The following is a 56,129-nucleotide window of genomic DNA, read 5'->3' as shown; positions in this document are numbered from 1 at the left end:
TGATAAGATCCATGCTCGTTCAACTGGTCCTTACTCACTTGTAACTCAGCAGCCACTTGGTGGTAAAGCCCAGTTTGGTGGACAGAGATTCGGAGAAATGGAAGTATGGGCTCTTGAAGCTTATGGTGCATCTTATACACTTCAGGAAATCCTTACTGTTAAATCTGATGATGTTGTTGGTCGAGTTAAGACATATGAAGCTATTATTAAGGGTGAGAACATTCCTGAACCAGGAATTCCTGAATCATTCAAGGTTCTCCTTAAGGAACTTCAGTCACTTGCTCTTGATGTAAGGGTTCTTGATCAGGACAATAACGAAGTTAAGCTTCTTGAAAGTTCGGAATATGAAGTTACAGATTTCAAGAAGGTTCTTGATGATGGTGGTTATAAGAGAAGTAGCCGTGATGAAGAAAATGAATTAAAGAACGCAGGTTATCACGCAGAAAAGCAGGGTGATGACGGTGAGGCAACCATAGAAGAACTCGGAACAGAAGATGACGATTTCGATTATGACAGCTTAGATGATGACTATGATGATTACGGTGACGGAAATATAGAAGAATAATAGAAGGGAGCACTATAATGGCAGAAGAGATTAAGTCAAATAAATCAATGAAATTTGATAAAATTCAGATAAAGCTTGCTTCTCCTGAGAGTATTTTAGAGTGGTCTCACGGCGAGGTAACTAAGCCTGAGACTATCAATTACAGAACTTTAAAGCCAGAAAGAGATGGTCTGTTCTGTGAAAGAATATTCGGACCTAGCAAAGACTGGGAGTGTCATTGCGGTAAGTATAAGAAGATTAAAGATAAAGGCATCGTATGTGATAAGTGTGGTGTTGAGGTTACTAAGGCAAGTGTACGTAGAGATCGTATGGGTCATATCCACCTTGCTGCTCCAGTTTCACATATCTGGTATTTCAAGGGAATACCTAGCCGTATGGACCTTATCCTTGATATAGGTCCTAAGAATCTTGAGAAGGTACTTTACTTCGCTTCTTATATCGTAATTGATCCAGGCGAAACAGATATACCATTCAAGAAGATTCTTACAGAAACTGAGTACAGAGATCTTTATGATCAGTATGGTAATACATTCAGAGTTGGAATGGGTGCTGAGGCTATTTTAGAGCTTCTTCACAACGTCAACCTTGAAGAAGAAGTAGCTAAGCTCAAGGAAGAGCTTGCTACTACTACTTCACAGAAGGCTGCAAGACTTATTAAGAGAATTGAAGTTATGGATGCGTTCATTGCTGCTGGTACTAAGCCAGAATGGATGATTCTTACAGAAATTCCAGTTATCCCTCCAGATTTAAGACCTATGGTTCAGTTAGAGGGTGGACGTTTTGCAACATCTGACCTTAATGATCTTTATAGAAGAATTATCAACAGAAATAACCGTCTTGCAAGACTTATTGATCTTGGAGCACCAGAAATCATTGTTCGTAACGAGAAGAGAATGCTTCAGGAAGCTGTTGATGCACTTATAGATAACGGACGTAGAAATGGCCGTCCTGTAACAGGACCTGGTAACAGAGCTCTCAAGTCTTTATCAGACTTATTAAAGGGTAAGCAGGGACGTTTCAGACAGAACCTTCTTGGTAAGCGAGTTGACTACTCAGGACGTTCAGTTATCGTTGTTGGACCAGAACTTAAGATTTATCAGTGTGGTCTTCCTAAGGAAATGGCTATTGAGTTATTCAAGCCATTTGTTATGAGAGAATTAGTAAGGCGTGGTCTTGCTGAGAACATAAAGAAAGCCAAGAAGAGCGTAGAGCATCTTGAGACAGAAGTATGGGATGTACTTGAAGATGTTATCAAAGAGCATCCAGTTATGCTTAACCGTGCTCCTACACTTCACAGACTTGGTATTCAGGCATTTGAGCCAATCCTTGTAGAAGGTAAGGCTATTAAGCTTCATCCACTTGTTTGTACAGCTTTCAATGCCGATTTCGATGGTGACCAGATGGCGGTACATCTTCCATTGTCTGTAGAAGCTCAGGCAGAGTGTAGATTTATGCTTCTTTCACCTAACAACTTACTTAAGCCATCTGATGGTGGCCCTGTTGCTGTTCCTTCACAGGATATGGTACTTGGTATCTACTACCTTACACAGGAAAGACCTGGTGTTAAGGGGGAAGGTAAGATATTCAAGAGTGTTAATGAAGCGCTTCTTGCTTATGAGAATGGAATTATAACACTTCATTCTAAGATTAAAGTTAAGATGACTAAGACTAATGCAGCTGGAGAAGAGATTTCAGGTGTTGTAGAGTCTACACTTGGTAGATTTATTTTCAATGAAATACTTCCTCAGGATTTAGGATATGTAGATAGAAGCAAGGAAGAGAATTTACTTCTTCCAGAAGTTGATTTCCATGTAGGAAAGAAACAGTTAAAGGATATTTTACAGCACGTTATCAATACGCATGGTACAACAAGAACTGCTGAAGTTCTTGATGATATTAAGGCTATGGGTTACAAGTATTCTACTAGAGCGGCTATGACAGTTTCTATTTCGGAGATGACAGTGCCACCGGTTAAGAAGCAGCTTATAGCTGATGCTGAAAAGAAGGTTGAACAGATTAACATTAACTACAACAGAGGTCGTTCAACTGATGAAGAAAGATATAAGAATGTTATCAGAGTATGGCAGGAAACAGATAAGACATTGCTTGATGCACTTCTTTCTGGTCTTGATAAGTATAATAACATCTTTATGATGGCTGACTCTGGTGCCCGTGGTTCTAACCAGCAGATTAAGCAGCTTGCAGGTATGCGTGGTCTTATGGCAGATACTTCAGGTCATACAATCGAACTTCCAATCAAGTCTAACTTCCGTGAAGGTCTTGATGTACTGGAATACTTCATTTCAGCCCATGGTGCTCGTAAGGGTCTTTCAGATACAGCCCTTAGAACAGCCGATTCAGGTTACCTTACAAGACGTCTTGTAGATGTTTCTCAGGATCTTATTATAAGAGAGACTGATTGCAGCGTTGGTAAGATAATACCTGGTATGTATGTTTATTCATTTGTTAGCGATAGAGCTACTAATTCAAGTGATGCCAAGGAAGATATTCTTGAGCCATTACAGGAACGTATTACTGGAAGATATCTTGCAGAAGATATCAAAGACCCGGCTACAGGAGAGATTATCGTTGCAGCTAACCACCTTGTAACTCCTAAGAGAGCTGCAGCTATCATTAAGACTGGTGTAACACAGGTTAAGATAAGAACTATTCTTACTTGCCGTTCACATATCGGTGTATGTGCTAAGTGTTATGGTTCTAACCTTGCAACAGGTCAGGCAGTTCAGATTGGTGAAGCAGTTGGTATTATCGCTGCCCAGTCTATCGGTGAGCCTGGTACACAGCTTACTATGAGAACTTTCCATACTGGTGGTGTTGCCGGTGATAACATTACTCAGGGTCTTCCTAGAGTAGAGGAACTTTTCGAGGCAAGAAAGCCAAAGAGCCTTGCAGTCCTTGCAGAATTCGGTGGTGTTGTTAGCTTCTCTAAGACAGAGAAGAAGACAGATATTGTAATTACTGATGATGAGGGTAACTCAAAAGCTTATCCTGTATCAAGAGATACAAGGGTTAAGGTTCAGGAAGGACAGGTTGTTGTTAAGGGTGAAGAAATCACAGAAGGTTCAGAGAATCCACATGATATCGTTAGAATCCTTGGTGTAAGAGCTGTTCAGGATTATATGCTTCGTGAAGTTCAGAAGGTTTATCGTATTCAGGGTGTTGATATTAATGATAAGCATATTGAACTTATTGTTAGACAGATGCTTAAGAAGATAGTTATTGAATCTGCTGGTGATTCAGATTTCTTACCTGGTTCACAGGTTGATACTCTTGAATTCACAGAGGTTAACGAAAAGCTTGAAGAAGAAGGTAAGAGAAAAGCAACTGGTACACCAATTATTCTTGGTATTACTAAGGCATCACTTGCTACTAATTCATTCCTTTCAGCTGCTTCATTCCAGGAGACAACAAAGGTTCTTACTGATGCAGCTATTAATGGTAAGGTTGACCCACTTATCGGTCTTAAAGAAAATGTTATCATTGGTAAGCTTATACCTGCTGGTACAGGTATGAAGAGATACCAGAATGTTGAACTTGACACAGCAGCAGCTTATGATGAGATTGAAGAGTCAGATGATGAAGTGTTAAGCTTTACTGAGGATTCAGATGAAACACTTGATTTTACAGAAAATGTAGATACATTAGATGCTGATGTCGAAGTTAGCGATGATGCTGATGTAACAGAAGATACAGAAGCGTAAGATAATAAATATAGAAGCCGTTATCCTTAGGAAAGCGGCTTCTTTTTTGTTTTATAAAATATCAATAACAAGGACAGCATAGTAATGTGATATTTTAGTAATATTTCTAATAATAAATTTTTGAAAAACTCTTGACGAATTTATTCTAAAAATATATACTAAATAAGCGTGCGAATAAGCAAGTTCTTATTTATGTACGCTGATTATATAAATGAGCAGTTTAATATGACAGGCTCACGCATTTTTCTTAGTGATTATACTAAGTGCAACCATTCATTATTCTAATTCCGGGAGGTGAAAAAGGAATGCCAACATTTAACCAGTTAGTAAGACAGGGAAGAAAGTCAACAGTTAAGAAGTCTACAGCACCAGCTCTTCAGAAGGGATATAACTCACTTCAGAAGAAGGCTACAGACGTATCTGCACCACAGAAGAGAGGTGTTTGTACAGCTGTTAAGACTGCAACACCTAAGAAGCCTAACTCAGCTCTTAGAAAGATCGCCAGAGTACGTCTTTCTAATGGAATCGAAGTTACTTCATATATTCCAGGTGAGGGCCACAATCTTCAGGAACATAGCGTTGTTCTTATCAGAGGTGGTAGAGTTAAGGATTTACCAGGTACAAGATATCATATCATCAGAGGTACACTTGATACAGCAGGTGTAGCAAAGAGAAGACAGGCACGTTCTAAGTACGGTGCTAAGAGACCTAAGGATGCTAAATAATTCATAAAGAATTAAGCATCATAAGTCTGTGATTGATTTACATGGTAAGTCAGAATATTTGCAGATTATTGCATACAATAATTTACGAACAATTAAATTAATTAGTGCCGGAGTTAGATTAATCCGAAGGTTGCAGGTTTAAGATATACGGCGCGAACACAATTTAATTTGTGAGTACCGATGAATTAATGAAACGTCGTGATGTGTCAGGCTGATGAAGCTGTAAGGCGTTCATTAGTGCTAACAATGACGACAATACAATGTTAAGGAGGGAAGAACCGTGCCACGTAAAGGACATACTCAGAAGAGAGATGTATTAGCAGATCCTATTTACAATAACAAGGTGGTTACTAAGCTTATCAACAACATTATGCTTGATGGTAAGAGAGGAGTAGCACAGAAGATTGTATACGGAGCATTTGACAGAGTCGCAGCTAAGACTGAAAGACCTGCTTTAGAAGTATTCGAAGAGGCTATGAACAATATTATGCCAGTTCTCGAAGTAAAGGCTAGACGTATCGGTGGAGCAACATACCAGGTACCTATCGAAGTTAAGCCAGATAGAAGACAGGCTTTAGCTCTTCGTTGGATGACAACATTCTCAAGAGCAAGAGGCGAGAAGACTATGGAAGAAAGACTCGCTAATGAGATTCTTGATGCAGCTAATAACACAGGTGCATCTGTAAAGAGAAAAGAAGATATGCACAAGATGGCAGAAGCAAACAAGGCTTTTGCTCATTACAGATTCTAATAATAATTATAGGAGGTTTTATCCATGGCTGGAAGAGAATATCCATTGGAGAGAACCAGAAATATCGGAATTATGGCTCATATTGATGCTGGTAAGACAACATTAACAGAGCGTATCCTTTATTATACTGGTGTTAACCACAAGATTGGTGATACTCATGAAGGTACTGCTACTATGGACTGGATGGCCCAGGAGCAGGAAAGAGGTATCACAATCACTTCAGCTGCTACAACATGTCACTGGACACCTGAAAAAGAAGGCAAGCCAGATAAGACACAGCCAGAGTACCGTATCAATATTATTGATACTCCTGGTCACGTTGATTTCACAGTTGAAGTTGAGCGTTCACTTAGAGTACTTGATGGTGCTGTAGGTGTATTCGATGCACAGAACGGTGTTGAACCACAGTCAGAGAACGTATGGCGTCAGGCTGATAAGTACAACGTACCACGTATGGCATTTATGAACAAGATGGATAAGATGGGGGCAGATTTCTTCGGATCATGCAACCAGCTTATTACTAAGCTTGGAAAGAACCCTGTACTTGTACAGATTCCTATCGGTAAGGAAGACGAGTTCAAGGGTATCATCGACTTATTTGAAATGAAGGCTTATATCTTCAATGGCGATAAGGGTGATGATATTGAAGTTGGTGAAATTCCAGCTGATTTAAAGGATCAGGCAGAAGAATACCACGATAAGCTTATCGAGCAGTGTGCTGAACTTGATGAAGACCTTATGGAGAAGTTCTTTAATGATGAAGAGCTTACAGTTCCAGAATTAAAGGCAGCTTTAAGAAAGGGTACTATCGAAGGTACAGCTATTCCTTGTCTTTGCGGTACAGCTTACAAGAACAAGGGTGTTCAGAAGCTTCTTGATGCAGTTATCGAATATATGCCAGCTCCTACAGATATCCCAGATATCACAGGTGTTGATGAAGACGGTAATGAAGTGACTAGAAAGTCATCTGATGATGAACCTTTCTCAGCTCTTGCATTCAAGATTATGACAGATCCATTCGTTGGTAAGTTAGCATTCTTCAGAGTTTACTCAGGTACATTAAACGGTGGTTCATATGTACTTAATGCTAATAAGAACAAGAAGGAAAGAGTTGGACGTATTCTTCAGATGCACGCCAACCAGAGAAAAGAAATAGATAAGGTTTACTCAGGAGATATCGCTGCTGCAGTAGGTCTTAAGATAACAGTTACAGGTGATACAATCTGTGATGAGCAGCATCCAGTTATCTTAGAGTCTATGGAATTCCCAGAGCCAGTTATCGAACTTGCTATTGAGCCAAAGACTAAGAATGACCAGGGTAAGATGGGTGAAGCTTTAGCAAAGCTTGCTGAAGAAGATCCTACATTCCGTGCTCATACAGATCAGGAAACAGGTCAGACAATCATCGCTGGTATGGGTGAGCTTCACCTTGATATCATCGTTGACAGACTTCTTCGTGAATTCAAGGTAGAAGCTAATGTAGGTGCACCTCAGGTTGCTTACAGAGAATGCTTTACAAAGCCAGTTGATATCGATAGCAAATATGCTAAGCAGTCAGGTGGACGTGGTCAGTATGGTCACTGTAAAGTACGTTTCTCACCACTTGAAGCTAACGTTGATAAGTTCGATGTTGAGACAAAGAATACAGTATTAATTAATGAACCTCCAGTTCTCTTCTGTGAGTCTTCAGTAGTTGGTGGTGCTATTCCTAAGGAATACATTCCTTCAGTTGCTGATGGTATCAGAGAAGCTGCTAACTCAGGTATCTTAGCTGGATTCCCAGTTCTCGGACTTAGAGCAGATATCTATGATGGATCTTACCATGAAGTCGATTCATCAGAAATGGCATTCCACATTGCTGGTTCTATGGCATTTAAGGATGCTATGGCTAAGGCAGCTCCAGCACTTCTTGAGCCTATTATGAAGGTTGAAGTTACAATGCCAGAAGAATATATGGGTGATGTTATCGGTGATATCAACTCACGTAGAGGACGTATTGAAGGTATGGAAGACATCAGTGGTGGTAAGATGGTTAAGGCTTTCGTTCCACTTTCAGAGATGTTCGGATATGCTACAGACCTTCGTTCTAAGACACAGGGTCGTGGTAACTACTCTATGTTCTTCGATAAGTATGAGCAGGCTCCAAAGTCTGTTCAGGACAAGGTTATCGCTTCAAGAGCTAAATAATTAGTTATTAAGTGATAGATGATAGTTAGAAGTGTCTGGCTGATGTCAGATGACTTAATAATTATCTTGATTATATAATGTACTGCGGAATACGGGTTACTGTATTTCGCAGTGGTATATATCAGGCAGATTTGTGTATATAATAAATATGTAAATTTGCCGTATAATTCAGATAAAAGTATTGGTTTACTATGCTTTTACTCAAAATATAGTTGAAATATTCTTTAAAAGATAATATAATAGATTTCAGCTATGAGAAGTCTGCTTGCAGACAAATATTCTATTTAATTAATTAGGAGGATTTTAAACAATGGCAAAGGCTAAATTTGAAAGAACAAAACCACATTGCAACATTGGTACAATTGGACACGTAGATCACGGTAAGACAACTCTTACAGCTGCTATCACAAAGACTCTTCATGAGAGACTTGGTACAGGTGAAGCTGTTGCATTTGAAAATATTGATAAGGCTCCAGAAGAAAGAGAAAGAGGTATCACAATCTCTACAGCTCACGTTGAGTACGAAACAGAGAAGAGACACTATGCACACGTTGACTGCCCAGGCCATGCTGATTATGTAAAGAACATGATTACTGGTGCTGCTCAGATGGATGCTGCTATCCTCGTTGTTGCTGCTACTGATGGTGTTATGGCTCAGACAAGAGAGCATATCCTTCTTGCTCGTCAGGTTGGCGTTCCTTACGTAGTAGTATTCATGAACAAGTGTGATATGGTTGATGATCCAGAACTTCTTGAATTAGTTGATATGGAAATCAGAGAACTTCTTAACGAATATGATTTCCCAGGCGATGATACACCAATCATCCAGGGTTCAGCTCTTAAGGCTCTTGAAGATCCAAACAGCGAATGGGGTGATAAGATTCTTGAACTTATGCACACAATCGATGAGTATGTTCCAGATCCACAGAGAGATACAGATAAGCCATTCCTTATGCCTATCGAAGATATCTTCTCTATCACAGGTCGTGGTACAGTTGCTACTGGTAGAGTAGAAAGAGGTGTTCTTAAGGTTAACGAGGAAGTTGAAATCGTTGGTATCCACGAAGACATCCGTAAGGTTGTTGTAACTGGTATCGAAATGTTCAGAAAGCTCCTTGATGAAGCAGAACCAGGTGATAACATTGGTGCTCTTCTTAGAGGTGTTCAGAGAGATGAGATCCAGAGAGGACAGGTTCTTTGTAAGCCAGGTTCAATCACACCACACCACAAGTTTACAGCTCAGGTTTACGTATTAACAAAGGACGAAGGTGGACGTCATACTCCATTCTTCAACAACTACAGACCACAGTTCTACTTCAGAACAACTGATGTTACTGGTGTTTGCGAACTTCCAGCTGGTACAGAAATGTGCATGCCTGGTGATAACGTAGAAATGACAGTTGAACTTATCCATAACGTAGCTATGGAGCAGGGTCTTCGTTTCGCTATCCGTGAGGGTGGTAGAACAGTTGGTTCTGGTGCTGTTGCTACAATCATTGAATAATTGTTATTTAATACAGTAATTTTAAGGGTTTCCGAGATTTTTCGGAAGCCCTTTTTTTGTTCTGAAATAAATGAAAAAATAGCAAAATAAGTTTAATAGCGGTGACTAAACGATGTCATAAAACAAATAATCTTTAAACAAAATTGAAACAAATAATATTCTATTTTGTAAATACTATGTCTTCTTCGGCATAGATCCTAATAAGCGATGATTACTCTATAAATTTAATTTTGTCATTTTTGATACAAGAAAGGATTGCTGTTACAGCATCAGACTCATTTATAAAATCTACAGTTTATCGATAGTAGGTCTTATATATAATATGGTTGGTTGTTAATAGAGTATTTCAACAGGAAATCACACAGGTGCTATTGTCAATTTACGAGGAACAAGTTAGAAAAAATTTATCATAATAAATAAGTGAAAGTAAAATTATTAAATATTTTTTTAATGTTTATAAGACTATATAAATGATATGATGTGAGTGTCAAAAGTGAATTTTGTCACTCACCGTTGTATCGGGATTGCTACATTGCTATGCAATTCACACATACGTCATAATATAACAGACAAAAAAAGAAGCAACTGTAAAACAAGTTGGTAGATAAAATACAAAATAGAATAATAGATTAAAGGGGTAAAAAGGTATGACTGCTAAAGAACTTATGAAACAATGTGAAGCTGAAGAGAAAGAATTGAAATTCAGAGAGTTTTCATCAGAAACAGCACTTGCAATTGGGATGGCACTTATAGAAGAAGCGAAAAAACGTGACAATAAAATATGTATAGATATTGCAATAGCCGGAAGAAGATTGTTTCATTATTCCAGTGATGGTAATGCTGTAAGTAATGATATTATGATTGAGCGTAAGAAAAAGACGGCGATGCATACTGGACATAGTTCATTATGGGCACACTATATGCTTGAGGATTGCGGTATGAATATTAAAGAAAAATGGGCTTTAGAACCATCAGAGTATGCACAGGTAGGAGGCGCGTTTCCAATAAGACTTGAGAATTGCCAGACAGTAATAGGTACAATAACATGCTCTGGTTTTAATCATGAACAGGATCATAGTATTATTATAGATGTTTGTAGAAAACTGAAAAGAGAAAGTGTTTTGTAAATTAATTGATATTATTTATTTTCAGGAGGTATGAAGCTTATATGGGTAAGTATCATTTTATAATAATAGGCTCAGGCTGGCGTTCACTTTATTATGTCAGAATAGCAAAAGCAATGCCGGATATATTACGTCTTGATGCGATGTATTGCAGGACACAGGAAAAAGCAGATAAGATGGCAGAAGAATTCAGTATACACACTACAACTTCTATAGAAGAGTGTGTAGGTTATAAACCGGATTTTGCTGTTGTAGCAGTGAATAAAACAAGTATCTGTGATGTTTCAATAGAATGGATGGATAGAGGAATAACTGTTCTATCTGAGACACCAGCAGCATTGGATATGGATTCGCTTAAAAAGTTATACAGATATCATATGTCTGATGATAAAACAGATAAGAAACAGGTTGTTGCTGAACAATACAGGGAATATCCATATAATAAAGCACGGATTAATCTTGTTAATAGTGGTGTACTTGGCGATATCAGTTGTCTGAATATATCCATTGCACACGAATATCACGGTTTCAGTCTTATAAGAGCATATCTTGGTATAAAACCGGATGAAAACTACACGGTGTCAGGTAAAATATATGAATTTCCGACAACTCAGACACTTACGAGATATGACAAATTTACAGATGGCAGAACAGCTCCTAAAAAAAGATGTGTAGCAGTATTTGAGTTTGAGAGCGGAAAGGTTGCATGGTATGATTTTGACTCTGAGCAGTACCGCTCACCTATCAGAAAGAATATGATAAAGGTGCAGGGTGTCAGAGGGGAACTTATTAACAATGAGCTGTATTATCTTGATGATAAAAATGAAGGACAGTATCAAAAGATTGTGACAGATGTGAATGCAACGCACACCAAAGATACTAATCCTAACTTGTCTATCGTTCGTGAAATAGAGAAAATAATGTGTGGTGAAAATGTATTGTATGAACCGGAATTAGGGATGCGTGGTTTGTCAGAAGATGAAACTGCAATAGCAGGTCTTATGATAGGAACAGCAAAGTATAGCAGAGGTGAGGCAGAATCACCATATAGCATGGAAGATGCATTTGCAGATGCGTATGCGGCAATATTGCTTGATGAAGCAGTAAGGACAAGTAATAAGGTAAGTAGCTGTATTGAAAAGATATGTATAGCTAAAAATAAATAAATATCTTAATAATATATTGCGAATTCAGAAAATATTTGTTAAAGAAGTAGAAAGGAATATTACATATTATGTCAGATAAAATATTAAGAGCAGCTCTTATAGGTGTTGGAAATATGGGAAAAAAATATGTACAGATGATAGTATCAGGTGAGGTATCCAATATAAAACTAACAGCAGTAGTTATACGAAGAGATGAACTTATGGAATGGGGAGAGACTCTTGTAAATACTGATGGTGAATATGTGAAAATATTCAGAAGTGCAGATGATATGTTTAAAGCAGAAGATGTAGATACATTATTTGATGCAGTAATTATAGCAACTCCTCATAAAACGCATGCTAAGCTTGCGGTACAGGCATTTTCGCTAGGAAAGGATGTCTTGTGCGATAAGCCGGCAGCATCAGATATAGGAGAAGCACTTACTATGAATGAAGCAGCTAAAAAGAGTGGAAGAATATATGGTATGGTGTTTCATCAGAGATTATATCCTAAGTATATGAAGATTAAGAGTATGATTGATGCAGGTGAGCTGGGAGAACTAAGAAGGGTGAATCTTATTAATTCAAGATATTTAAGAACATCATATTATCATCATTCTGGCGCATGGAGAAGTAGTTTTACAGGTGAAGGCGGCGGCGCACTTATTAACCAGGGACAGCATATTCTTGATATGTTCCAGTATCTTTTTGGTATGCCGCAGAGAATGTTTGCACTTATACCATTTGGCAAATATAATGATTTTGCAGTAGATGATGAAGATACTATTATTATGGATTATGATAATGGCATGACGGCTTCATTTGTACTGACAACAGGAGAAGCGTGTCATGAAGAAAGACTGGAAATAATAGGAACAAAAGCAAAGCTGTTGCTTGAAGATAATACACTTACTATAACAAGACATCAGGATGTAGAAGAGTATATAAAAACGGAGATGGTTAATTCAAGGGAAAATATGCAATATGTGAAAGAAACAATTGAGTTTCCAAAGGCACCAGAGCCATATACAGAGCTGCTTGAAAGATTTGCCAGAGCTTCCTTAGAACATAATGATACATATCTTGTGGCGAAAGGAGATGAAGGAATCAATTCCCTGATGTTGTGTGCAGGAGCTTATTATTCAGCATGTAATGGTATCCAGGTTAAGCTTCCGGTTGGCGCGGAGGATTATAGCAGACTTATGGAAGAACTGATTATGAAGGAAAAGAGCATAAAGAATAATATATAAAAAATAATACAAGAAAAATAATATAATAAAATATAGTATAAAATGCTGCCACATAAAATGGCAGCATTTTAATTGGTAATTAATATTCAGAACCGCACCATCTTCCAGAAGCTCCACAAGGAAGCACAAGTCCGTTAGCGGATACAGGAAGTCCGACTTCATTAGAACTACAGTAGCCGTCAAAATCTTTAAGTTCTGTGCTTAACATATAAGTAAGAACTGCTGGCTGAAGTCCTGTTGTGTAGGAGTTGATAAGGAAGAATAATGGCTTGTCAGAAAGAAGCTTTGCACACAGCTTAACAAGTGGGTGTATAGCTTCTTCTATTTTCCATATCTCGCCCTTAGGACCTCTGCCATATGATGGAGGGTCCATAATAATAGCATCGTAGTGATTGCCACGTCTTATTTCTCTTTCAACAAATTTAACACAGTCATCGACTATCCAGCGGATAGGCTTGTCAATAAGTCCTGATGATGTGGCATTTTCTTTAGCCCACGCAATTATTCCCTTAGAGGCATCAACGTGTGTAACATGAGCACCAGCGGCTGCACAGGCAAGAGTAGCACCACCAGTGTAGGCAAACAAGTTAAGAACCTTTATCTGTCTGTCAGGTTCATTATCTTTAGCTTTCTTTATAATTTCAGAGAACCAGTCCCAGTTGGCTGCCTGCTCAGGGAATATTCCTGTGTGCTTAAAGCTGAATGGCTTTAAGTTAAATGTAAGAGGAACATCAACAGAAGGACTTTCGTATTTTATTGTCCAGCTTTGTGGCAGGTCGAAGAATTCCCATTCGCCGCCTCCCTTAGAGCTTCTGTGATAATGTCCATTCATATGTTTCCATCTGTTGTCGTTCTTAGGAGTGTCCCATATAACCTGTGGGTCTGGGCGGACAAGAATGTAATCGCCCCAGCGTTCAAGCTTTTCTCCACAGGATGTATCTATAACTTCATAATCTTTCCAATTATCTGCAACAAACATATTGTAATTAAGTCCTTTCTTGTTTAAGCATATATATTAAGTATATAACAGATTGTATGGTTGGGGCAATCAAAAAGTACAGCGATTAGGATATAATTAACGTATGGTAGTGTATAATAATCATTTAATACAGTGATTAGGATATAATTAATGTGCGGCGGTATGTAATATGTTAAATGTATAGTTGTGCATATATTGCGTAACTTGAAAAATATACCATTTTACTGTAACATATAACAGACAAAAAATATAAATTGTTATATGGTATTAGTGTTAAAAGTAACTATTGATAATTGCATAATATATAAGGAAAGGAAAATGCACATTTGAAAAATATATCTTTTAAAACAGCAAAGAATGATATTATAGCAGGAATTATTGTGGCGTTAGTGTCAATACCAATATCTATGGGGTATGCCCAGATAGCAGGGCTTCCAGCGGCATATGGACTGTATGGTTCGCTTATACCAGTGCTTATATATGCTTTTACAACAACATCACCACAGTTCGTATTTGGTGTAGATGCAACGCCGGCGGTGCTTGTAGGCGGTACGTTATCGGCACTTGGCGTTACTTCAGGCTCTGAGGAAGCGATGAAGCTTGTGCCGGTCATTACATTTGTTGTTGCAATATGGCTCTTGATATTCAGTCTTATTAAAGCAGGACGAATAGTTAATTACATATCAACGCCGGTTATGGGAGGTTTTATAAGTGGAATTGGTATTACAATAATACTTATGCAGGTTCCAAAGCTGTTTGGTGGTTCAGCAGGTACAGGAGAACTTATTGAACTGGGTATCCACATATGGGGACAGCTTCAATATTTTAATGTGTTATCGGCAGTTCTTGGATTTGGAACAGTTGTAATTATACTTGTTGCAAAGAAATATATTCCGAGGTTTCCAATGTCGGTTGTGCTTATGGTGCTTGGTGCAATGGCAACAGCATTTATACACATTGACAGATTAGGGGTTAAGCTTCTGCCTCACGTTGATTCGGGATTTCCGAAGCTTATGGTACCCGATTTTACATTATTAAAGACAGATACATCAGATATAATTATACTTGGACTTACCTGTGCACTTGTTATTATGGCACAGACACTGCTTGCCACTAATAACTATGCCAACAGATATGGATATAAGGTTGATAATAACAGAGAGGTGCTTGCTTATTCTTTAGCCAATATAGCTTCTTCGGTATCAGGAAGCTGCCCTCTTAACGGAAGCGTATCAAGAACAGGTATAGCTGACCAGTTTGGCTGTAAATCACAGCTTATGTCAGTTACAGCTTCAATTACAATGCTTGTTGTCGTGCTTTTTGCAACACCTGTGCTTGAATATCTTCCTGTGCCTATTCTTACAGGAATTGTCGTTGCTGCACTTATCGGAATAGTTGAATATAAGCTTGCTGATAAACTTAGAAAAGTCAACAGGGTGGAATTCTTTATATTTCTTGCGGCTATGTTTGGCGTATTATTATTTGGAACTATATATGGCGTTATTATAGGTGTTATTCTTTCATTTATAGCGGTAATAATAAGGGCAGTTGTTCCTCCAAGATCATTTCTTGGCTGTATACCAGGACACGAGGGTTTCTATAATCTTAACCGTAACAAGAACGCTTTGCAGATAGAACACACATTATTATATAGATTCAGTGGTAATCTTTTCTTTGCAAATGTGTCTACATTTTTGCAGGATATAGAAAATGCCATAAATGATGATACAAAGATTATAATAGTTGATGCGAGCGGTATCGGAAGCATAGATATAACAGCAGCAGACAGGCTTGTATCATTTAATAAAATATTAAAGGGTAAAGGAATACATTTTTATATAACTGAGCACGTTGACCATGTAAATGACCAGTTAAGGCAGTTGGGTGCTGGCTGTCTTGTTGAGGAAGGTGTCACAAGAAGAACAATATCGCTTGCTTTAAGAGATGCCGGTGTTGACAGGCCTTATCCGCTTGTTGGCAGTCCTGAGCAGGTTGCTGTACACGAGGATTTTATTGAGGATAACGAAAGGCTTGCAGAGATAGAGTGGGCGTTTGGCAAGGACGCCGCAGAATGGCTTGATAAATATGCCGTACAGGTTACAGATGACATTACAAGCAGTATTGATGTGGGGTCATCTGAGTTTGCGGAAAATGTTCTTGATAAGGCGGAAAGCAAGAATGCCTGGGGTAGAATTGGCTTATTTGATGAAGATGAACTTCTTGAGAGAGTTGAAATGCACTTATCTGAGCTTGCACAGAACAGCAATGCAGAAGAGTTAGAGGAGCATATTGAACAGAGAAGATTAAGGCTTGAGGCTAAGATTGCGAAGTTAAATCCGGATGCGTTAAAGCATTTAAGGGAACATAGAAAAGAAGTGTTACAGAGATTTAAAGAGAACAATCCAGAAGCGTATGCTCATATGATACAGCATAGAAAGGAACATATAAGCAGGCTGGAGAAAGAAAAGCCAGAGCTTGCTGCTAAGATGAAGGAATTCTATAAGCTTGATGATTAAACTGTCATATATCATTATATATAAGGGAAGGTTTTTATTGTGAATATATTAAATGTTGAAAAAGTGAGCAAAGCATTTGGTGAGAAAGTGCTTCTTGACAATGTCACACTTGGGATTAATAAGGGTGACAAGATCGGAATTATAGGAGTTAATGGAACTGGAAAGTCTACACTGCTTAAAATAATTGCCGGCATTGAAGAACCTGATGAGGGTAATATTATAAAAGGAAGAAAAGTTACTGTTACATATCTTGCACAGTCACCAGATTATATTAAAGATGAAAATGTACTTTCATATGTGCTTCGTGGCAAAGATTCATCGAATGAGCCAAAGGCGAAGGAAATACTTAATAAGCTGGGCATAGATGTATATGATGCTCATATGGACAAGCTATCTGGTGGACAGAAAAAGAGGGTTGCATTGGCAAAAGTGTTAGTTGAACCTACAGAGGTACTTATACTTGATGAGCCGACTAATCATCTGGATAATGATATGGTTGTGTGGCTTGAGCGGTATATCAAGGCATTTAAGGGTGAACTTCTTATGGTAACGCACGACAGGTATTTCCTTGACAATGTAACTAACAAGATAGTTGAGATAGACCACGCAGATCTTTACAGTTATGACTCTAATTATTCAGGATTCCTTGAATTAAAGACTGAAAGAGAACAGATGGAAAGAGCTACAGAGGCTAAAAGACAGAACACATTAAGAAGAGAACTTGAGTGGATAAGGAGAGGCTGTCAGGCACGTTCAACCAAGCAGCAGGCAAGAATAGATCGTTTTGAAGATATGAAAGAAGCTTCAAGACAGGCAAGAGCTAAGTTTGACAAAAGCCTTATGGATATGAGCTCTGTAAGCAGACGTCTTGGAAGAAAGACAATAGAACTTAACAATATAACTAAAGCTTATAATGGACATACATACATTAATGATTTTACATACATTTTCTTAAGGGATGACCGAATAGGTATAATTGGAAGCAATGGCTGTGGCAAGTCTACACTTATGAAGATAATAACAGGACAGATACAGCCTGACAGTGGAAGTGTTGAGATAGGCGATACAGTTCATATAGGCTATTTTATGCAGGAGAATGAGCCTCTTGATGAGAATCAGACAGTGCTTGAGTTCGTAAGAAGCATAGGCGAGTATGTGCAGACGGTTGATGGAAAAGCAACAGCAAGCCAGATGTGTGAGAAGTTCCTGTTCCCGCCTAAGCAGCAGTGGACACCAATAAGAAAGCTGTCTGGAGGAGAAAAGAGAAGACTGTATCTTTTAAGTGTGCTTATGAGTGCACCTAATGTACTCATACTTGATGAGCCAACCAATGACCTGGATATTGAAACGCTTGAAGTATTAGAGGATTATCTTGATGGGTTTGCAGGAATTGTAATTACTGTTTCTCACGATAGATATTTTCTTGACAGGACGGTTGATAGAATATTTGCATTTGAGGCTGGAGGGCACCTTACACAGTATGAAGGAGGTTATTCAGACTATAAAGAAAAATGTGTTTCTTCTATATATAATGCGTCAGAAAATGGAGTTTCAAAAAGTAATTTATCATTAGGCAGTAATAGTGTAGTGGCAGGTGTAGATGTAACAGCAGGAGGCACGGCAGCAGGAAGAGTATTAGGTGGCGATACGGATAGTGTGCAGAAGGCTGTATCTGGCAGTAAGACACTTACAAGCAAGGAATATAATAAGTCAAGAAGCGAACGTCTTAAGTTTACTTATAAGGAACAGAAAGAGTACGAAACTATTGATGATGATATAGCGGCATTGGAAAAAGATATAGAAAGAATAGATGCAGAGATGTCTAAGTGTGCAACTGATTACGGAAAACTTAATGACTTATCAAAGGAGAAGGCTGAAAAAGAAAAACAGCTTGACGAAAAGATGGACAGATGGGTATATCTTAATGACCTTGCGGAAAGAATTGCAAACCAGTAAAAGGTGTGTGTAAATAAAGCAGAAATGTTTATAAATATTCATTAAATAAAGCATATTGTGGATAAATAACAACTAGAATGGATAATAATTAAACCAGAGAAATATTATATGATTGTACTTAAAAAAATACAATAAAATAATATTTTTCTGGTTGATTTTATAGTAGGGGTAGTGTATATTAATACTTGCTGTGACATTGATAGCGTAGAAGCGTGAGGTTGCTATCCGTAAGGGTAGGTTTTCCGTGGAGCGAATGTCAAGGCCGGCAAGTCCGGCGAAGAATCTGGCGACAAGTCACTGTACCTAATATCATCTGCAAGATGCAGAAATGACACGTTGGTTAATCGGGATATACCAATAGCGGTTTCTCGATACGCGTGGGAGTGTGTACAGTCACCGCTTGTCGTGCTTAAACAATAAAGTGCGAAGGAGGCGACTTTTTTTATGGCAAATCAGGTAATAAGAATTACACTGAAAGCTTATGATCATCAGTTAATCGATCAGTCAGCTAAGAAAATCATCGAAACTGCTAAGAAGACAGGAGCAAATGTGAGTGGTCCAGTACCTCTTCCAACAAAGAAGGAAGTAGTTACAATACTTAGAGCTGTTCACAAGTATAAGGATTCAAGAGAACAGTTTGAACAGAGAACTCATAAGAGACTCATCGATGTATTATCACCATCTCAGAAGACTGTAGATGCATTATCTAAATTAGAAATGCCAGCTGGTGTATTCATCAACCTTAAGGTAATGAACTAATCATTACACAATTTTTTATTATTATTTAAGAGCAATAATCCTAAGGGTTTAATATAGAAGTAACGATACACGAAAGTGTAGCACAGTGGTGCGGGTTCCACTTATATTAGCTGTTCTAGGATGACAGGATGCGCTTATGACGTATAAAATATTATTACAATATAATATAGAAACTTCCGGACTAAAGTCGGAAGAAAATCCGCTAGGATTTTGCTTCCAGATGATTACGCCGGAAACGGCATAATCATCTTGTCCGCTGTAGATTAAACAGGAGGAATATCAATGAAGAAGGCAATTTTAGCTACAAAAGTCGGAATGACTCAAATCTTCAATGAAGACGGTGTTTTAACACCTGTAACTGTTCTTCAGGCTGGTCCTTGTGTTGTAACACAAGTTAAGACAGTAGAGAACGACGGTTACGATGCAGTTCAGGTTGGTTTTGCTGACATTAGAGAAAAGTTAGTAAACAAGCCTGTTAAAGGACATTTTGATAAGGCAGAGGTTCCTTACAAGAGATTCTTAAGAGAATTCAAGTTTGAAAATGCTTCAGAATACTCAGTAAAGGATGAAATCAAAGCTGATATCTTCGCAGCAGGCGATAAGGTAGATGCAACTGCTATTTCAAAGGGTAAAGGTTTCCAGGGCGCAATCAAGAGATTAGGCCAGTCAAGAGGACCTATGGCTCATGGTTCTAAGTTCCACAGACATCAGGGTTCAAACGGATCAGCAACAACACCTGGTAGAGTATTCAAGGGAAAAGGAATGCCTGGACATATGGGTTCTAAGAGAATCACAATCCAGAATCTTGAAGTAGTAAGAGTTGATGTTGAAAACAACGTAATCTTAGTTAAGGGTGCTGTACCTGGACCTAAGAAATCATTAGTAACACTGAAAGAAACAGTAAAGGCTAGCAAGTAGTTTTTACTAAGGAAGGAGGACCACACAGATGGCAAACGTATCTGTTTACAATATTGAAGGCAAGGAAGTTGGCTCAATCGAATTAAACGATGCAGTATTTGGTGTTGAAGTTAATGAACATCTTGTACACATGGCAGTAGTTAACCAGCTTGCAAATAATCGTCAGGGAACACAGAGCGCTAAGACACGTTCAGAAGTTTCTGGTGGCGGAAGAAAACCTTGGAGACAGAAGGGAACTGGTCATGCAAGACAGGGTTCTACAAGAGCTCCACAGTGGACAGGCGGCGGTATCGTATTCGCACCAAAGCCAAGAGATTATTCATTCAAGATGAATAAGAAGGAAAAGAGAATCGCTCTTCTCTCTGCATTATCTTCAAAGGTTGCAGAAAGCAAGATCGTTGTACTTGATGAGTTCAAGTTAGATGAAATCAAGACAAAGAAGTTCGTAGAAGTTATGAACAACTTAAAGGTTGAAAACGCATTAGTAGTTCTTGAAGGAGAGAACAAGAACGTAGTTCTTTCAGGAAGAAACATTCCTTCAGTTAAGGTTACAGCTACTAACGAAATCAACACATATGACGTACTTAAGTACACAACATTAGTTGTTACTAAGGCCGCTGTAGAGAAATTAGAGGAGGTGTATGCATAATGGCAAACGTACAGTATTATGATGTAATCCTCAAACCAGTTATAACAGAAAAGTCTATGGCTGATATGGCAGACAAGAAGTATACATTCTTAGTTCATACAGATGCTAACAAGACTATGATTAAAGAAGCTGTTGAAAAGATGTTCGAAGGAACAAAGGTTGCCAGCGTTAACACAATGAACAGCGTTGGCAAGAAGAAGAGAAGAGGAAGAACAGTTGGTACAACTGCTAAGACTAAGAAGGCAATTGTTCAGTTAACAGCTGATAGTAAAGATATCGAAATCTTTGAAGGACTTTAAGATTTAGCAACATTTAATAGTGTAGAAAACAATATTACACAAGCTCGAAAGGAGAGAATATAATGGGAATTAGAACTTATAACCCATATACACCTTCCAGAAGAAACATGACTGGATCAGATTTCTCAGAAATCACAAAGACAACTCCTGAGAAATCATTACTCGCTAAGAAGAGTAAGACTGCTGGCCGTAACAACCAGGGTAAGATCACTGTTAGACATCATGGTGGTGGAAACAGACAGAAATATAGATTAATAGATTTCAAGAGAAATAAAGAAGGCGTTCCTGCAAAGGTTATCGGTATCGAGTACGATCCTAACAGAACAGCTAATATCGCACTTATCTGCTACGCAGATGGTGAGAAATCATATATCCTTGCTCCACAGGGATTAACAGATGGCATGACAGTACAGAATGGTGCTGGTGCTGAAGTAAGAGTTGGTAACTGCTTACCACTTACAGAGATTCCTGTAGGTACACAGGTACACAACATTGAGTTATATCCAGGTAAGGGTGGACAGCTTGTTCGTTCTGCTGGTAACTCAGCTCAGTTAATGGCTAAGGAAGGTAAGTATGCAACATTAAGACTTCCTTCTGGCGAAATGAGAATGGTACCAATTATCTGCCGCGCAACAATCGGTGTTGTAGGTAATGGAGATCACAACCTTATTAATCTTGGTAAGGCTGGACGTAAGAGACATATGGGTATCAGACCTACAGTTCGTGGTTCTGTTATGAACCCTAACGACCATCCACACGGTGGTGGTGAAGGTAGAGCACCAGTTGGTCGTCCAAGCCCAATGACACCTTGGGGTAAGCCTGCTATGGGTCTTAAGACTCGTAAGAAGAAAAAAGCTTCTAACAAGCTTATCGTAAGAAGAAGAGATGGAAAGGCTATTAAGTAATTAATAGTACATTTTAATTAACATTTAACTAAGATTTGATAGATTATAAGGAGGTTTCAACCTATGGCTCGTTCACTTAAAAAAGGACCATTCGCGGACGAAAGCTTACTTAAGAAGGTAGATGCATTAAACGCATCAAACGACAAGCAGGTTATTAAGACATGGTCACGTCGTTCAACAATTTTCCCTTCATTCGTAGGCCATACAATTGCAGTTCATGACGGAAGAAAGCATGTTCCTGTATATGTTACAGAGGATATGGTTGGTCATAAGCTCGGTGAGTTCGTTGCTACAAGAACTTACAGAGGACACGGCAAAGACGAAAAGAAGAGTAGATAATTTGTATTATTTGAAAGGAGGTTTAATCGATGGCTAAAGGACATAGATCCCAGATTAAACGTGAAAGAAACGCTGTTAAGGACACAAGACCAAGCGCAAAGTTATCTTACGCAAGAGTATCTGTTCAGAAGGCTTGTTTCGTATTAGATGCTATTAGAGGCAAGAGCCTTGAAGAAGCACTTGGTATCGTTATGTACAACCCAAGATATGCTTCATCACTTATAGAGAAGTTATTAAAGTCAGCTGCTGCTAATGCAGAGAACAATAACGGTATGGACCCAAGCAAGTTATATGTAGAAGAATGCTACGCTAACAAGGGACCAACAATGAAGAGAGTCCATCCAAGAGCACAGGGTAGAGCTTATAGAATCGAAAAGAGAATGAGCCATATCACTGTAATATTAAATGAAAGATAATTGCATTTCCTAAAGAATAGAAAGGAGATTTTATGGGACAGAAAGTTAATCCTCATGGTTTAAGAGTCGGCGTTATCAAAGACTGGGACTCTAAGTGGTATGCAGAAGAAACTTTTGCAGATAACCTTGTAGAAGATTATAACATTAGAAAATTCCTTAAGAATAAGTTATATGCTGCAGGAATTTCAAAGATTGAAACAGAAAGAGCTTCAGATAGATTAAAGATTATCATTCACACAGCTAAGCCAGGTGTTGTTATTGGTAAGGGTGGTGCTGAAATAGAAGCACTCAAGAAGCAGGTTGAAAAGCTTACAAGTGCTAAGAGACTTAGCATTGATATTAAAGAAGTTAAGAGACCAGATAAGGATGCTCAGTTAGTAGCTGAGAACATCGCACAGCAGTTAGAGAATCGTATCTCTTTCAGAAGAGCTATGAAGTCTTGCATGGGAAGAACAATGAAGCAGGGTGCTAAGGGTATTAAGACATCTTGTTCAGGTCGTCTCGGCGGTGCTGATATGGCTCGTACAGAGTTCTATAGTGAAGGTACAATTCCTCTTCAGACACTTCGTGCAGATATCGATTACGGATTTGCAGAAGCTAACACAACTTATGGTAAAGTTGGTGTTAAGGTATGGATCTATGAAGGTGAGGTACTTCCAACAAAGACTAACAAGGAAGGGAGCGATAAGTAATGTTACTACCTAAGAGAGTTAAACATCGTAGACAGTTCCGTGGTTCTATGGCAGGTAAGGCAACAAGAGGTAACAGAATCACTAATGGTGAATATGGTATCGTTGCAACAGAACCATGCTGGATCAAGTCAAACCAGATAGAAGCAGCCCGTGTAGCTATGACAAGATACATTAAGCGTGGCGGTAAAGTATTTATAAAGATTTTCCCAGATAAGCCGGTAACAGGTAAGCCTATCGGTGTTCGTATGGGTAAAGGTAAAGGTAACTTAGAGTGCTGGGTAGCAGTAGTTAAACCTGGACGTGTTATGTTCGAGATTTCAGGTGTACCTGAAGAAACAGCAAGAGAAGCATTACGTCTTGCAACTCATAAACTTCCTTGCAAGTGCAAGATCGTTTCACGTGCAGACTTAGAAGGCGGTGATAACAGTGAAAATTAATAAGTATGTAGAAGATTTAAAGGCAAAATCAGCTGCAGAATTGAATGAAGAATTAGTAGCTGCTAAGAAGGAACTTTTCAATTTAAGATTCCAGAACGCAACAAATCAGTTAGATAACACTAGCAGAATTAAAGAAGTTAGAAAGAACATTGCTAGAATTCAGACTGTAATTGCTCAGAAGAATGCTTAAATTACATTTATAAATGTGTAAGTATTTCCTAAGAAAGGAGAATAACTGTGGAAGAGAGAAATTTAAGAAAAACTCGTACAGGTAAAGTTATCAGCAATAAGATGGATAAGACAATTGTTGTTGCTGTAGAAGATAACGTTAAGCATCCACTTTACAACAAGATTGTAAAGAGAACATACAAGTTAAAGGCTCACGATGAGAACAACGAATGTTTAATCGGTGACGTTGTTAAGGTAATGGAAACTAGACCTTTATCTAAGGATAAGAGATGGAGATTAGTTGAAATTATCAGCAGAGCTAAATAATTTTAACAATTTAGAATTAGAATTGATATTACTGAAAGGGGTAGTATTATGGTACAACAGGAAACCAGACTTAAGGTTGCCGATAACACAGGTGCTAAAGAAATTCTTTGCATCAGAGTTATGGGTGGATCTACAAGAAGATATGCAAATATCGGTGATGTGATTGTCGCTACTGTTAAAGAAGCAACACCAGGCGGCGTTGTTAAAAAGGGCGATGTTGTTAAGGCCGTTGTTGTTCGTTCTGTAAAGGGCGCACGTCGTAAAGATGGCTCATACATTAAATTTGATGAAAATGCTGCTGTAATCATCAAGGATGATCAGACTCCTAAGGGAACTCGTATCTTTGGACCAGTAGCTAGAGAGTTAAGAGAAAAGAAGTTTATGAAGATCGTTTCTCTTGCTCCAGAAGTATTATAGGAGGTACCACAATGTCAGCTGTAAGAATTAAAAAAGGTGATACTGTTAAGGTAATCGCAGGTAAAGACAAGGGCAAGACAGGCAAGGTTATGTCTGTAAATGCTAAGAACCATACAGCATTAGTTGAGGGCGTTAACATGGTAACAAAGCATGCTAAGCCAAGTGCAGCTAATCAGCAGGGTGGAATTCTCCACCAGGAAGCACCAATCGATATCTCAAACATCGCTTATGTAGTTAAGGGTGATAAGACATCTAAGATTGGTTATGACTTCAAGGATGGTAAGAAAGTTCGTGTTGCTAAGGCAACTGGCGAAGTTATCGATTAATAAAGGAAGGAGGCAATAATTTTGAGTAGACTTAGAGATTTATACGAAAACGAAATCACTAAAAAAATGACAGATAAGTTCGGTTACAAGAACCCAATGATGGTTCCAAAGATCGACAAGATCGTAATAAATATGGGTGTTGGTGAAGCTAAAGAAAATTCAAAGCTTCTCGATGCAGCAGTTAAAGAACTCGAGACTATTTCAGGTCAGAAGGTAGTTCTTACAAGAGCTAAGAATTCAATTGCTAACTTCAAGTTAAGAGAAGGTCAGGCAATCGGATGCAAGGTTACACTTCGTGGTGAGAAGATGTACGAATTCCTTGACAGACTTGTTAATCTTGCATTACCAAGAGTTCGTGACTTCAGAGGCGTAAGCGCTGAATCATTTGATGGAAGAGGTAACTATGCTTTAGGTATCAAAGAGCAGATTATCTTCCCTGAAATCGAATATGATAAGATTGACAAAGTAAGAGGTATGGATGTTATTATTGCAACAACAGCTCATACAGATGAAGAGGCACGTGAATTACTTAGAATGTTCAACATGCCTTTCAAGAATTAATTATAGGAGGTAAATTTTAATGGCTAAGACTTCAATGAAGGTTAAGCAGCAGAGAGCACCTAAGTTCTCTACAAGAGCTTATACACGTTGTACAATATGTGGTCGTCCACATTCTGTTTTAAGAAAGTACGGAATCTGCAGAATTTGCTTCCGTGAATTAGCTTACAAGGGTCAGATCCCAGGAGTTAAGAAGGCATCTTGGTAAGATGAATTGATAATTACAATATGTAATTAATCAACAGTGGTTTGCCACTATTACCTTGATATATATGCATTAACATAGTTATACGGCGTACTGCCGTATGCTATATATGCATGAACAATTGACGTAGTCCCGGTAAGGGAAACCAGTGAATTATTTAAGGAGGAACATTTAAAATGACAGATCCAATTGCAGATATGCTTACAAGAATTCGTAATGCAAACACAGCAAAGCACGACACAGTTGATATCCCATCTTCAAAGATGAAGCTTTCTATAGCTAAGATTCTTTTAGATGAAGGTTATATCAAGTCTTATGAGCTTGTTGAGAATGGTAATTTCAACGACATCCGTGTTACATTAAAGTACGGTGCTGATAAGAATGAAAAGATTATCTCAGGTCTCCAGAGAATTTCTAAGCCAGGTCTTAGAGTTTATGCTAGCAAGGATGAACTTCCAAGAGTTCTCGGTGGTCTTGGTGTTGCAATTATCTCAACAAACAAAGGTGTTGTAACAGATAAGGAAGCTAGAAAGCTGGGCGTTGGTGGAGAAGTTCTCTGCTTCGTTTGGTAATTTATAATAGATACTCACTCACAAAGAAAACACGTTCCTATTTTTAAAGTGTTTTCTTAATCAAAATTAGGAGGTGCACGGCATGTCACGTATAGGAAGAATGCCTATCGCTGTCCCAGCAGGTGTTACTGTTGAGATCGCAGAAAATAACAAAGTGACTGTAAAGGGTCCTAAGGGTACACTTGAAAGAGTTTTACCTGCTGAGATGGACATTAAGATGGAAGGTTCAGAAATCGTTGTTTCTAGACCTAACGACTTAAAGAAGATGAAGTCATTACACGGATTAACAAGAACATTAATTCATAATATGGTAATCGGTGTTACAGAAGGATATGAGAAGAAGCTTGAAATCAACGGTGTTGGTTACAGAGCTCAGAAGCAGGGTAAGAAGCTTGTATTAGCTTTAGGTTACTCTCATCCAGTCGAAATGGAAGATCCAGAAGGAATCGAAACAACTGTTGATGGTACTAACGTTATCATCGTAAAAGGTATTAGTAAAGAAAAAGTTGGCCAGTACGCAGCTGAAATCAGAGCTAAGAGAGCTCCAGAGCCATATAAGGGCAAGGGTATCAAGTACTCTGATGAAGTTATTAGACGTAAGGTTGGTAAGACTGGTAAGAAATAATTAAAGGAGTGAATACAAAATGGTTAGTAAGAAGTCAAGAACAGTAGTTCGTGAAAATAAACATAGAAAATTACGTAATCGTTTCAGCGGTACAGCAGAAAGACCACGTTTAGCTGTATTTAGAAGCAATAATCATATGTACGCTCAGATTATTGACGACACAGTTGGTAAGACACTTGTTTCTGCTTCAACACTTGATAAGGACGTAAAGGCAGAACTTGAAAAGACTAATAACGTTGAAGCTGCTACAGTAGTTGGTACAGTAGTTGCTAAGAAGGCATTAGAAAAAGGTATTACAACTGTCGTTTATGATAGAGGCGGATTTGTATATGAAGGTAAAGTAAAGGCATTAGCAGAGGCAGCAAGAGAAGCTGGCCTTGAATTCTAAGCGGAAGGGAGAAACAAACAGTATGAAACGTACAATAATTGATGCTAGCAATTTAGAATTAAGAGATAATGTAGTATCAATCAAGCGTGTAACAAAGGTTGTAAAGGGCGGACGTAACATGCGTTTTGCAGCTTTAGTTGTTGTTGGTGACGGCAACGGACATGTTGGCGCTGGTGTTGGTAAGGCAGCTGAAGTTCCTGAAGCTATCCGTAAGGGAAAAGAAGATGCCATTAAGCATTTAGTAGAAGTTCCTATGGACGAGAATTCATCAGTTCCACATGACTTCATCGGAAAGTTCGGAGGAGCAACAGTTCTTCTTAAGAAGGCTCCAGAAGGTACTGGTATCATCGCAGGTGGTCCAGCTCGTTCAGTACTTGAGCTTGCAGGTATTAAGAATATCCGTACAAAGTCACTTGGTTCTAATAACAAGCAGAATGCTGTATTAGCAACAATAGAAGGTCTTAAGTCTATGAAGACTCCAGAAGAAGTTGCAAGACTTCGTGGAAAGTCTGTTAGCGAGATCCTTGGCTAATTAACAAATAAACATTGATATAGTCGTTATTGACAGATGGAGGTTAAAATGGCTGATAAGAAGTTAAGAATAACTTTAGTTAAGTCTCCAATCAGTGCTGTTCCAAAGCATAGAAGAACTGTTGAAGCTATGGGTCTTACAAAGATGCATAAGACAGTAGAACTTCCAGACAATGCTGCAACAAGAGGACAGATTCAGCAGATTGGTTATATGTTAAAGGTAGAAGAAATTTAATTAATAAATCGGATAAGGAGGTGCAAAGATGGATTTATCTAATTTAAGCCCAGCAGAGGGCTCAGTAATGAGTGATAATTTCAGAAGAGGTCGTGGACATGGCTCAGGTAACGGCAAGACTGCTGGTAAGGGTCATAAGGGACAGAAAGCTCGTTCAGGAGCACCAAGACCAGGTTTCGAAGGTGGCCAGATGCCATTATATAGAAGAATTCCTAAGAGAGGTTTCACTAACAGAAACCGTAAGGAATTTGTTGCTATTAACATCAGCACATTAGAAAGATTTGATAATGGTGCAGAAGTTACAGTTGATACATTAATTGAATCAGGTATCGTTAAGAATCCTAAGGATGGTATCAAGATTCTTGCTAACGGTGAACTCACAAAGAAACTCAACGTTAAGGCTAACGCTTTCAGTGCTTCTGCAAAGGAAAAGATCGAAGCTCTTGGTGGTTCTTGCGAGGTGATCTAATATGTTAAAGACACTTGTAGGCGCTTTTAAGAACAAAGACATAAGAAAAAAGATTTTATATACTCTTATGATTCTTGTTATTGTTAGAGTAGGAAGTTTGCTTCCTATTCCAGGAGTAGATACAGAGTATTTCAGTAGCTTACTTAGTGGAATTAATACTGGTGATTTGAGCTATCTTAGCGCATTTACAGGAGGTTCATTCGAAAGAATGTCCCTCTTTGCGTTAAGCATAACGCCATATATTACTTCATCTATTATTATGCAGCTTCTTGCTATTGCAATTCCTAAGTTAGAGGAAATGCAAAAAGAAGGTGAAGATGGTAGAAAGAAGATTGCAGCAATTACAAGATATGTAACAATTGCTCTTGCTCTTATAGAGAGTATAGCTATGGCTGTAGGTTTTGGTAGATCTGGACTTATCAAGGGATATCAGGGCTTTAGTACATTACATTATATTGTAAGCATAATCGTAGTTGTTGCAGCACTTACAGCAGGTTCTGCAATGCTTATGTGGCTTGGTGAAAGAATTACTGAAAATGGTGTTGGTAATGGTATATCAATTGTACTTTTAATTAACATTATTTCTGGTATGCCAAGTGATTTTGCTACATTGTATAGCACATTTGTTGCACCTAGAACTATTGCAAAGGGTGTATTAGCAGCTGCAATTATTATTGCAATTCTTGTTGTAATGGTAGTTTTAGTATGCTTCTTACAGGATGGAGAGAGAAGAATTCCTGTTCAGTATTCACAGAAGGTTAGTGGCAGAAAGACATTTGGCGGACAGTCAACTAATATACCTTTAAAGGTTAATACTGCAGGTGTAATGCCTGTTATTTTCGCATCATCACTTATGCAGTTCCCTGTAATTATTGCACAGTTATTTGGAAAGTCATACGAATGGACCAGATATTTAAGCTCTTCATACTGGTGCAGAATATCAGCACCTAAGTATTCTATCGGGTTAATATTGTATATTGTATTGCTTATAATATTTGCATACTTCTATACATCAATTACATTTAATCCAATTGAAGTAGCTGATAACTTAAAGAAAGCTGGTGGAGTTATCCCTGGTATAACACCTGGTAAGTCTACTAGTGATTATCTTAATAATATATTAAACTACATCGTATTCGTAGGTGCAGTTGGATTACTCATCATCGCATTAATACCTATTATGTGTACAGGGTTCTTTAATGCAAGCGTTTCATTTGGTGGAACATCAGTAATCATCATCGTTGGTGTTGTACTTGAAACATTAAAGCAGATTGAATCGCAGATGGTTAATCGTTATTATAAAGGATTCTTAAGCGAATAGCTTATAAGTATTAGATGACTTGCCTGACAGTAATGTTGGGCGAGTCCTTTGTATATAAAAAAGAAATGAGGTAAACATATGAAGATTATTATGTTAGGAGCTCCTGGAGCTGGTAAGGGAACACAGGCAAAGAAAATAGCTGAAAAATACTCAATTCCTCATATTTCAACAGGAGATATTTTCAGAGCAAATATCAAGAATAATACAGAACTTGGCAAGAAAGCTAAGACATATATGGACAAGGGTGAGCTTGTACCAGACGAATTAGTTGTAGACCTTATAATGGATAGATTTAAGGAAGCTGACTGTGCTAATGGATATGTATTAGATGGTTTCCCAAGAACAATACCTCAGGCAGAAGCACTTGATAAGGCACTTGCTGCTAATAATGAAACAGTAGACTACGCTATTAACGTAGAAGTTCCAGACGAAAATATTATCAATAGAATGTCAGGAAGAAGAGCTTGCGTTGGTTGTGGTGCAACATACCATATCGAGTTCAATCCTACTAAGGTTGAAGACATATGTGATGCTTGTGGTGAAAAGCTTATATTAAGAGATGATGATAAGCCAGAAACAGTTAAGAACAGATTATCTGTATATCATGAGCAGACACAGCCATTGATTGATTACTATTCAAAGAAAGGTGTATTAGCTGAGGTTGATGGTACACAGTCAATGGAAAATGTATTTAATGCAATTGTTGATGTTTTAGGAAAGTAGGCTGAATATGTCTGTAACAGTTAAATCACAACGCGAAATCGAATTAATGAGAGAAGCTGGTAAGATACTTGGTACAGTCCTTAATGAACTTGAAAAGGAATGTAAACCGGGTGTTACAACTTATCATATTAATAAGATTGGTGAGGAAATGATAAAAAGCTACGGATGTATTCCTTCATTTAAGGGATATCAGGGGTATCCAGCCGCAATATGTGTATCAGTTAATGACGAGATAGTACACGGAATTCCATCAAAGAAGCGTGTACTAAAAGAAGGTGACATAGTAAGCCTTGATGCAGGAGTGATACACAAGGGTTATCATTCTGATGCCGCAAGAACTTACGGTATTGGAAAGATAAGCGATGAAGCGGCTAAATTGATAGAAGTGACAAGACAAAGTTTCTTCGAGGGTATTAAATATGCCAAAGAAGGATGCCACTTATATGAAATCTCCAATGCAATTGCACAATATAATGAGTCGTTTGGATATGGAGTTATCAGAGATCTTGTAGGTCACGGAATAGGAACAGAACTTCACGAAGAACCAGAGATACCTAATTTCAGACAGGACAGAAGAGGTATCAGGCTTTATGAGGGGATGACACTTGCGATTGAACCTATGGTATCAGCAGGCGATTATAAAGTCAGATGGTTAGATGATAACTGGACAGCATCAACATTTGACCATTCATTATCAGCACATTATGAGAATACTGTGCTTGTAACAAAAGCTGGACCAGAAATACTATCATTAGTAGAATAACTGATAATGGAGGGCAGGATTTGAATAATTATATAGGATATTTTGCTACATCATTAGCAGGACACGATAAGGGATTAACATATGTTATTACAGGTGTTGATAATGAATATGTATATGTAACTGATGGCAGGCTCAGGCAGGTTGATGAGCCTAAAAAGAAAAAGTTAAAACATATTCAGCTTATCAAAATATGTGACGATACAATAAAAGACAAGATAAGTCGTAATATTAAGCTGACCAATGAAGATATTAAACTTGCAATTAAGAAGTATAATAACCGGTAAAGCAAACAGAGATTTAATAATAAGGAGGCAAATATGTCAAAGGCAGATGTAATAGAAATCGAAGGAAAAGTTGTTGAGAAGTTACCTAATGCATTTTTTAAGGTGGAACTTGAGAATGGACATCAGATACTTGCAACTATCAGTGGAAAGTTAAGAATGAACTTTATCAGAATTCTTCCAGGCGATAAGGTAACAATAGAGCTTTCTCCATATGACCTTACTAAGGGAAGAATTATCTGGAGAGATAAGTAATTATTTCAAAAAACATCTAAAAATATATAATATTTTTGTGCAAATTTTTTTGTTTTAAATTGCAATTTTAACTTGCATTTAAAAATATGACTATGCTATAATAGTCAACGAACTTGTCTGAAAGGAGGCTTTTGCAGTGAAGGTTAGATCATCAGTTAAACCAATTTGTGAAAAATGCAAAGTCATTAAGAGAAAGGGTAGAATCATGATTATTTGTGAGAACCCTAAGCACAAGCAGAGACAGGGTTAATCCTTATGGAGAGAAGTAGCTGATACTTCTCATGTTTGTGCGTTATGATATCGATATCACTAGTTGATGTCATAACATTGATGTTTGTTCTATTAATCACTATGATAGACAGACAATGTAGTTTTGCGGCTGCAGCGATGAACCACCCGGCTAAGTTGTAAGGTGGACATTGCTATTTTATATAGTAGTTGTTATGGCAACGCACACATTTCAGACGGCAGGCAACTGACGGGCTGCGTATGTATAATCACTACACGGTAATTTATTAATAACATATATATTTGATTAACGGAGGTTAAAGAACACATGGCTCGTATTTCAGGTGTAGACTTACCAAGAGAAAAACGTATCGAAATCGGACTTACTTATGTTTATGGTATTGGACGAGTTAGAGCAACTAAGATTCTTGCAGAGGCTGGTGTTAATCCAGATACTCGTGTTAAGGATTTAACAGATGAAGAAGTTGCAAAGATCGCTAAAGTTATAGATGCAGATCCAGAGCATTTAGTAGAAGGTGACTTAAGAAGAGAAGTTGCCATGAACATCAAGAGATTAAAGGAAATCGGATGTTATAGAGGAATTCGTCATAGAAAGGGTCTTCCAGTTAGAGGTCAGAAGACTAAGACTAATGCAAGAACTTGCAAGGGACCTAAGAAGACAGTAGCTAATAAGAAGAAATAATAATTGTTAAATTGTTAAACTCACAGGAGGTTATTTATCATGGCTCAGAAAGTTACAAAAAAAGTGACAAAGAAGCGTGTTAAGAAGAACGTTGAAAGAGGACAGGCACATATTCAGTCATCTTTCAATAATACAATCGTTACTTTAACAGATGCAGAAGGTAATGCTTTATCTTGGGCATCAGCAGGTGGACTCGGATTCAGAGGATCTAAGAAGTCTACTCCATATGCAGCACAGATGGCAGCAGAGACAGCAACAAAGGCTGCTTTAGTTCACGGATTAAAGTCTGTAGACGTTATGGTTAAGGGACCAGGTTCAGGTAGAGAGGCAGCTATTCGTGCCCTTTCAGCTTGTGGTCTCGAAGTTACAAGTATTAAGGATGTTACACCAGTTCCACATAACGGTTGTCGTCCACCAAAGCGTAGAAGAGTTTAATTTAGGGAGGTAAGATTACAATGGCAGTTAATAGAACACCTGTGCTCAAGAGATGTAGATCTCTTGATTTAGATCCTTTATATTTAGGAATAGATAAGAAGTCTAGAAGAAAGGCTAAGAATGCTGGAAGAAAGATCAGCGAATACGGATTACAGCTTCGCGAAAAGCAGAAGGCTAAGTTCATCTATGGCGTATTAGAGAAGCCTTTCAGAAATTATTATAAGAAGGCTGAGAAGCAGAAGGGTATGACTGGTGAGAACCTTATGATTACTCTTGAACTCAGACTTGATAATGTTATCTTCAGATTAGGTTTTGCTAGAACAAGAAAAGAAGCAAGACAGATCGTAGACCACAAGCATGTACTTGTTAATGGCAAGTGTGTAAACATCCCTTCATACTTAGTTAAGGCTGGAGATGTTATTGAAATCAGAGAAAAGTCAAAGTCTTGTGCTAGATACAAGGAAGTACTTGAAGCTACTAACGGAAGATTAGTTCCAGAGTGGTTAGAGTCTGACAAGGAAGCACTTAAGGGTACTGTTAAGTCATTACCTACAAGAGAAGCTATTGACGTTCCTGTAAACGAGATGCTTATCGTCGAGTTATATTCTAAGTAATCCATTAATTAAATGTTTAGACGTTTCAGTTTGCAGGTTGCTTGTGGACAGATACGTTTATATAAGACAACAGAATGCTATATATGCGTTCTGTTGTCTTATGGATAGAAGGAATAAACTTATTAAAACCCATAAAAGGAGGGGCTATACATGGTTGATGCAGATTTTAATTTCAAGATGCCAAAGATTGAGATGACTGAGCAGTCAGAAGATGGAAAGTATGGTAGATTTGTCGTTGAACCGCTCGAAAGAGGTTATGGACTTACTCTTGGTAATTCTTTAAGAAGAATTATGCTTTCTTCATTAGTTGGTACAGCAGTAAGCAGTATCAAGATTGAGGGCGTTCTTCATGAATTCAGCTCAATTCCTGGTGTTAAGGAAGATGTTACTGAGATAGTGATGAACATCAAGCAGTTATCAATCAAGAACAATGGTAATTCCGTTGAGCCTAAGGAAGCTCATATTGAGTTCGTAGGCGAGGGTGTAGTTAGAGCATCTGATATTCAGGTAGACCCTGATATAGAGATTATTAACCCAGATCTTGTTATTGCACATCTTAATGGTGCAGACAGCAAGTTAATTATGGAACTTACAATCACTAACGGACGTGGTTATGTAAGTTCAGAAAGAAATAAAAAAGAAGACCAGCCAGTTGGCGTTATCGCTGTAGATTCAATCTACACACCAGTAGAGAGAGTTAATATGGCTGTTCAGAATACACGAGTAGGTCAGGATACAGATTTTGACAAGCTTACACTTGATATATTTACTAATGGAACAATAGCTCCAGATGAGGCATTAAGCCTTGCAGCTAAGGTTCTTAGTGAGCATCTTAAGGGCTTCATTAACCTTTCAGAGAATGCTGCTAACGCAGAGATTATGGTTGAACAGCAGGTTGATGAGTCAACTAAAGTTCTTTCAATGAGTATTGAAGACCTTGAATTATCAGTTCGTTCATCTAACTGTCTTAGAAGAGCAGGTATCAACACTGTTGAAGAACTCTGCAATAAGACACCAGATGATATGATTAAGGTTAGAAACCTTGGTAAGAAGTCTTTAGATGAGGTGCTTTTAAAGCTTAAGCAGTTAAATTTACATCTTAGATCTAGTGAAGACTAAAAATTAAAGCGTAATATTAGAGTTTGTAGAAAAAACATCTATACAGTAAGACCATATGCGCGTGTATAGACGTTACAAATGGAGGTTAAATCAATGGCAAAGTATAGAAAGCTTGGTAGAACATCAAGCCAGAGAAAGGCTTTATTAAGAAGCCAGGTAACAGCTTTAATCGAGAATGGTAAGATTGTTACAACAGAAGCAAGAGCTAAGGAAGTTCGTAAGCAGGCTGAAAAGCTTATTACACTTGCAGTTAAGGAAAAGGACAACTACGAAACAGTTACAGTATCTGCTAAGGTTGCAAAGAAGGATGCTGATGGCAAGAGAGTTAAGGAAGTTGTTGATGGCAAGAAGGTTACTGTATATGAAACAGTAGAGAAGGAAATCAAGAAGGATCTCCCTTCAAAGCTTCACGCTAGAAAGCAGATGGATAAGGTTCTTTACAAGGTAACAGAAGTTCCTGCTGATGCTGCTGGAAAGAAGAAGAATACTAAGACTGTTGACCTTACTAATAAGTTATTTGACGAAATCGCACCTAAGTATGCTGACCGTAAGGGTGGCTACACAAGAATCGTTAAGATTGGCTTAAGAAAAGGTGATGCAGCAATGGAAGTTCTTCTTGAATTAGTATAATTACATCATTGCGTATTATTAGCGGATATGGGGTAACTCATATCCGCTTTTTTAAGGTTGAATTACATATTAGAAAGTTTTGTATTTTTTCACGTTATTTCAATGAATTTAGTATATAAAATTGATTTTTATAAAGTTATATAGTAATATGCAATTATTTGAAAGAAAGAATAAAAATGTATCATTACAGGGGAATTATCTGTGAAGATATAATATCAGCAAGTATGTCCGGAAATGTCTGGAGTACTGGAACAGGAGACTGTTATGGGAATAGTAGAAGCGAAGAATTTGACATTTGAATATATAAGACGAGATGAAGAGGGTAATGTTGAGGGAATAACTACAGCAGTTGATAATGTAAATATAGATATTAAAGCAGGAGATTTTGTTGCAGTGCTTGGACACAATGGTTCAGGCAAATCAACATTTGCCAAGCATCTTAATGCCCTTGTTATGCCGACAGAGGGAACAGTGTATGTCGATGGAATGGATACTAAGGACAGCGGCAATACACTTTCAATAAGACAGACAGCAGGAATGGTATTTCAGAATCCGGATAATCAGATAGTTGGTACACTTGTAGATGAAGAGGTAGGATTTGGACCAGAGAATATAGGAGTTCCAACAGAAGAAATATGGGAAAGAGTAGAAAAAAGCCTTAAGGCGGTTGGAATGTATCAGTTTCGTAGTGCTTCTCCTAATAAGCTTTCAGGTGGACAGAAACAGCGTGTCGCAATAGCAGGCATAGTAGCTATGAAACCTAAATGTATCGTGTTAGACGAGCCTACAGCAATGCTTGATCCTCTTGGAAGAAAAGAAGTATTAAATGTTCTTCACGAGCTTAACAGAAAAGAAAATGTTACTATAATACTTATAACGCATTATATGGAAGAAGTAATAGATGCAGATTATGTGTATGTAATGGATGGTGGAAAGCTTGTAATGGACGGAACTCCAAGGCAGATATTCACACAGGTTGAGATGTTAAAGAGTATGAGGCTCGATGTGCCACAAGTGACGGAACTTGCTTATGAATTAAAAAAGGCAGGTCTTCCTATTAAAGATGGCATAATAAGAAATGAAGAATTAGTGGAAGAATTAAAAAGACTGGATAAATAAAAATGATGTTACTGCCAGTGGGCAGAATGTACATTAGAATGGAGAGTGCAATGTCAATAATTGTTGATAAAATCAGTTATGTATACGAAGCAGGAACAGGCTTTGAAAGACGAGCTCTGGACAATGTGTCGTGTGCAATTAATGACGGAGAATTTGTAGGTCTTATAGGACATACGGGTTCTGGTAAGTCCACATTTATCCAGCACCTTAATGGGCTGCTTAAGGCGACAGAGGGACATATATATTTTAATGGACAAGATATATATGATGCTGGATTTAATATGAAAGAATTAAGAAGCAAGGTCGGACTGGTATTCCAGTATCCGGAACACCAGCTTTTTGAAACAGACATATTTAAAGATGTGTGCTTTGGACCTAAGAATTTAGGTTTATCAAGACAGGAATACGAGCTTAGAGCCTTTGAGAGCTTAAGACTTGTCGGGCTTGATGAGAATCTTTATTATCAGTCGCCATTTGATTTGTCAGGCGGACAGAAGAGGAGAGTTGCAATAGCCGGCGTGCTTGCTATGAAGCCGGAGGTTCTTATATTAGACGAACCAACAGCAGGACTTGACCCTAAAGGAAGGGATGACATTTTAGACTGCCTTAAATACTTAAGGGAAGAAACTGGAATTACTGTAATCCTGGTATCTCACAGTATGGAAGATGTAGCCAAATATGTTGACAGAATTATGGTTATGGATGATGGCGTATTAAAATATGATGATACACCACAAAATGTATTCAGACATTACAGACAGTTAGAGCAGATAGGACTTGCAGCACCACAGGTTACTTATATAATGAATGACCTTATAAGGGCTGGAATAAATGTAAATCCAGATGCAATAACAATTGCGGAAGCAAAAGAAAGTATTCTGTCACATTTTAAGCGTAATGCAAAGGCGTAGCGGTAATATTAACAGGCAGGAATGGAGATTGTATGATTAGAGATATAACAATTGGACAATATTATAAAGCTGATTCTGTCATTCACAGATTAGACCCAAGAGTTAAGCTTATGGGTACTCTTATCTTTATAATTTCGTTGTTTATGGGAATGAATATATGGATATATGCTGTTGTCACGGTAGCATTGGCGGTAGTTATTAAAATGTCCAGAATTCCTCTCAAATTTATGGTTAGAGGACTTAAATCAATAGTAATACTGATTATTATAAGTGCGGTGTTTAACCTGTTTCTGACACCGGGAGACGTGCTTATACAGATATGGAAGCTGACAATAACTTATCAGGGTCTTAAAATGGCTATATTTATGGTTGTAAGGCTTATATATCTTATTGTAGGCACATCATTGATGACACTTACTACAACGCCTAATAACTTAACAGACGGTCTTGAGAAGGGGCTTGGATTTCTTAAAGTTATCAAAGTACCGGTTCACGAGATAGCGATGATGATGTCGATAGCATTAAGATTCATACCAATTCTTATAGAGGAAACTGATAAGATTATGAAAGCACAGATGGCAAGAGGTGCGGATTTTGAGAATGGAAGTCTTATAAAGAGAGCCAAAGCAATGGTTCCAATACTTGTTCCATTATTTGTGTCAGCCTTCAGAAGAGCCAATGAGCTTGCAATGGCTATGGAAGCAAGATGTTATCACGGTTCAGAGGGCAGGACAAAGATGAAGCCATTAAAATATGAAAAGAGAGACAGAATTGCCTATATCAGTATGGTTCTGTATCTTGGAGTGATTATCATTGTCAAGATTATAGCTGCATAGTAAGTCGCTAAAAGGGGCTGTAGCACGAAGCATTATCTATATAGTAGGAAGTCAGGAAATGTTGTATTAACCTGCGTATTATATAGATTATGTCTGAGGCGGCAGTCCCTTTTATGTTAAGAAGTGAGGAATTAGAGAGAAGTGTGCAGAAAGATTAATGACAAGTATGTAAAGAGATTAGAGAGAAGTGTGTAGAAAGATTAATGACAAGTATGTAAAGAGATTAGAGAGAAGTACGCGGAAAGATTAATGACAAGTATATGAAGATATTAATAGGAAGTGTATGTATCGATTAATAATAAGTGTGAAAAAAATTAAGGAGGAGTGAATGAAAAGAATAAGATTAAGGGTCGCATATGATGGTACGAATTATTCGGGCTGGCAGATACAGCCTAACGCACCGACAATTGAGAAAAAGCTTGATGAAGCTATATACGCGCTTACAGGTGAAAATGTCCATGTAACAGGTGCAAGCAGAACCGATGCAGGAGTTCACGCATTAGGAAATGTCGCTGTATTTGATACTGCTTCAAGCATACCAGCAGACAAGTTCACATATGCACTTAACAGGTACCTTCCTGAAGATATAATAATACAGCAGTCAGATGAGGTAGAATTTGATTTTCATCCAAGACACTGTGATACAAGAAAGACATACTGCTACAGTATATTAAATACGGAGTTTGGACTTCCTAAGAAACGTAACTATACATGGAATGTACCAGGGAATATTGATATTTCTAAAATGCAGGAGGCGGCAGAGTATCTTGTAGGAGAACACGATTTTAAGAGCTTCTGTTGTGTGCGTACACAGACAGAAACAACCGTAAGGAAGATATATTCGCTTGATGTAGATAGAAAAGGTGATGAAATATTAATAACAGTTACAGGTAATGGTTTCTTATATAATATGGTAAGAATAATAGCAGGAACGCTTATACAGGTCGGAAAAGGGAAATTTAATCCAGAGTATGTAAAGGAAATGCTTGATGCAAAGGACAGGACACAGGCAGGCCAGACAGCACCACCGCAGGGGCTTACACTTATGAAAATAGAGTATCTGTAATTCTTGATATTGGTAATTTTAATAATTAAATACATAGTTTATATTTTTAACCAAGTTGTTGATAAATACATTGCAGAATAAAATCTCTGTGGATAATTTCTTGAAAATTATATGGTAAAAATACATTTTCTGATTGACACACAAGGCTGTGTGTTATATAATTCTTTAATGTGGCGTGATAAGTGCGCCTTGACATAAGTTAATCAGAATTAGGTGTTTCACCATATGCCCCGGAGAAGCATTTAATATATATTAACATTTATTTAATTAGAACAATTAATTATGCATTTAAGCAATATTTAGGAGGAAAACTAATGAGTACTTATATGGCTAGTGCATCTAACATCGAAAGAAAATGGTATGTTGTAGATGCTGCAGATTATACATTAGGTCGTTTAGCATCACAGGTTGCTGCTGTATTAAGAGGTAAGAATAAGCCTACTTATACACCATTCCTTGACTGTGGTGACAACGTTATCGTAATCAACGCTGAAAAGATTAAGGTTACAGGTAAGAAGTTAGATCAGAAGATTTACTACAATCACTCAGATTATGTAGGTGGTATGAAAGAAACAACTCTTAAGGAGATGATGGAAAAGCATCCAGAAAGAGTTATCGAACTTGCTGTTAAGGGTATGCTTCCAAAGGGACCTTTAGGAAGACAGATGTACACAAAGCTTCACGTATATGCAGGTCCAGATCATGAACAGGCAGCTCAGAAGCCAGAAGTTTTAAAGTTTTAATTAAAGGACATATCATAAGGAGGAATTAACAGTGGCTAAGAAAGCAAACGGAAAGTTCTACGGAACAGGTAGAAGAAAAAGCAGTATTGCTAGAGTATATTTAGTACCAGGTAATGGTAATATTACAATAAATAAGAGATCACTTGATGAATATTTCGGTCTTGAAACACTTAAGGTTGTAGTTAAGCAGCCATTAGTTCTTACAGAGACAGCTGACAAGTATGATGTAATCGTTAACGTACACGGTGGCGGATACACAGGTCAGGCTGGTGCTATCAGACACGGTATCTCAAGAGCTCTTCTTCAGGTTGATTCAGAAGAATACCGTCCATCACTTAAGAAGGCTGGTTTCTTAACAAGAGATCCAAGAATGAAGGAAAGAAAGAAGTACGGTTTAAAGGCAGCTCGTCGTGCTCCTCAGTTCTCAAAGAGATAATATTTACAATTCAAAGCGTTTTTATGGCGCTTCAGAAAAGTATGTTACACCTCAGAATTTCGGTTCTGGGGTGTTTTTTTATATAAAATGTGATAGAATATATTATAATAGTTAAGTATTAAGTGTAATTAAAAAGCTATTTTCGTATTAATTAGAATGGAGAGATATTTATATGACAACTGTAAGCACAAAGAGTGGTAGAATTATAAAAGTTGTATCCAGAGAAGAAGAGAAGAGTACATTGACTGAATCAGACAGTGAAATGGACGAAAGAGCGGTTGAAGCTGTTAAGGCAGCGATAAATAAAGCTAAGATTTGTAAAAAACCTATAGCAGGTTATGATAAAGAAAAAAAGCGGGCTTATGTAGAGTATGCGAATGGGGAAAGAAAGTATGCAGAATAGAAAACCGATGATTCTTGTATTAGCAGGACCAAATGGCTCGGGGAAAAGTACAATAACCACTTTTTTTGATAAAGTTGGTAAGTATACTAATGCTGATGATGTTGTTGCGACTACAGGAATGAATAATATGGAAGCTGCTGTTTTGGTTGACAGGATGAGATATGAATCAATTGCCAAGAAAGAAGATTTTACATTTGAAACAGTCTTGTCATCTGAATATAAGTTAAACATTTTAAGAAAAGCAAAAGAAGAGGGATATTTTATAAAATGTGTATTTGTGTTGACAGTTGACCCACAAATTAATATTGCCAGAATAGAATCTCGTGTGGCAGCAGGTGGACATAATGTTGATAGCAGTAAAGTTATTGAAAGATATTATAAATCAATTAATAACATAAAAGAGTTACTTGATATATGCGATATTATGCATGTTTATGATAATACCAAATCACCAGAAAGAATTATTCGTAAGCATAAAGAAGAACTATCAATATATCCAAATGAATATTGGAGTGAACAGGATATATTAGGATTGATGGAATAATGTTGTTGTTATCTTATCTTGGAATACCAATACAATTTATTACACACCAGAATTTCGGTTCTGGTGTGTTTTTTGACATTAATTACATTAACCCTTCATCTGCATCCTATACTTAAGCGGTGAAACAAGGAATTCTTTTTTAAATGAATAACTAAAGTAGCTGGTACTTTTAAATCCGCATTCATATGCAATTTGATCTATTGGTTTGTCAGTATTTGACAGTAAAACTATAGCATGTTCTAATCTTACCTTAGATAAATATCTTGAAAAAGCTTCTCCTGTATTTTGTTTGAATAGCCTTGAAAAATGAGAACTGGAAAAGCTAAATAATTTACAAATATTATCCACATTTATATCAGTCATATAATTAGAGTCTATATATCTCATAACATCATTGATATTTTTGTTTATTTTCTTGCCCTGGCTGCCGTTTATATCATGAGATAACTCATGCTCAATAATAAATATAATTAAGTATGTAAGCAATGCCTTTAATTTAGAATCTGAGTATGGTGAATTAATATTATACTCAGTCAGCATCTTTTCAAAAATATTCCGGACAACTTGCTGGTCTTCCTGATTCAGAATGTGGTATTTTTCAGCGTAGAATCTGTTAAATGAAACAGCAGATATTTCTGACTTTATATAATCAGCTATATCAAATGAATATTTAATAAGTATGCTGTTATGCGTTTCATTGCTGGTATAAAAGGTCTGGTGATGTAATCCAAGAGGCATTGTTCCAACATATCCTCTGAGAATATCCCACTCTCCATCAGTTGAGTATACATGATGACTGCCAGATATCTGAAAACCAATCTCATAATGTTTTATACATGCACTCATTGATGGCATATGAAAATTAATATCTTTTCCGTTATAAACGATACTTCTGTTTATTTCAAAATTATTACAATCTTTTATAGGTCTTGGCATACATTTTACTTCCATCTAATGATATTAAATATAAAATAGCATAATATCTTAAATTCTAATTGTAAAGTGATATTTTTTATAAAGAAAGCGACAAATTAATAATGTATAATACATATGTAACTAAGCAGTTGTTTTTTGCGGAGGGATTAGTAATGAATGATGAGAGAATGCCAATTAACATTTATAAACTTGATGCTGGTTATAATGATAAGGGAATGAATAGTAATGAACTTATTAAAGATTATAAACGGAATATACATAAATGGTATTTTATAGCTGCTGCCGACATTGTGTTTGCCTTGATTATAGCATTTGTTAATTTTAAAGTTCCTGACACGGTAATGATGAGCCTGATTATTTATATTGTAGTATTGGCACTGCTTATAGTAAGTATTGTCAGGATTCATGGATATCGTTTACAGTGTAGAAATATAAAGGGAGATTTAACAGATGAAAAAATATAAGCTGAGCACGAGGATAAGTGCTTATATAGCTGTGATTTTATCGCTGGCTATGAGTGGTCATCTGATGAAGAGGCAAAGTTTAAATGGATATCATCTGAGCTTCTAAGCCTTAATAAGGAAGGGGCAAAAGTGCGGGTCAAAGCTCAAATTGATTTTATAAAATATCATTATGAAACAGAATGTACAGTCAGGTGGAATGAAAACCTATCAGAGACTAAAATTAAAAATGCTAGTATTACGGCGGTGTAAGCATTTGTTGCGGATGGTTGATATATTAGAGTTAATATGATACTTGCGGATTTAGAAGTCGACACATTTAATAACATTGGCATTGAGATGGAATAATATTCTTTCTTCAATAAAGTAATGAGCAGTTCTGGAAATCTGTGGGTAGTGCTACGCATACAACAGATATGTAACACTACCAGATATAAATCCCCTATTTATGGGCTTTTTAGGATATCAAAACGATAATTCTAGTTCTCAAAGAGATAATTCCCCTGTATTCTGCTTGAACAATCTTGAAAAGTGAGACTGGGAAAAGCCAAATTTTTTACAGATAATATCTGCATTAATATCATCCTGATAATCCACAAGAAACTATTAGAGCATGTATTTATAAGAAAATAGGTGTTAAATCTGAGAGAGTGGAAAAGGGTGTATATCCAAGTTTAAAACAGGTTAAGTCAAAGTCTGATACTGCAAGGAGACAGTCAAGAGCAAGTGCTGCATACATAAGTATTTGCCAAAATCATTATTCCAGTAAGTAGTTCTAAGACTTCATAAAAAGACTTCACAGACATACCTTATAGACAGGCTTTACAGACGTGCTTCATAGATAGACTTTACAGACAGGCTTCATAATTCACTTACAGACCAAACAGCTTTATCGCAAATATTGACAACAAAGGTATTGTAATGAGTGACAATATAGTTGTAAGCACGAATATTTCTGTCGCGTAAAGTGAATCCTTGTTATATCTTTCTGCAAACATAATAGCAGATGCTCCGGCAGGGCAGGCCATTCCTATGAATACGGTAAACGGTACATTAAAATCAAAGCTCTGGAAGTTGAAAATATAAAGAATAATCATACCGATTACAGGAAATATGATGAGCTTAAGAGCACAAAGATAGTACATACGCAGGCTCTTGAGGCTGCTTACAATATTGCTCTGTGCAAGATTAGAACCAGCTATAAGCATAGCAAGTGGCGTATTCATATTGGCTATGTATTGAATAGGATTATCTATAACAGCAGGTATTTTTATGCCAGTAACGAAGCATATAACACCAGCGAATATGGCTATAATGGTTGGTGTGCAAAGATTCCTGCATATAGTTTTTAAGTCACCTGCTCCACCCATGACTATAACGCCGTGTGTCCATAATAACAGATTGAATACAGTAAGGTAAGCTGTCATATAGAAAACCCCTTCCTGGCCAATGACGCCATTGATAAGAGGTAGTCCTATAAAACCACTATTTGAATATATAAGGGCAATTTTCTCAACTGGAATTCTGTTTTTTTGCAGGTTATAATCAGAACTTATACTTATACCGTTTTTGCTATATTCAGTATTTCTGATTAGTATATTTGTTAATATTATAATAACTGTAAATGTTGTTAAAGCTGCAATGAGTGTAAGACCAAGCCCCCACATAAGATGTCCATCAAAGTCCATCTGGTAAGATTGGAATATCATAAGAGGTGAAACCAGCATAAGAAGAATGTTTGACAGCCTTGGAACAGTCTTATAATCAATCAGACCAGTTTTATATAGAACTATTCCGCAAAGCATTATAAAAACCATTTCAATTATTTTTTCAGCAACAACAATAGCCATACTGCCCTCCATTTTCACAATACTGATTCTGCTAAAATTAAATATAATAGTGCGTAGCACGGAACAATCCGTAGGCGTTAAAGCCGTGGATTTTTGACACCGGCATCATTAAATCTAATGATACAATATAAATGATGAGAGTGTCAAAAGTAAATTTTGCTACTCGCTGATGTAACCGGATTGCTTCATTGCTATGCAATTCCCGCAATCCTCGAACATCTCAAACTCCTATAAAATAGCGTGTTCACACCATTATATTCCGTTTTAGGTGTTCTGTGTGTACAATTTTTGAATTTAATAATCAAAGAGTTCGTTTTATCATTTCTGATAAATTGGAGAGATATACGAAAGTAGTTGAGTGGGATAATGGATATCTTGTTATGGCAAAATATAAAAAATGCCAGTCTCTAAGTTCAACCTTAGTTACTGGCATTTCTTAATTATTCAATTACAACTCATATCTTGGCTAAGGACTACATTAGCAACAGCAGTCACAGATGCTAAGTGCACTATCAATTAGTCCAATTCACACATTTCTGTACGGATTATCCCTCAATAGCAATCCTCTTAGCACTTTCAATTTCCTCAGCAGCTTTCTTTGGTACAGAAAGTCTTAAAATACCACTTTCATATTTAGCCTTTATGTCGTCCTGAGTAATTGCATTACCAACGTAGAAGCTTCTGCTCATAGAGCCGGCATAACGTTCCTTTCTGATATACTTGCCTTCCTTGTCCTGCTCGTCCTTATCAAGACCCTTAGCGGCACTGATTGAAAGGTATCCATTATCAAGCTGTATATTGATTTCGTCTTTCTTAAAGCCAGGTAAATCAATATCAACTTCATAGCCGGAATCGGTTTCTCTGACATCAGTCTTCATTTCGTGGCTGGCGTGTTTACCATACAAAGCTTTTTCAACTTCAGGAAATCCGAAGTTCATCCAATCATCATTAAATAAATTCTCTCCAAAAATACTAGGCATTAACATAAGTCATCGCTCCTTTTTTAATAAACTATTTGTTCGGCTGAACCTTTCGTTCATTCGGATCGGATATATAAATAACCAATCCCCAGGATTACATATTCATCTGAACTATTACCTTGTTTCTTTGGAACATCTGGAATGGTGTTATCTTAATTACTATTTCTTAACTCCCTTTCCTTTGTTCTGGTTATGTTATATACCTAATTATTAGCACTGTCAATAGGTGAGTGCTAATTTTTTGAGATTTTTTTTGCAAACCTTGATTTACGGGGTTTGCAACACTTTTTCTTCCTTATAATCATCACTTTTTCTTGATTTGACACCATTTTGACACCAATTTTTTATTTTTGGTGTCAGCTAATTGCTACGTTTTCCAGTCTTGTGATTTCGCTCTCAATTCTGGACATCTCACTTACATGGTTGTATACGTCCATCGTTACGTCTATGTGGGCGTGTCCCATAATATATTGAAGAACTTTTACGTCCATTCTCTTTTCTGCCATTCTGGTACAAGCCGTATGTCGCATAATGTGAGCGGATACCTTTGGTAACAATTCAGCGTTTCTATGTTCAGTCTTTGCAATTTGAACTTCTTTTTTGTTATATGCGTCTACAATATTATATAAGATATTGTTTATCGCATTAGGCATGAGCGGTCTGCCGGACTTCGCCATGAAAATGAATCCTTTATAACCGTCTATCTCAACATCTTTTCCTTTTTGAAGCATGAAGTTTAATTTCTTTTGTTCTTCAAATGCTCTTTGTACATCTGATGTCATAGGGATAGTTCGGATTCCAGAATCTGTCTTTGGCGTGGAAATATGGAATTTATAGCCATCTCCTAAATCTTTATAAATCAACTGATGGTCAATACTTACCACTTTTGTTCTGCCATCTACATCTTCCCAAGTCAATCCAATCAGTTCTCCGCACCTTACACCTGTTCCTAACATGATTCTAAGCATTGGATAATAGGTATTGTATACTTGATTATTTTTCACAAATTCCAGCATTTTTTCCTGTTGTAAAACTGTTAAGGCAATACGTTCTTCTGCCTGTCTACCATAATCACTGATAGAAAACTTTGCCGGATTTTTGCGGATAATATCATCATCAACAGCCATTTCCAGTGCCGGATAAATCATATTGTTAATAAATTTTATTGTAGAATATGCGTATCCTGCTTTAGAAAGTTTTGAGTAAAACGATTTGATGTGTGATGGTAAAATCTGAACAACCTTGATGTTTCCAATTTCATCTTTGACACGATTCTCCCATGTTTTCAGATAATTTGCTCTAGTGGATTCTTTCAGCTCCCTAGTAGACATATATCTTTCAAACAATTTATTAAGAGTAAGTTTTTTGATTGCTCCATCCGTTAAAATGTTATCTTCCAAGTCTTTTGCAATCTGCTTTTCCTTTTCCCTTAATTCCGGTAAATCTCTTGCATATACTGTCAGACGCTTTCCGCTTCTTATATCTGTATAACGGTAACTGTATCTACCATCTTTACGCCAGCTTTCGCCCTCTCTTAATTTTCTTCCTTTATGGTCTTTTCTGCTATTTGCCATGAGAAACATTCCTTTCTGTAATAGCCCTCTTTTTGTTCTCATGACGTGGTTATGTCTGTAAATATTATACCATATATCACAAGAAACATAAATGAAAAAGGGTGTTATTCTTCCAGATATGAGAGGTAATTTTTAACTTTTTCTACCGAATAAAGAACCCTACGTCCAATCACAATTTTTGCTCCTGCCTGTTCTCCAATCTTTCTTGCAGTAGCATGACCACAAGATAACATTGCAGATAATTTATCTATATTTACCGTTATCGGCTGTGAGGTTGGTCTTTCTTTTGTTTTGTTCATCTGTCAGTCCTCCTTTTACCGACCTGTATTATCGTCATTTTCTGCACACCAGTAAAAGTATCACTCTCCTTTACCATGTGCTTTTTACAAGCAATCAGACGGCTTCGGCAAGCTCCGCTGGTATCTCAACCATTCCCATTCCTGTGGGCTGAACCGTGTCATACGGGTGTATCATTATCCTGTGTTGCAGGTCATGGCAGAACGACTTTTCCAACGGTCGCTCCCAGATCATTGCATGAATCGCTATCTCCCGATTGGAAAAGTCACGGCGTACAACCTCTGATGGCTCACTGCAAGCACAAACGTATCTGACTGCTTTATTCACTTGTCAAAGAACTGTTAGGCTCTTGTCAGCCTGTATCAATTCATTTTTACAAATGAACTGATACAGTATGATAAGAAAAAGCGGAACAGGAAAGAGAGGAGTTTGTTAAATCATGCTCCGCTCAAATATTACTTAATGTTCGTCTATTTCAAATTCACATATCATTTTTAAAAGGGCTTCTCTGATACGTCCCTTTAATTCCATATCAACCACAATGTATACGTTGCCGTATTCATCGTAAAACGGGCGTAAACAGCATTTTGATATGTAGGCTTCATAGAACAGCAACAGCTTTTCTATGGCGTTTTCGTTACCGTCCACGGCTGATGATATGAGAAAAAATGATGGAAGTGTGTGTTGCTTATTCTTCATTTGTTTTCTTCTCCTTTAACTGCTTTCTGATTTCTTCAAGTGAATTTCTTCTGTGCCTGTATGATGTGCTTCGGTTGATGTTCAGCTTTTCGCCTATCTCCGAATCGCTCATATCCAAGAAGAAAAACATCAATACAATGTTTCGGCTCTGCTCCGGCAACTGTTTCAGTGCTTCTGCAAGTTCTTCATCAAGTACACGGATTTCTGTACCGCACACATCGAATGTTGTATATTCACTTTCGTAATCGTCCCATACAATCAATTTCTCAACAACAATCTCTGGAAGCTCACAAAAGGATACTTCTTTTGCCTGTCGTCTGGCTAATTCCTTGCGGTAGTTACGGACAATGCCTTTCACAACCTTTTTGAGCTTACAGTCAAACTGACACTGTATTGTCTTTTGGAAGTCTGATGGTTTCAAAATCACACCCCCTTTCGCTATGAAGTGAAAAGTATGTATCCCTCTTTCCGCACCATATCTGTACGGCAAGGTGTGATTTGTTGCAGGATTGAAAAAAATTTTTGTAAATATGAAAACAGCCTATTTGCACCAATAACAAATAGACTGTTTTTAAAACATCTGATATATGAGTTTTTAATTCATGTTCAAGGACTGATGATGTACTAAGAAAAAGACGGAATAAATTCGGTTGTCGGTATAGATTGCCTGTTTTACTTAGAATCACAAATTGCTCCTTGACCCGAGCAAGCCTGTGAAAATAGAAAAAGGATAGCTCTGGTTATACCAAAACCGTCCTAATATTTTTGGACATTATAAAACAGATTACCCACAGAACGGTTTTTTTTATTTACCGAACGAGGTAATATTTTTGTTTGAATTTACAGTGCATATAATATGAGTTTTTAACACATTCTAATCACATGACATGAAGTATAAACTCATGCTAGGTGATTAAAAATGAGAAAAAAGAAAGATACACACAGCTTTGATTTTCGTCCTTTAGGACTGGCAATCAGAGAAGCCAGAGAGAAAGCAGGGCTTTCCAGAAATGATTTAGGCGATAAAGTCTTTTACGGAGAACGTCATATCGCAGATATTGAAAATATCGGGAAACACCCTAGCTTTCAGTTGTTCCATGATTTAGTTACCATGTTCAATATATCTGTTGACGAGTATTTCTATCCAGCAAAAAATATTGAAAAAAGCACAACCCGCCGTCAGATAGATTCGTCACTTGATTTATTGAGTGATAACGAATTAAAAATTATTCAAGGTACGATTGACGGTATCTTGAACAGCAGAGAGAATAAGAAGTAATTTGCTTCTTATTTTCTCTGTTTTTCTATACAGGTACTTTAACACCTATGAACATGAAAGGAAAAACTTACCTATTTCAAATCAAAGAGAAAAGTTTCATAGTCCTTTACATAGTACCGTATATTTTTTCGCCCTTTTTGAATAATAGTGTGTCCCTCTGATTCTAATTTTTCTTTTTGTGCCTCAATGCCATTTGGATATTTAGCATTCAGTTCTCCGTTCGCTTTTAATGTTCTCCAATAAGGCGTTTCATCTTCGGAACGCTGATAACTAGCCCATGCCACAATAGAAACAAAAATTCCTGCTGTAATCGGTTCTGTAAAATCTGCACCACTCAACTCCGCAAAGTATTCTCGTATTGTCCCAACAGTAATCACTTTACCATAAGGGACTTTTTTCATTACTCTGTCATAGTCAATTGGCGGAGCAAAATACATTTTACTTCCACCATATTTTTCAATGCTTTTCTGGTCTGTAATGATTTGAAATTTTGGCATATCCTTGTTATCGTGCAACATAGCATTAAAATCTTTTTTATCTTCGTTTGCCATTTCTGCCACCTCCTGCTTTAAGAATAATCTGTTTGTCATTCCTATGCAATGAGACTGTTTGAAAAATTTGTTGATTTTCGATTTGTATATTTCTTAATTCATGCTATATCATAACTAAACACAGAATCATGGAATTAAAAAATGAGCCGACAATCTATAAGTTACAATAACTTACAAATTATCGGCTCTGCGTCTTAGCGTCTGGCTCTCTGATAATTATATTTCCACGTTTCATATTGATTATAGTTTCTTGTTTGCACTTCGGACAGAATAACGGAAAATTTATCAATTCTGTATCGTTCCGTATTTTGGTTCGTGTCTTATTGTTACAAATAGGGCAAAACACCCATGATTGATTACTCATAAAAGCTCCTCTCATATTCGCTTAATCTTACAAATTTATTCTACAAATTTTATTTTTTCATAAAAATAACTAGTCAATACCATTACTAAAGTTATCTCCAAGACATCAGCAATTTTAATATATATACGGAAAAAGTTTATATGTTTTTTCTTTATATAAGTTATATTCTTTGAAATATTTTTGTAAAACTGCTTCTTCAACATTTATTCTTATTTGATAGCAAACAAAGCTACAAATAGCAACTATCAATATAGCAGGGATATTCTTTAACGCAATACTCACGCCCAATAATGACAGAATACTTCCAGTGTAGGCAGGGTGGCGTACAAATTTATACATACCATTTGTTATTAGCTGTTGTTCTTTACTAATCTGAACATTTAATGTAAATGCCTTTTTTAAAGTTAAAACAGCTTTTATACGAATACAAATCCCGACTGCTATAATTAACATACCAATTTTTGCAAAGTAAGCAGGCAACGTCAATTCTCTTATGCAAAATGGAGCTTTTTGACTGATACATAGAAAACTAATTATCAAACAAAATACAAAATTTAAATATAACAACCATTTCGTTCCTAAATCTCTAGTGTCAATTTTTTCAGTTCTATTTTGCTTTGAACGTGTATAAAAGAAAATAAATATTTCGGAAATAAGTAAACACATTAGCAACACATTAAATATATAATATTCAATAGCACTATTAAATTTTGTCATATCGCCCATTACTATTACCTCTTATTCCTTAATTTTAAAAAATTGTTTATTTCATCAGCTTGTCTTTTGGAAATATGATAAAAATAGCAATGAATAGCTATCATAATTAAAATATAGACACATGAATACCATGTAATGTTAATTGCACTAAACGCAAACCATTTACCTATAAATGCCACACCAATGGTTATTGGATATAATATAATCATTTCAGCAATAAAGTGATATATATATTTGCTAAAATCTATAAATGATAGAAGCCAATCGACAATCACTGACACCATAAGATAAACAAACACCTGCAAAATAAAGAAACAAAATCTGTCTTTAGAATATCCTGCTATAATATTGCTTATCGTTGCATACAAAATAATAAATGTAAATGCCATAGAAAATGCAGGAAGATATGTCCTTAAAAATTTATTCATAATAGCCACTCCTTATCTTATCTCTTAGAATAGGAATATATTTTCTTGAAACAATTAGATTTTCTTCATTGTTAAGTTCTGCCAATAATCTGTGGTTAGGGTAAGGTTTAACACAGACCAGACAAGAAATATTCAATAAGGCTGTTTTGCTTATCCTTACAACATTTGACCTTATTAAATCTTGTTCAATAGCAGAAAGTGTCTTTTTACATTCAAATATTTTTTGTTGAGTGTACATAAATGTTTTTTTATCAACAGTTTCAAAATACAAGACTTCATTTAATGGTATCTGATACAGCTTTTTTTCAAAAATTCCTTGTATAAGATATTCTTGTTGACGGATATATTGAACAATCCGATTTAAAGGTTGGGTCATACTTGAATATCGTATATCTATTTCCGGTTCAGCCAAATCTTTTTTTTCCAATAGTTGCAGTTTCAATATGCTTTCCTCCATGTACTTTAATAGAAGTTTAATATTTCTCCAAAACAGTCGCAAGCACTTTAAGTTCAAATACCCTTAACAGTATGTAAAATACCCACATTCCACTTTATTCAATTAAAGTTTTATTTCCTTTGTAATTTTATAGATATATTCCTCTGGCGTGGGACGCTTATTTCCAAACAGCTTTTTGAAATTCGCCTGTACCTCTGGGTCTGTACTGTTCATGGCTTCATCAATAGTAACCTGTATATTTTCCCTTAATTCCGATACAGAGACACCGCTTGCCTTTGCACCAGCCTTTAAGATTTTTTTCATATCTCCTTTTTTTAGTCCGATCATGTAATACCCCCATGTAATCTTATTTTCTAGCCATCACTAAATAACTGGATTTATTTTTCGATACTGTATAACTTTTATAATCTGTCATAAGTAAATCCCTTCCCGCTAATATCGTTCAATATTTCCATTATAGTTATGAGCTTTTTCAAGAAGTGGACCTTTCGCCCCCATTGTAAATGCAATATCGCTACTTCTAATACACAACAATTCATTTCCTATATCAAGATTTAACTGTTTTAATAGCTGTGATGTAAACTGAATACTACCATTTTCCTTTAGAGGAAGCCACGCATATTTCCGTCCTTTATATGTAACCAATGTTCCTCGTGGAATAGACTGTTTTTCTAACTGTGGACACTCATGTAAAATATGACTTAATTTTGACTTAGATAATAGAGGATATGTCGTTACGCAAAACCCACCCGTAACCTTACTTCCTGTAAAGATAATGATTTTATCATCATTTAGCACTTGATATTCTTCAAGTGCTTGCGTTGGAAATTGAACGGTTAAATCATCATGTATCAAAGATAGTCCAAATACGAATTTTCCGCCTTTATTTAATTGTGGCATAAGCACATCTCCTTTCTCTTTCATTTTCCAGATATTCGTGTTATAATCAAGCTAGAGTAATATAATATAATACTACTCTATATATAGAGTAGCTTAAATCATTGTATTTGTCAAGGAGTGTGAAATATATGTTATCAAAATCAGCTACTATGCTTTTAGGGCTTATTACTCATCAACCACTTAATGCCTATGAAATTGTTAAAACTTTAGACTACATGAATATCAAGTATTGGTTCAATATTGGAACGTCTACTGTATATGCCACAATTAAAACTCTAGAGAAAAAGCAATATCTCGTTGGTGAAATACAGAAGGACGGTAATATGCCCGATAAAACTGTTTATTCAATCACGGAACAAGGAAAAGCAGTATTTTTGGAGACTTTGCGAACTTCTTTTTTGAAGTTCGATTATGATACGAATATTTTTTCTATCACAGCATTTTTCCTTGATTGTTTACCAGAAAAAGAACAAAAGACGCTGTTAGAACAGCGTATGACCGTTTTACAAGAATATCTTGCTGGTATTCAAAAACAACATACAGAAGAATGGGAAAAACAAGTTAACCCATATCATGTTGCCAATCTACAACGTATGACGGATATTGTCTTAGCTGAAATTAGCGGTACAGAACGACTTTTTAAAGCTACAACAAAATAGAATATATGGAAATAAGGCTTGCGAAGCATACTATATAGAGTATGACGCAAGCCTTTTTTAGCCTTTTTTACAAACTTATTCTACAATCTTCCAGTTATCGTCCTTATGAAGCACCAGCTCATACTGTGAGATTTGTGTCATTTTCGACTTGTTATCCAGATACTTCACAGACACACTAACCTTAAGATTATCGCCATCTTTGGTAAAAACAGGATTTACCAGCTCCGAAAATACATAATCGCCGGATACAGGAGCAAGCACACCATCTTTGACATAATAGGCAAGTTCTTTTTCCGTAGCTGTCGGATACAGCTTAAAGAATGTTTCCAAGAAAGCGGTAGCGTCCTTGACGGTATCGGAACTGACACTGACATCTGCTTCCAGTACTTTCGGTTCATACTTTGATTTCTGTACCGCCGGAGCAAGGGTTGGATTCTGGGTAATGACCATTGCACCGTCCTTATCCACATGAACGGTCACGGTGTAGTTTTCTGTGACTGCCTGTGTCTGTTCTCCCTCTTTTACCTGCTGATCTACTTCGTAGGCAACGGTAAAATCGTCCGTTCCAGACTGTTCTATATTCCAGACCAGCACATTTGTAACGGTCGCACTGGTTGGTATGTCCGTTCTGATGGTATAAGCGTTCAAGTCCTGTAATTCTTTGGTAAGGTATTTACTGATTTCTGTTGTCCTTGCTTCAATGGCTTCCTTGCTGGTATCCCATGAGTAGTAGGCTTTCGCAAAGTTCTTGACGAAATTCTCAATACCGTTGGTATCGTTCAATCTTAGCTGAATGATTTCTTTTTCATGTACCGTGTGGGTGTCAATGGCGGTAAAGTTCTTATACACACCAAAACTGGTGCTTGCCAGAAGCACCGCCCACAACAGCAGAACAGATTTCTTATGTGTACCGACTTTCATGGTACGCACTTTCTTATTCTTAGGTGCTTTCTCTGTTTTTTCTTTCTTCTTAAACATATTTCAAGTCCTTTCTATTGTTTGATTCTTCCGGCACAAATGATGTGCTGTTGCCAGTAGGCAGAGATCAAATCGGTATAGCCGATTGGATTTCCGGCATGATACATCTGATTGTTCCCTACATAGATTCCTACATGGGTAACATAGTCACTGGTATTGTAGGTGGAATGGAAAAAGACCAAATCGCCAGCCTGTGCCTGTGACAATGGGATATGCTGGGTTGCGTCATACTGTGCCTGTGCGGTTCGTGGCAGACTGATTCCGGCTTTTCCGTAGCACCACTGGGTAAGACCAGAACAGTCAAAAGAGGTGTTCGGGTTACTGCCACCGTAGACATACTTCCAGCCTTGATATTTCAACGCTTCATTCATAACCGCCTGTACCGTTTCGTTACTGAACTGCTTCACGGTCAGATATTGGTTGACCAGCTCCACATAAAACATATTCCCGTAGTTATAACGCCAGCCACCATTTTTACTGACTGCTATCGGGTTCGTATAGGTCACTTTTGTACCGTCGGATTTATTCTTTGCGAAATTCTCTGCAAGATTGAAGCTGTGCTTTTTTCCGTTCTTCGCCACATAGTCTGCATAGCCACCACCATAGTTATAAGACTGAATGACCACGTTAATGTCATTCATGCCTTTGGCTTTACAGGAAGAAAGCAGGGAAGCAAAATATTTACACCCCTGCTTTATGGATTCTTCTGTACTTAATGAGTTTGGCGGTAGACCCAGACTTTCACTGGACTGCATGACATCAGTAGCCGTACCGCCACTTTCCACCTGTATGATAGCAAGCAGGACGTTCACATACTCCGAGATACCGTTTTCTCTGGCGTATTTTTCTACCATCGGCTGATGTTTGAGGACATCAGCTGACAGGTTCATGCCAGAATAGACAGGCGAATAGCTGTTTGAACTGTCGTCATCTTCGCCGGAAATCAATATCCCGAAAAAGAGGACGATGGAGAAAAGGACTGGAAATATCGTACCTATGATAAGGATACGCTTTAATCTCATTTCTTCCGTCCTTTCTCTGGTTGCTTCGTAACAGTCTTACGATTTTGTTTTTGGTTGACCTGTGTTTTCTGTACCGTAGATTTCTTATGATTGCTGATGGATTCTGCTACGTTTGGCTGGTTCGCTCTGGCAACAGATTTAACCTGCTGTTCCTGTCTGATATTGGTTCGGACAGTTTCTTTTCCAGC

Annotated in this window: 73 protein-coding genes and 1 pseudogene (2 of these 74 cut by a window edge); 55 read left to right on the top strand and 19 right to left on the bottom strand. The window is 37.2% G+C overall.

What is annotated here, in order from left to right:
* From rpoB to C7390_RS11015, 9 genes and pseudogenes are all read left to right on the top strand, one after another.
* Positions 1-292, top strand: a pseudogene (rpoB, locus tag C7390_RS11055) (DNA-directed RNA polymerase subunit beta); its annotated part reaches 3,362 nt to the left of the window's first position; the annotation flags it as partial.
* A 290-nt stretch (positions 293-582) separates the two neighbouring features.
* On the top strand, positions 583-4,287 hold the full coding sequence (gene rpoC, locus C7390_RS11050; RefSeq protein ID WP_116444201.1) for a DNA-directed RNA polymerase subunit beta': 3,705 nt from the start codon (positions 583-585) through the stop codon (positions 4,285-4,287).
* A 305-nt stretch (positions 4,288-4,592) separates the two neighbouring features.
* Entirely contained in the window at positions 4,593-5,012 is a 420-nt protein-coding gene (rpsL, locus tag C7390_RS11045; protein ID WP_022501573.1) for a 30S ribosomal protein S12, read from the top strand.
* Between the two features lie 280 nt (positions 5,013-5,292).
* The gene (gene rpsG, locus C7390_RS11040) at positions 5,293-5,763 is read left to right on the top strand and encodes a 30S ribosomal protein S7 (RefSeq protein ID WP_055177101.1); all 471 of its coding nucleotides are present in this window, start codon (positions 5,293-5,295) and stop codon (positions 5,761-5,763) included.
* Between the two features lie 24 nt (positions 5,764-5,787).
* On the top strand, positions 5,788-7,950 hold the full coding sequence (gene fusA, locus C7390_RS11035; protein WP_055177104.1) for an elongation factor G: 2,163 nt from the start codon (positions 5,788-5,790) through the stop codon (positions 7,948-7,950).
* Positions 7,951-8,260: 310 nt separating this feature from the next.
* Positions 8,261-9,454, top strand: a complete 1,194-nt coding sequence (tuf, locus tag C7390_RS11030; RefSeq protein WP_055177107.1) for an elongation factor Tu — start codon at positions 8,261-8,263, stop codon at positions 9,452-9,454.
* A 647-nt stretch (positions 9,455-10,101) separates the two neighbouring features.
* A complete protein-coding gene (locus C7390_RS11025; RefSeq protein ID WP_090140424.1) occupies positions 10,102-10,581 on the top strand; it encodes a heme-binding protein in 480 nt (159 codons plus the stop codon).
* A 41-nt stretch (positions 10,582-10,622) separates the two neighbouring features.
* Positions 10,623-11,744 (top strand): Gfo/Idh/MocA family protein, encoded by a 1,122-nt coding sequence (locus C7390_RS11020; protein ID WP_090140426.1) that lies wholly within the window; start codon positions 10,623-10,625, stop codon positions 11,742-11,744.
* Positions 11,745-11,812: 68 nt separating this feature from the next.
* The gene (locus tag C7390_RS11015; RefSeq protein ID WP_055177113.1) at positions 11,813-12,973 is read left to right on the top strand and encodes a Gfo/Idh/MocA family protein; all 1,161 of its coding nucleotides are present in this window, start codon (positions 11,813-11,815) and stop codon (positions 12,971-12,973) included.
* A gap of 79 nt (positions 12,974-13,052) precedes the next feature.
* Here C7390_RS11015 and C7390_RS11010 read toward each other — a convergent pair whose 3' ends face one another.
* Complete coding sequence (locus C7390_RS11010; RefSeq protein ID WP_055177116.1) at positions 13,053-13,952, bottom strand: class I SAM-dependent methyltransferase; 900 nt, start codon at positions 13,950-13,952, stop codon at positions 13,053-13,055.
* Between the two features lie 326 nt (positions 13,953-14,278).
* Here C7390_RS11010 and C7390_RS11005 point away from each other — a divergent pair, with 326 nt between their 5' ends.
* The 42 genes from C7390_RS11005 to C7390_RS10800 all read left to right on the top strand — a co-directional run bounded on the left by C7390_RS11005 (position 14,279) and on the right by C7390_RS10800 (position 41,789).
* Positions 14,279-16,468, top strand: coding sequence for a SulP family inorganic anion transporter (locus C7390_RS11005; protein ID WP_318295677.1), 2,190 nt, complete (start codon positions 14,279-14,281; stop codon positions 16,466-16,468).
* 39 nt (positions 16,469-16,507) lie between these two features.
* On the top strand, positions 16,508-18,424 hold the full coding sequence (gene abc-f, locus C7390_RS11000) for a ribosomal protection-like ABC-F family protein (RefSeq protein ID WP_116444200.1): 1,917 nt from the start codon (positions 16,508-16,510) through the stop codon (positions 18,422-18,424).
* A 444-nt stretch (positions 18,425-18,868) separates the two neighbouring features.
* A complete protein-coding gene (gene rpsJ / locus C7390_RS10995; protein ID WP_022203557.1) occupies positions 18,869-19,183 on the top strand; it encodes a 30S ribosomal protein S10 in 315 nt (104 codons plus the stop codon).
* 282 nt (positions 19,184-19,465) lie between these two features.
* A complete protein-coding gene (gene rplC / locus C7390_RS10990; RefSeq protein WP_055177126.1) occupies positions 19,466-20,101 on the top strand; it encodes a 50S ribosomal protein L3 in 636 nt (211 codons plus the stop codon).
* 28 nt (positions 20,102-20,129) lie between these two features.
* Positions 20,130-20,750, top strand: a complete 621-nt coding sequence (gene rplD, locus C7390_RS10985) for a 50S ribosomal protein L4 (protein WP_055306849.1) — start codon at positions 20,130-20,132, stop codon at positions 20,748-20,750.
* Positions 20,750-21,049, top strand: coding sequence for a 50S ribosomal protein L23 (rplW, locus tag C7390_RS10980; RefSeq protein ID WP_055177131.1), 300 nt, complete (start codon positions 20,750-20,752; stop codon positions 21,047-21,049). Before rplD ends, rplW begins: the two co-directional genes overlap by 1 nt.
* 62 nt (positions 21,050-21,111) lie before the next feature.
* The gene (gene rplB / locus C7390_RS10975) at positions 21,112-21,954 is read left to right on the top strand and encodes a 50S ribosomal protein L2 (protein ID WP_055177134.1); all 843 of its coding nucleotides are present in this window, start codon (positions 21,112-21,114) and stop codon (positions 21,952-21,954) included.
* Between the two features lie 63 nt (positions 21,955-22,017).
* Positions 22,018-22,293 (top strand): 30S ribosomal protein S19, encoded by a 276-nt coding sequence (rpsS, locus tag C7390_RS10970; protein WP_055177138.1) that lies wholly within the window; start codon positions 22,018-22,020, stop codon positions 22,291-22,293.
* Between the two features lie 29 nt (positions 22,294-22,322).
* Entirely contained in the window at positions 22,323-22,709 is a 387-nt protein-coding gene (gene rplV, locus C7390_RS10965) for a 50S ribosomal protein L22 (RefSeq protein ID WP_055177141.1), read from the top strand.
* Between the two features lie 32 nt (positions 22,710-22,741).
* Entirely contained in the window at positions 22,742-23,401 is a 660-nt protein-coding gene (gene rpsC / locus C7390_RS10960; protein WP_055177144.1) for a 30S ribosomal protein S3, read from the top strand.
* Positions 23,401-23,838, top strand: coding sequence for a 50S ribosomal protein L16 (rplP, locus tag C7390_RS10955; RefSeq protein ID WP_055177147.1), 438 nt, complete (start codon positions 23,401-23,403; stop codon positions 23,836-23,838). The genes rpsC and rplP overlap by 1 nt, the downstream gene beginning before the upstream one ends.
* Positions 23,828-24,028, top strand: a complete 201-nt coding sequence (gene rpmC / locus C7390_RS10950; RefSeq protein WP_012738580.1) for a 50S ribosomal protein L29 — start codon at positions 23,828-23,830, stop codon at positions 24,026-24,028. The genes rplP and rpmC overlap by 11 nt, the downstream gene beginning before the upstream one ends.
* 47 nt (positions 24,029-24,075) lie before the next feature.
* Positions 24,076-24,333, top strand: a complete 258-nt coding sequence (gene rpsQ, locus C7390_RS10945) for a 30S ribosomal protein S17 (RefSeq protein WP_022501133.1) — start codon at positions 24,076-24,078, stop codon at positions 24,331-24,333.
* 48 nt (positions 24,334-24,381) lie between these two features.
* Positions 24,382-24,750 (top strand): 50S ribosomal protein L14, encoded by a 369-nt coding sequence (gene rplN, locus C7390_RS10940; protein WP_022501132.1) that lies wholly within the window; start codon positions 24,382-24,384, stop codon positions 24,748-24,750.
* An 11-nt stretch (positions 24,751-24,761) separates the two neighbouring features.
* Entirely contained in the window at positions 24,762-25,076 is a 315-nt protein-coding gene (gene rplX / locus C7390_RS10935) for a 50S ribosomal protein L24 (protein WP_022204434.1), read from the top strand.
* 15 nt (positions 25,077-25,091) lie between these two features.
* The gene (gene rplE, locus C7390_RS10930) at positions 25,092-25,637 is read left to right on the top strand and encodes a 50S ribosomal protein L5 (protein ID WP_456362886.1); all 546 of its coding nucleotides are present in this window, start codon (positions 25,092-25,094) and stop codon (positions 25,635-25,637) included.
* A gap of 19 nt (positions 25,638-25,656) precedes the next feature.
* A complete protein-coding gene (locus tag C7390_RS10925; RefSeq protein ID WP_012738585.1) occupies positions 25,657-25,842 on the top strand; it encodes a type Z 30S ribosomal protein S14 in 186 nt (61 codons plus the stop codon).
* Between the two features lie 173 nt (positions 25,843-26,015).
* Entirely contained in the window at positions 26,016-26,411 is a 396-nt protein-coding gene (gene rpsH / locus C7390_RS10920; protein ID WP_022204432.1) for a 30S ribosomal protein S8, read from the top strand.
* 82 nt (positions 26,412-26,493) lie between these two features.
* Complete coding sequence (rplF, locus tag C7390_RS10915; RefSeq protein WP_022501131.1) at positions 26,494-27,036, top strand: 50S ribosomal protein L6; 543 nt, start codon at positions 26,494-26,496, stop codon at positions 27,034-27,036.
* A 19-nt stretch (positions 27,037-27,055) separates the two neighbouring features.
* The gene (rplR, locus tag C7390_RS10910; RefSeq protein WP_022204430.1) at positions 27,056-27,424 is read left to right on the top strand and encodes a 50S ribosomal protein L18; all 369 of its coding nucleotides are present in this window, start codon (positions 27,056-27,058) and stop codon (positions 27,422-27,424) included.
* 22 nt (positions 27,425-27,446) lie between these two features.
* Positions 27,447-27,956: a 30S ribosomal protein S5 gene (rpsE, locus tag C7390_RS10905; protein WP_022501130.1), complete on the top strand. Its 510-nt coding sequence runs from the start codon at positions 27,447-27,449 to the stop codon at positions 27,954-27,956.
* Between the two features lie 48 nt (positions 27,957-28,004).
* Complete coding sequence (gene rpmD, locus C7390_RS10900; RefSeq protein ID WP_022204428.1) at positions 28,005-28,190, top strand: 50S ribosomal protein L30; 186 nt, start codon at positions 28,005-28,007, stop codon at positions 28,188-28,190.
* Positions 28,191-28,218: 28 nt separating this feature from the next.
* Complete coding sequence (rplO, locus tag C7390_RS10895; protein ID WP_022501129.1) at positions 28,219-28,659, top strand: 50S ribosomal protein L15; 441 nt, start codon at positions 28,219-28,221, stop codon at positions 28,657-28,659.
* A gap of 1 nt (position 28,660) precedes the next feature.
* The gene (secY, locus tag C7390_RS10890) at positions 28,661-29,980 is read left to right on the top strand and encodes a preprotein translocase subunit SecY (RefSeq protein ID WP_022501128.1); all 1,320 of its coding nucleotides are present in this window, start codon (positions 28,661-28,663) and stop codon (positions 29,978-29,980) included.
* Positions 29,981-30,058: 78 nt separating this feature from the next.
* Positions 30,059-30,703 carry an adenylate kinase gene (locus C7390_RS10885; RefSeq protein WP_116444199.1) on the top strand — a complete coding sequence of 215 codons (645 nt, stop codon included), beginning with the start codon at positions 30,059-30,061 and terminating at the stop codon, positions 30,701-30,703.
* A 7-nt stretch (positions 30,704-30,710) separates the two neighbouring features.
* Positions 30,711-31,466, top strand: a complete 756-nt coding sequence (map, locus tag C7390_RS10880; RefSeq protein ID WP_055177153.1) for a type I methionyl aminopeptidase — start codon at positions 30,711-30,713, stop codon at positions 31,464-31,466.
* 20 nt (positions 31,467-31,486) lie between these two features.
* On the top strand, positions 31,487-31,750 hold the full coding sequence (locus C7390_RS10875; protein WP_022501125.1) for a KOW domain-containing RNA-binding protein: 264 nt from the start codon (positions 31,487-31,489) through the stop codon (positions 31,748-31,750).
* Positions 31,751-31,783: 33 nt separating this feature from the next.
* Positions 31,784-32,002: a translation initiation factor IF-1 gene (gene infA / locus C7390_RS10870; RefSeq protein WP_012738595.1), complete on the top strand. Its 219-nt coding sequence runs from the start codon at positions 31,784-31,786 to the stop codon at positions 32,000-32,002.
* A gap of 136 nt (positions 32,003-32,138) precedes the next feature.
* Positions 32,139-32,252 carry a 50S ribosomal protein L36 gene (gene rpmJ, locus C7390_RS10865; RefSeq protein WP_082421663.1) on the top strand — a complete coding sequence of 38 codons (114 nt, stop codon included), beginning with the start codon at positions 32,139-32,141 and terminating at the stop codon, positions 32,250-32,252.
* A gap of 306 nt (positions 32,253-32,558) precedes the next feature.
* Positions 32,559-32,933, top strand: a complete 375-nt coding sequence (gene rpsM, locus C7390_RS10860) for a 30S ribosomal protein S13 (RefSeq protein ID WP_022204422.1) — start codon at positions 32,559-32,561, stop codon at positions 32,931-32,933.
* 39 nt (positions 32,934-32,972) lie between these two features.
* Positions 32,973-33,368, top strand: a complete 396-nt coding sequence (rpsK, locus tag C7390_RS10855) for a 30S ribosomal protein S11 (protein WP_022432687.1) — start codon at positions 32,973-32,975, stop codon at positions 33,366-33,368.
* A gap of 20 nt (positions 33,369-33,388) precedes the next feature.
* Positions 33,389-33,982 (top strand): 30S ribosomal protein S4, encoded by a 594-nt coding sequence (rpsD, locus tag C7390_RS10850; RefSeq protein ID WP_022501124.1) that lies wholly within the window; start codon positions 33,389-33,391, stop codon positions 33,980-33,982.
* Between the two features lie 150 nt (positions 33,983-34,132).
* The gene (locus C7390_RS10845) at positions 34,133-35,101 is read left to right on the top strand and encodes a DNA-directed RNA polymerase subunit alpha (protein ID WP_022501123.1); all 969 of its coding nucleotides are present in this window, start codon (positions 34,133-34,135) and stop codon (positions 35,099-35,101) included.
* A 93-nt stretch (positions 35,102-35,194) separates the two neighbouring features.
* Entirely contained in the window at positions 35,195-35,731 is a 537-nt protein-coding gene (locus C7390_RS10840; RefSeq protein ID WP_022501122.1) for a bL17 family ribosomal protein, read from the top strand.
* A gap of 264 nt (positions 35,732-35,995) precedes the next feature.
* The gene (locus C7390_RS10835) at positions 35,996-36,850 is read left to right on the top strand and encodes an energy-coupling factor transporter ATPase (protein WP_022501121.1); all 855 of its coding nucleotides are present in this window, start codon (positions 35,996-35,998) and stop codon (positions 36,848-36,850) included.
* Positions 36,851-36,900: 50 nt separating this feature from the next.
* A complete protein-coding gene (locus tag C7390_RS10830) occupies positions 36,901-37,761 on the top strand; it encodes an energy-coupling factor transporter ATPase (protein ID WP_116444198.1) in 861 nt (286 codons plus the stop codon).
* 32 nt (positions 37,762-37,793) lie between these two features.
* A complete protein-coding gene (locus tag C7390_RS10825) occupies positions 37,794-38,597 on the top strand; it encodes an energy-coupling factor transporter transmembrane component T family protein (protein WP_055177156.1) in 804 nt (267 codons plus the stop codon).
* Between the two features lie 328 nt (positions 38,598-38,925).
* Positions 38,926-39,663: a tRNA pseudouridine(38-40) synthase TruA gene (gene truA, locus C7390_RS10820; RefSeq protein ID WP_116444197.1), complete on the top strand. Its 738-nt coding sequence runs from the start codon at positions 38,926-38,928 to the stop codon at positions 39,661-39,663.
* 314 nt (positions 39,664-39,977) lie between these two features.
* Complete coding sequence (gene rplM, locus C7390_RS10815; protein ID WP_022501117.1) at positions 39,978-40,406, top strand: 50S ribosomal protein L13; 429 nt, start codon at positions 39,978-39,980, stop codon at positions 40,404-40,406.
* Positions 40,407-40,437: 31 nt separating this feature from the next.
* Positions 40,438-40,842 carry a 30S ribosomal protein S9 gene (gene rpsI / locus C7390_RS10810; RefSeq protein ID WP_022501116.1) on the top strand — a complete coding sequence of 135 codons (405 nt, stop codon included), beginning with the start codon at positions 40,438-40,440 and terminating at the stop codon, positions 40,840-40,842.
* Positions 40,843-41,014: 172 nt separating this feature from the next.
* A complete protein-coding gene (locus C7390_RS10805; protein WP_055287312.1) occupies positions 41,015-41,245 on the top strand; it encodes a hypothetical protein in 231 nt (76 codons plus the stop codon).
* Entirely contained in the window at positions 41,235-41,789 is a 555-nt protein-coding gene (locus C7390_RS10800) for a zeta toxin family protein (RefSeq protein WP_116444196.1), read from the top strand. Before C7390_RS10805 ends, C7390_RS10800 begins: the two co-directional genes overlap by 11 nt.
* Positions 41,790-41,876: 87 nt before the next feature.
* Here the strand turns inward: C7390_RS10800 and C7390_RS10795 are convergent, their stop codons facing one another.
* Complete coding sequence (locus C7390_RS10795; protein WP_318295676.1) at positions 41,877-42,725, bottom strand: helix-turn-helix transcriptional regulator; 849 nt, start codon at positions 42,723-42,725, stop codon at positions 41,877-41,879.
* 152 nt (positions 42,726-42,877) lie between these two features.
* Between C7390_RS10795 and C7390_RS10790 the strand changes: the two genes are divergently transcribed.
* A complete protein-coding gene (locus C7390_RS10790; protein WP_090140439.1) occupies positions 42,878-43,189 on the top strand; it encodes a hypothetical protein in 312 nt (103 codons plus the stop codon).
* Positions 43,190-43,672: 483 nt separating this feature from the next.
* On the opposite strand, the gene C7390_RS13930 is transcribed toward C7390_RS10790, so the two are convergent.
* Both C7390_RS13930 and C7390_RS10780 read right to left on the bottom strand, forming a co-directional pair.
* Entirely contained in the window at positions 43,673-43,783 is a 111-nt protein-coding gene (locus C7390_RS13930) for a helix-turn-helix transcriptional regulator (RefSeq protein ID WP_090140441.1), read from the bottom strand.
* A gap of 275 nt (positions 43,784-44,058) precedes the next feature.
* On the bottom strand, positions 44,059-45,036 hold the full coding sequence (locus C7390_RS10780; protein ID WP_318255848.1) for an AEC family transporter: 978 nt from the start codon (positions 45,034-45,036) through the stop codon (positions 44,059-44,061).
* Positions 45,037-45,311: 275 nt separating this feature from the next.
* On the opposite strand from C7390_RS10780, the gene C7390_RS13925 reads away from it, so the two are divergent.
* On the top strand, positions 45,312-45,476 hold the full coding sequence (locus tag C7390_RS13925) for a DUF7724 family protein (RefSeq protein WP_456361688.1): 165 nt from the start codon (positions 45,312-45,314) through the stop codon (positions 45,474-45,476).
* A 105-nt stretch (positions 45,477-45,581) separates the two neighbouring features.
* Here C7390_RS13925 and C7390_RS10775 read toward each other — a convergent pair whose 3' ends face one another.
* The 5 genes from C7390_RS10775 to C7390_RS10750 all read right to left on the bottom strand — a co-directional run bounded on the left by C7390_RS10775 (position 45,582) and on the right by C7390_RS10750 (position 49,007).
* On the bottom strand, positions 45,582-46,022 hold the full coding sequence (locus tag C7390_RS10775; RefSeq protein WP_055177205.1) for an Hsp20/alpha crystallin family protein: 441 nt from the start codon (positions 46,020-46,022) through the stop codon (positions 45,582-45,584).
* A 350-nt stretch (positions 46,023-46,372) separates the two neighbouring features.
* Positions 46,373-47,590 carry a tyrosine-type recombinase/integrase gene (locus tag C7390_RS10770; RefSeq protein ID WP_055158261.1) on the bottom strand — a complete coding sequence of 406 codons (1,218 nt, stop codon included), beginning with the start codon at positions 47,588-47,590 and terminating at the stop codon, positions 46,373-46,375.
* 104 nt (positions 47,591-47,694) lie between these two features.
* Positions 47,695-47,889 (bottom strand): hypothetical protein, encoded by a 195-nt coding sequence (locus C7390_RS10765; protein ID WP_005423220.1) that lies wholly within the window; start codon positions 47,887-47,889, stop codon positions 47,695-47,697.
* A 457-nt stretch (positions 47,890-48,346) separates the two neighbouring features.
* Positions 48,347-48,586: a helix-turn-helix domain-containing protein gene (locus tag C7390_RS10755; RefSeq protein ID WP_005423216.1), complete on the bottom strand. Its 240-nt coding sequence runs from the start codon at positions 48,584-48,586 to the stop codon at positions 48,347-48,349.
* Positions 48,576-49,007: an RNA polymerase sigma factor gene (locus tag C7390_RS10750; RefSeq protein ID WP_044925118.1), complete on the bottom strand. Its 432-nt coding sequence runs from the start codon at positions 49,005-49,007 to the stop codon at positions 48,576-48,578. Before C7390_RS10750 ends, C7390_RS10755 begins: the two co-directional genes overlap by 11 nt.
* 498 nt (positions 49,008-49,505) lie before the next feature.
* On the opposite strand from C7390_RS10750, the gene C7390_RS10745 reads away from it, so the two are divergent.
* Complete coding sequence (locus C7390_RS10745; RefSeq protein ID WP_055158670.1) at positions 49,506-49,865, top strand: helix-turn-helix transcriptional regulator; 360 nt, start codon at positions 49,506-49,508, stop codon at positions 49,863-49,865.
* 71 nt (positions 49,866-49,936) lie between these two features.
* On the opposite strand, the gene C7390_RS10740 is transcribed toward C7390_RS10745, so the two are convergent.
* The 7 genes from C7390_RS10740 to C7390_RS10710 all read right to left on the bottom strand — a co-directional run bounded on the left by C7390_RS10740 (position 49,937) and on the right by C7390_RS10710 (position 53,282).
* Positions 49,937-50,416, bottom strand: coding sequence for an MGMT family protein (locus tag C7390_RS10740; protein ID WP_055158669.1), 480 nt, complete (start codon positions 50,414-50,416; stop codon positions 49,937-49,939).
* A 178-nt stretch (positions 50,417-50,594) separates the two neighbouring features.
* Complete coding sequence (locus tag C7390_RS10735) at positions 50,595-50,780, bottom strand: cysteine-rich KTR domain-containing protein (RefSeq protein ID WP_081021270.1); 186 nt, start codon at positions 50,778-50,780, stop codon at positions 50,595-50,597.
* A 114-nt stretch (positions 50,781-50,894) separates the two neighbouring features.
* Positions 50,895-51,506 carry a methyltransferase family protein gene (locus tag C7390_RS10730; protein WP_055158668.1) on the bottom strand — a complete coding sequence of 204 codons (612 nt, stop codon included), beginning with the start codon at positions 51,504-51,506 and terminating at the stop codon, positions 50,895-50,897.
* Between the two features lie 5 nt (positions 51,507-51,511).
* Complete coding sequence (locus C7390_RS10725; RefSeq protein WP_006857579.1) at positions 51,512-51,925, bottom strand: hypothetical protein; 414 nt, start codon at positions 51,923-51,925, stop codon at positions 51,512-51,514.
* The gene (locus C7390_RS10720; protein WP_158293293.1) at positions 51,918-52,367 is read right to left on the bottom strand and encodes a LytTR family DNA-binding domain-containing protein; all 450 of its coding nucleotides are present in this window, start codon (positions 52,365-52,367) and stop codon (positions 51,918-51,920) included. The genes C7390_RS10725 and C7390_RS10720 overlap by 8 nt, the downstream gene beginning before the upstream one ends.
* 117 nt (positions 52,368-52,484) lie before the next feature.
* Positions 52,485-52,685 (bottom strand): hypothetical protein, encoded by a 201-nt coding sequence (locus tag C7390_RS10715; RefSeq protein ID WP_318295675.1) that lies wholly within the window; start codon positions 52,683-52,685, stop codon positions 52,485-52,487.
* Positions 52,686-52,814: 129 nt separating this feature from the next.
* Positions 52,815-53,282, bottom strand: a complete 468-nt coding sequence (locus C7390_RS10710) for a hypothetical protein (protein ID WP_055158613.1) — start codon at positions 53,280-53,282, stop codon at positions 52,815-52,817.
* A 128-nt stretch (positions 53,283-53,410) separates the two neighbouring features.
* On the opposite strand from C7390_RS10710, the gene C7390_RS10705 reads away from it, so the two are divergent.
* Complete coding sequence (locus C7390_RS10705; protein WP_055158612.1) at positions 53,411-53,941, top strand: PadR family transcriptional regulator; 531 nt, start codon at positions 53,411-53,413, stop codon at positions 53,939-53,941.
* Between the two features lie 75 nt (positions 53,942-54,016).
* Here C7390_RS10705 and C7390_RS10700 read toward each other — a convergent pair whose 3' ends face one another.
* The 3 genes in view from C7390_RS10700 to C7390_RS10690 are tightly spaced (at most 14 nt apart) and all read right to left on the bottom strand, a layout consistent with a single transcriptional unit that may run on beyond the window.
* On the bottom strand, positions 54,017-54,919 hold the full coding sequence (locus C7390_RS10700) for a conjugal transfer protein (protein ID WP_116444194.1): 903 nt from the start codon (positions 54,917-54,919) through the stop codon (positions 54,017-54,019).
* Between the two features lie 14 nt (positions 54,920-54,933).
* A complete protein-coding gene (locus C7390_RS10695; protein WP_116444193.1) occupies positions 54,934-55,941 on the bottom strand; it encodes a bifunctional lytic transglycosylase/C40 family peptidase in 1,008 nt (335 codons plus the stop codon).
* Positions 55,938-56,129, bottom strand: the 3' portion of a protein-coding gene (locus C7390_RS10690; RefSeq protein WP_116444192.1) for a CD3337/EF1877 family mobilome membrane protein. Its footprint extends 1,947 nt past the window's final position; only the last 192 of its 2,139 coding nucleotides appear in the window; its start codon lies beyond the right edge, outside the window — the gene reads right to left on this strand; the stop codon is at positions 55,938-55,940. Before C7390_RS10690 ends, C7390_RS10695 begins: the two co-directional genes overlap by 4 nt.

The sequence above is a fragment of the Bacteroides galacturonicus genome (assembly GCF_003096855.1).
GTDB lineage: Bacteria > Bacillota > Clostridia > Lachnospirales > Lachnospiraceae > Lachnospira > Lachnospira rogosae.
Note: the sequence above shows the minus strand (reverse complement) of the source record. Positions and strands in the feature narration are given on the sequence as shown.

What these genes read in the sequence shown, in the direction of transcription:
- rpoC (WP_116444201.1), top strand. Translation starts at nt 583, where the DNA reads ATGGCAGAAGAGATTAAGTCAAATAAATCAATGAAATTTGATAAAATT.
- rpsL (WP_022501573.1), top strand. Translation starts at nt 4,593, where the DNA reads ATGCCAACATTTAACCAGTTAGTAAGACAGGGAAGAAAGTCAACAGTT.
- fusA (WP_055177104.1), top strand. Translation starts at nt 5,788, where the DNA reads ATGGCTGGAAGAGAATATCCATTGGAGAGAACCAGAAATATCGGAATT.
- tuf (WP_055177107.1), top strand. Translation starts at nt 8,261, where the DNA reads ATGGCAAAGGCTAAATTTGAAAGAACAAAACCACATTGCAACATTGGT.
- C7390_RS11025 (WP_090140424.1), top strand. Translation starts at nt 10,102, where the DNA reads ATGACTGCTAAAGAACTTATGAAACAATGTGAAGCTGAAGAGAAAGAA.
- C7390_RS11020 (WP_090140426.1), top strand. Translation starts at nt 10,623, where the DNA reads ATGGGTAAGTATCATTTTATAATAATAGGCTCAGGCTGGCGTTCACTT.
- C7390_RS11015 (WP_055177113.1), top strand. Translation starts at nt 11,813, where the DNA reads ATGTCAGATAAAATATTAAGAGCAGCTCTTATAGGTGTTGGAAATATG.
- C7390_RS11010 (WP_055177116.1), bottom strand. Translation starts at nt 13,952, where the DNA reads ATGTTTGTTGCAGATAATTGGAAAGATTATGAAGTTATAGATACATCC.
- rpsJ (WP_022203557.1), top strand. Translation starts at nt 18,869, where the DNA reads ATGGCAAATCAGGTAATAAGAATTACACTGAAAGCTTATGATCATCAG.
- rplC (WP_055177126.1), top strand. Translation starts at nt 19,466, where the DNA reads ATGAAGAAGGCAATTTTAGCTACAAAAGTCGGAATGACTCAAATCTTC.
- rplD (WP_055306849.1), top strand. Translation starts at nt 20,130, where the DNA reads ATGGCAAACGTATCTGTTTACAATATTGAAGGCAAGGAAGTTGGCTCA.
- rplW (WP_055177131.1), top strand. Translation starts at nt 20,750, where the DNA reads ATGGCAAACGTACAGTATTATGATGTAATCCTCAAACCAGTTATAACA.
- rplB (WP_055177134.1), top strand. Translation starts at nt 21,112, where the DNA reads ATGGGAATTAGAACTTATAACCCATATACACCTTCCAGAAGAAACATG.
- rpsS (WP_055177138.1), top strand. Translation starts at nt 22,018, where the DNA reads ATGGCTCGTTCACTTAAAAAAGGACCATTCGCGGACGAAAGCTTACTT.
- rplV (WP_055177141.1), top strand. Translation starts at nt 22,323, where the DNA reads ATGGCTAAAGGACATAGATCCCAGATTAAACGTGAAAGAAACGCTGTT.
- rpsC (WP_055177144.1), top strand. Translation starts at nt 22,742, where the DNA reads ATGGGACAGAAAGTTAATCCTCATGGTTTAAGAGTCGGCGTTATCAAA.
- rplP (WP_055177147.1), top strand. Translation starts at nt 23,401, where the DNA reads ATGTTACTACCTAAGAGAGTTAAACATCGTAGACAGTTCCGTGGTTCT.
- rplN (WP_022501132.1), top strand. Translation starts at nt 24,382, where the DNA reads ATGGTACAACAGGAAACCAGACTTAAGGTTGCCGATAACACAGGTGCT.
- rplX (WP_022204434.1), top strand. Translation starts at nt 24,762, where the DNA reads ATGTCAGCTGTAAGAATTAAAAAAGGTGATACTGTTAAGGTAATCGCA.
- C7390_RS10925 (WP_012738585.1), top strand. Translation starts at nt 25,657, where the DNA reads ATGGCTAAGACTTCAATGAAGGTTAAGCAGCAGAGAGCACCTAAGTTC.
- rpsH (WP_022204432.1), top strand. Translation starts at nt 26,016, where the DNA reads ATGACAGATCCAATTGCAGATATGCTTACAAGAATTCGTAATGCAAAC.
- rplF (WP_022501131.1), top strand. Translation starts at nt 26,494, where the DNA reads ATGTCACGTATAGGAAGAATGCCTATCGCTGTCCCAGCAGGTGTTACT.
- rplR (WP_022204430.1), top strand. Translation starts at nt 27,056, where the DNA reads ATGGTTAGTAAGAAGTCAAGAACAGTAGTTCGTGAAAATAAACATAGA.
- rpsE (WP_022501130.1), top strand. Translation starts at nt 27,447, where the DNA reads ATGAAACGTACAATAATTGATGCTAGCAATTTAGAATTAAGAGATAAT.
- rpmD (WP_022204428.1), top strand. Translation starts at nt 28,005, where the DNA reads ATGGCTGATAAGAAGTTAAGAATAACTTTAGTTAAGTCTCCAATCAGT.
- rplO (WP_022501129.1), top strand. Translation starts at nt 28,219, where the DNA reads ATGGATTTATCTAATTTAAGCCCAGCAGAGGGCTCAGTAATGAGTGAT.
- secY (WP_022501128.1), top strand. Translation starts at nt 28,661, where the DNA reads ATGTTAAAGACACTTGTAGGCGCTTTTAAGAACAAAGACATAAGAAAA.
- C7390_RS10885 (WP_116444199.1), top strand. Translation starts at nt 30,059, where the DNA reads ATGAAGATTATTATGTTAGGAGCTCCTGGAGCTGGTAAGGGAACACAG.
- map (WP_055177153.1), top strand. Translation starts at nt 30,711, where the DNA reads ATGTCTGTAACAGTTAAATCACAACGCGAAATCGAATTAATGAGAGAA.
- infA (WP_012738595.1), top strand. Translation starts at nt 31,784, where the DNA reads ATGTCAAAGGCAGATGTAATAGAAATCGAAGGAAAAGTTGTTGAGAAG.
- rpsM (WP_022204422.1), top strand. Translation starts at nt 32,559, where the DNA reads ATGGCTCGTATTTCAGGTGTAGACTTACCAAGAGAAAAACGTATCGAA.
- rpsK (WP_022432687.1), top strand. Translation starts at nt 32,973, where the DNA reads ATGGCTCAGAAAGTTACAAAAAAAGTGACAAAGAAGCGTGTTAAGAAG.
- rpsD (WP_022501124.1), top strand. Translation starts at nt 33,389, where the DNA reads ATGGCAGTTAATAGAACACCTGTGCTCAAGAGATGTAGATCTCTTGAT.
- C7390_RS10845 (WP_022501123.1), top strand. Translation starts at nt 34,133, where the DNA reads ATGGTTGATGCAGATTTTAATTTCAAGATGCCAAAGATTGAGATGACT.
- C7390_RS10840 (WP_022501122.1), top strand. Translation starts at nt 35,195, where the DNA reads ATGGCAAAGTATAGAAAGCTTGGTAGAACATCAAGCCAGAGAAAGGCT.
- C7390_RS10835 (WP_022501121.1), top strand. Translation starts at nt 35,996, where the DNA reads ATGGGAATAGTAGAAGCGAAGAATTTGACATTTGAATATATAAGACGA.
- C7390_RS10830 (WP_116444198.1), top strand. Translation starts at nt 36,901, where the DNA reads ATGTCAATAATTGTTGATAAAATCAGTTATGTATACGAAGCAGGAACA.
- C7390_RS10825 (WP_055177156.1), top strand. Translation starts at nt 37,794, where the DNA reads ATGATTAGAGATATAACAATTGGACAATATTATAAAGCTGATTCTGTC.
- truA (WP_116444197.1), top strand. Translation starts at nt 38,926, where the DNA reads ATGAAAAGAATAAGATTAAGGGTCGCATATGATGGTACGAATTATTCG.
- rplM (WP_022501117.1), top strand. Translation starts at nt 39,978, where the DNA reads ATGAGTACTTATATGGCTAGTGCATCTAACATCGAAAGAAAATGGTAT.
- C7390_RS10805 (WP_055287312.1), top strand. Translation starts at nt 41,015, where the DNA reads ATGACAACTGTAAGCACAAAGAGTGGTAGAATTATAAAAGTTGTATCC.
- C7390_RS10800 (WP_116444196.1), top strand. Translation starts at nt 41,235, where the DNA reads ATGCAGAATAGAAAACCGATGATTCTTGTATTAGCAGGACCAAATGGC.
- C7390_RS10795 (WP_318295676.1), bottom strand. Translation starts at nt 42,725, where the DNA reads ATGCCAAGACCTATAAAAGATTGTAATAATTTTGAAATAAACAGAAGT.
- C7390_RS10790 (WP_090140439.1), top strand. Translation starts at nt 42,878, where the DNA reads ATGAATGATGAGAGAATGCCAATTAACATTTATAAACTTGATGCTGGT.
- C7390_RS10780 (WP_318255848.1), bottom strand. Translation starts at nt 45,036, where the DNA reads ATGGCTATTGTTGTTGCTGAAAAAATAATTGAAATGGTTTTTATAATG.
- C7390_RS10775 (WP_055177205.1), bottom strand. Translation starts at nt 46,022, where the DNA reads ATGTTAATGCCTAGTATTTTTGGAGAGAATTTATTTAATGATGATTGG.
- C7390_RS10770 (WP_055158261.1), bottom strand. Translation starts at nt 47,590, where the DNA reads ATGGCAAATAGCAGAAAAGACCATAAAGGAAGAAAATTAAGAGAGGGC.
- C7390_RS10765 (WP_005423220.1), bottom strand. Translation starts at nt 47,889, where the DNA reads ATGAACAAAACAAAAGAAAGACCAACCTCACAGCCGATAACGGTAAAT.
- C7390_RS10755 (WP_005423216.1), bottom strand. Translation starts at nt 48,586, where the DNA reads ATGAAGAATAAGCAACACACACTTCCATCATTTTTTCTCATATCATCA.
- C7390_RS10745 (WP_055158670.1), top strand. Translation starts at nt 49,506, where the DNA reads ATGAGAAAAAAGAAAGATACACACAGCTTTGATTTTCGTCCTTTAGGA.
- C7390_RS10740 (WP_055158669.1), bottom strand. Translation starts at nt 50,416, where the DNA reads ATGGCAAACGAAGATAAAAAAGATTTTAATGCTATGTTGCACGATAAC.
- C7390_RS10735 (WP_081021270.1), bottom strand. Translation starts at nt 50,780, where the DNA reads ATGAGTAATCAATCATGGGTGTTTTGCCCTATTTGTAACAATAAGACA.
- C7390_RS10730 (WP_055158668.1), bottom strand. Translation starts at nt 51,506, where the DNA reads ATGGGCGATATGACAAAATTTAATAGTGCTATTGAATATTATATATTT.
- C7390_RS10725 (WP_006857579.1), bottom strand. Translation starts at nt 51,925, where the DNA reads ATGAATAAATTTTTAAGGACATATCTTCCTGCATTTTCTATGGCATTT.
- C7390_RS10715 (WP_318295675.1), bottom strand. Translation starts at nt 52,685, where the DNA reads ATGAAAAAAATCTTAAAGGCTGGTGCAAAGGCAAGCGGTGTCTCTGTA.
- C7390_RS10710 (WP_055158613.1), bottom strand. Translation starts at nt 53,282, where the DNA reads ATGCCACAATTAAATAAAGGCGGAAAATTCGTATTTGGACTATCTTTG.
- C7390_RS10705 (WP_055158612.1), top strand. Translation starts at nt 53,411, where the DNA reads ATGTTATCAAAATCAGCTACTATGCTTTTAGGGCTTATTACTCATCAA.
- C7390_RS10700 (WP_116444194.1), bottom strand. Translation starts at nt 54,919, where the DNA reads ATGTTTAAGAAGAAAGAAAAAACAGAGAAAGCACCTAAGAATAAGAAA.
- C7390_RS10695 (WP_116444193.1), bottom strand. Translation starts at nt 55,941, where the DNA reads ATGAGATTAAAGCGTATCCTTATCATAGGTACGATATTTCCAGTCCTT.